Origin of the sequence: Alteromonas sp. W12 (assembly GCF_001924945.1) — a bacterium.
Lineage (GTDB): Bacteria > Pseudomonadota > Gammaproteobacteria > Enterobacterales > Alteromonadaceae > Alteromonas > Alteromonas macleodii.
In genome coordinates this window covers 1,441,176-1,498,846 of sequence record NZ_LQXH01000001.1, presented here as the reverse complement: position 1 = coordinate 1,498,846, position 57,671 = coordinate 1,441,176, and the positions used below count along the sequence as shown (strand labels likewise).

Below are 57,671 nucleotides of genomic sequence, written 5' to 3'. Positions count from 1 at the left end.
AATACACCCCGCATTAATAATTAAAAGGTATAAGTTCAATCTATCTTTAAGTGACATTTTTCTCGCTTAAAGGCATCATATAGAGCTTAAGCCTAAACATTGTGCTGCATGGCTTTGTTGTTACTTTTGTTAAAGCAAGTGAATAACGACCTGCAGATGTTGCGCTGGCAAATTACTATAATAAAAGTAACTAGGTGTTGAGCTTGATTTACAGATTTTCGCCCCTACCTAGCTTTCTAAGAGAAATTTTATAAGTAACCCTATTGGGTGAATTATTTGGAGAGGAAAATGGCAGAAAGCAGACACGTCCGTCTACTTATCTTGGGTTCAGGCCCTGCAGGTTATTCAGCAGCGGTTTATGCTGCACGTGCAAACCTTAAACCTGTACTGTTAACTGGTATTCAACAAGGCGGACAGCTTACTACCACGACAGAAGTAGAAAACTGGCCGGGCGATCCTGAAGGCCTTACTGGTCCTGATCTAATGGTTCGTATGCAAAAGCATGCTGAAAAGTTCGATACTGAAATTATTTTCGATCACATCAATAAGACCGACTTTTCGAAGCGCCCTTTCACGCTTTACGGAGATAGCGGTACTTATACGTGTGACGCACTAATCATTGCTACAGGTGCTTCAGCTAAATACCTTGGTCTTGAATCAGAGCAAGCGTTTATGGGTAAAGGTGTATCTGCTTGTGCAACCTGTGACGGTTTCTTCTACCGCAATCAAAAAGTAGCGGTAATTGGTGGTGGTAACACCGCTGTTGAAGAGGCGCTTTACCTTTCAAACATTGCATCAGAAGTACATGTTATTCACAGAAGAGATAGCTTTAGAAGTGAAAAAATTCTTGAGCAACGCCTTCGTGATAAAGCAGAAAACGGTAACGTGGTATTACACTTAAACCGTACACTAGATGAAGTGCTCGGTGACGAAATGGGTGTAACCAAAGTCCGTATTAAAGATACGAACAGTGATGCCACTGAAGAGCTTGATGTTATGGGTCTATTCGTTGCTATCGGTCACAAACCGAATACCGATATCTTTGATGGGCAGCTTGAAATGAAAGATGGCTATGTCGTTGTAAACAGCGGTACAAACGGCAATGCGACGCAAACAAGCGTTGAAGGTGTGTTTGCTGCAGGTGACGTGAGCGATCATATTTATCGTCAGGCCATTACATCAGCAGGTACAGGGTGTATGGCGGCGCTAGATGCTGAAAAATACTTAGATGGTACGATGCCTGAACAAGGTTAATACTGTTTCCCAAGCCCTACTGTTCAGTGGGGCTTTTTTCTGGCCCGATTATGATAGCGTTACATTACATCGAAGAAGGCGCGCCCTTCCCTCCAGTCGACACTGCATTAGACGAACCTAACGGCCTGCTAGCATTTGGTGGCGACCTCAGTCCTGCACGTTTATTTTCTGCCTACTCACAGGGCATTTTCCCTTGGTTCAGTGATGACGAACCGCTGTTGTGGTGGTCACCCGACCCCAGAGCCATTATTGAACTCGACAATTTTGTCGCATCGAAAAGCCTTAAGAAGCTTGCTCGAAAACAAAAATACACGGTAACGTTAAATTATGCGTTCGACCGAGTAATTGAAGCCTGTTCATCAACCCCTCGTAAAAACCCAAACACAGGTGAACTCAATAGCGAAACATGGATTACCGATGACATGATTGGGGCTTACCGGCAGCTCAATGGTTTAGGTTTAGCACACTCTGTGGAAGTTTGGGACGGCGAAACACTTGTGGGTGGACTATATGGCGTTGGAATTGGCAAGGTATATTGCGGTGAATCGATGTTTCACCGGGAAAGTAATACGTCAAAACTTGCTATGATGGCGTTGGTTGAGCACATGAAGTCTCACGATATGGCCTTTATTGATTGCCAGCTTCCTACCGATCATTTGGCATCCCTTGGTGCGAATGTGTTATCCCGTGAAAACTTTATTGAAAAACTGGAAAACAACAACCACACTTTAACTGAAGACGGTAGGCTGTCAGAAGACTACCTTAATCGTTGGAAGCCAAGAGTGATTACTCCGTGAAGTTTGGTATAACCCAATCATTTTCATGTAGCTATTTGCCCGATGAGCAAGAGCAATTATTAGTATACGCCGAAAATAATGATTTTCAGGCGTGGCGATACTCGCAACTTATTCAAGTGGGATTTCGACGAAGCGGTGAACAAATTTACCGTCCACACTGCCCAGCCTGCAAGGCGTGTAAGTCGGTGCGAATTCCGGTGAATGCTTATACCCCCTCTCGCAGTCAAAAAAGGCTGTTAAAGGCCAACCAAGGGTTTCGCGTTCAGCTAGTTAGTGAAACTAAAAGCACATACTACCCGTTGTATGAACGCTACATTACGGAGCGACATGCCGACGGTAGTATGTATCCGCCTTCACGAACCCAGTTCGACAATTTCGTTTTGTGTGATTGGATGACAACCCATTACCTAGAGGCCTATGATGGCGACAAGCTCATTGCAGTGGCTGTCACTGACGTTGTCGATGCTAACGAACATATGGGTGCCCTCTCTGCGCTCTACACGTTTTTCGACCCTGACTATAGCTCTGCGTCTTTAGGTACATGGATGATACTCATGCAAATTGAGGAAGCGAGGCGTTTAGGCCACCACTATGTTTATTTGGGCTATTACGTAGAGGGTTGTCAAAAAATGTCTTATAAACACAAATTTTTGCCATTTGAGCAGTTTAGTGACAATGAATGGCATCTATTTAGCAAAAATAGTAAAATACCCACTTAATTGCTTTACACCGAACCCAAGATTGGGTAAGGTCTGCGCGGCAAAAATTTTGAATTACTGAGGTAACTGCTTTACATGGCAAAAGAAGATTGTATTGAAATGGAAGGTACTGTGTTAGACACGCTACCTAACACTATGTTCCGCGTTGAACTAGAAAACGGTCACGTAGTGACTGCACACATCTCTGGTAAAATGCGTAAGAACTATATCCGTATTCTTACTGGCGATAAGGTCACCGTTGAGATGACTCCTTACGATTTGACCAAAGGTCGTATCGTTTATCGCGCAAGATAATGAGCCATTTAAGCGGTAACGCATAAAAAAAGCCCGATTAAGATCGGGCTTTTTCGTATCTGGGTTTTACCTATTTCATCCTCGAAGCGCTATCGCTTAGATCCAAAATTACTAAAGAAGATTTAGCGCTTGATAGACGACATTAGTCTTTCTACCTAGCGCTACCTGCTTTATTACATTAGGTTGGCTCTGCTTCTTCAGACGTTGCACCTACACCTGTGTACTCAAAGGTGAGTTTGTCATCAACGCAGTCTACTTTAACGTTTCCGCCTTTAGATAACTCGCCAAACAATAGCTCGTTCGCCAACTCTTTCTTAAGGTCATCTTTAATGACGCGCGCCATAGGACGTGCTCCCATTGCCTTATCATAGCCTTTCTCAGCCATGTAAGCGCGGGCTGCACTGGTGACCTCTAGCGACACGCCTTTAACGTCAAGCTGTGCCTGAAGCTCAATAATGAACTTATCTACCACCTGCAAGATAATTTCAGGATCAAGATGGTTAAACCAAATAATACCGTCCAGGCGATTTCTGAATTCAGGTGTAAACACCTTATTGATTTCAGACATCGCATCGTGACTGTGATCTTGCTGCTTAAAGCCAATAGATTTACGTACGGTTTCTTGAACACCTGCGTTGGTGGTCATCACTAACACCACGTTTCTAAAGTCAACCTTACGTCCATTGTTATCAGTCAGCGTACCGTGGTCCATAACCTGAAGAAGAATATTGTAGATATCGCTATGCGCTTTCTCAATTTCATCTAACAGCACTACTGAGTACGGGTTTTTGATTACCGCATCTGTTAACAGACCGCCTTGGTCAAAACCAACGTAACCAGGAGGCGCACCAATGAGACGGCTAACTGCATGACGTTCCATGTACTCAGACATATCAAAACGTACAAGCTCAACACCCATGATTTTAGCCAGCTGTTGGGTTACTTCTGTTTTACCAACACCAGTTGGACCGGCGAACAAGAAGCTACCAATTGGTTTTGCTTCAGCTCCAAGTCCAGAACGTGATAGCAATATAGCGTCATTAAGCGTCTCTATAGCCTTATCCTGACCAAACACGACCATTTTAAGGTTTCGGCCAAGGTTCTTAAGCACCTCTTTGTCAGAAGCCGATACAGACTTCTCAGGGATACGCGCCATTTTTGCAATAATTTGCTCTATGTCGCCCACACCAATCGTTTTTTTGCGCTTAGAAGGCGGCAACAAGCGCTGGCTTGCGCCTGCCTCATCCATTACATCAATGGCTTTATCTGGAAGATGACGCTCGTTGATGTACTTAGCCGACAATTCCGCCGCAGCTTGAATCGCTTTTTGTGTGAAACGCACATTGTGGTGCTCTTCGTAGCGACTCTTAAGGCCAAGCAGTATCTTTGTGGTATCGCTGACGCTAGGTTCAGTTACGTCAACTTTCTGGAAACGACGTGCAAGGGCGCGGTCTTTCTCAAAAATACCTTGATATTCTTGATATGTGGTTGAGCCAATACAGCGTAGTTCACCGCTTGATAGCTTAGGCTTAAGTAAATTTGACGCATCCATTACACCGCCCGACGCAGCGCCTGCACCAATAATGGTATGGATTTCATCAATAAACAAAATGGCGTTCTTGTCTTTGCCAAGCTCTTTCAGAATTGCTTTCAAACGCTTCTCAAAGTCACCACGGTATTTGGTACCAGCAAGAAGGCCACCTAAATCCAGTGAATAAACGGTACTTTCAGCAATAACATCAGGCACGTCTTCGTTAACGATTCTGTATGCAAGACCTTCTGCGATCGCCGTTTTACCTACGCCCGCTTCACCCACAAGCAGCGGGTTGTTTTTGCGACGACGACATAGAATTTGAATAGTGCGCTCTACTTCCGAATCGCGGCCAATCAACGGGTCTATTTTGCCGTCTTTCGCATGACGATTTAGATCAGTTGCGTATTTGCTTAATGCTGAGCCACCTTCTTCGCCTGCTTCAGCCTCTTCCGACGCTTCAGGGTTTACAGGCTCATCATCATCCGCTTTGCTTACGCCATGGCTAATGAAGTTCACCACATCCAAGCGCGTTACATCCGCCTTCTTGAGAATATAAACGGCCTGAGACTCTTGCTCGCTGAATATAGCAACAAGTACGTTGGCGCCAGTGACTTCGTCCTTACCAGACGACTGAACGTGGAATACCGCACGCTGCAGCACGCGCTGGAAACCGAGCGTGGGCTGAGTTTCGCGTTCGTTTAACTGGTCATCTAAAATGAGAGGCGTAGTATCTTTAACAAAAGCTAACAGTTCGCTTTTAATTGCCTCAATATCGGCACCACATGCTTTGAGCGCATCGCGAGCAGCTGAGTTATCAAGCAATGCCAACAACAAGTGCTCAACCGTCATAAACTCATGACGATGCTCTCTGGCAAATACAAACGCGTTATTTAACGTTTGTTCTAATTCTTTATTTAACATATTGCTCGCCCTCTACAAAAAACCTTATGCCTGCTCCATCGTGCACATCAACGGGTGCTGATGTTTGCGTGCGTACTGATTAACCTGCATCACTTTTGTCTCTGCTATCTCAGCAGTAAAAATGCCACACACGGCTTTTCCTTGATAATGAACGGTCAGCATAAGTTGGTTGGCTTTCTCAGCGTCCATATTGAAAAACTGCATGAGTACCTCAATGACAAAATCCATCGGTGTATAGTCGTCATTGTTCAACAACACTTTATACATGGGAGGCGGCTGCGGCTTCTGTCGCTGCGCGTCTTTCTGTTTTTCCTTTTCGATACTAATAGCGTTGTCTTTACTCATAACTTAATAATAGTGGTTTAATGGCACATATGTGTACAAACTTTTGGATAAATTTATTCACATTTGCCCTTGACATAATATGGTTAAAAAATCTACATTTTGTATAGTGGTTTTGAGTATTGCACGTTAGCTACGACATAACTTACTGCGTAGCAGCTACAATCAATACTCTTTCCACCGTGTCTCCGGATCTATAATGGGGGCATATACTCGTGAGTTCAAGGATTAAGAGGAAGTCGAAGTATGGCGGTTGGCAAAGTTAAATGGTTTAACAACGCAAAGGGTTTTGGATTTATCGTTCCTGAGGACGGCGGCGAAGATATTTTCGCGCATTACTCTACGATTCAAATGGAAGGCTACCGTTCGCTAAAAGCGGGTCAAGAAGTAACGTTCGAAGTTCAGCAAGGGCCTAAAGGTCTTCACGCTGAGAACATTGGCTTCAAAGAAGAACCAGAGCGTTAAGAAAAGAATTTTTAAAGCCTGACCTTTTACGTCGGGCTTTTGCTTTTCTTGCCATTCAAAATGTGTAGGTGCAGTAAAGCGCCTGTGCGGATAAGTGCGTTTAAATTTTCCCCACAAAAATAAGCATTACGTTATCTTAACGTTGTGTATTAAATTTGCGTACTAGTTCAAATTAGACAATCAACGAGCTTTTTTCCTGTTCCTTTTATCTCCCTCTTATACATTCGTTTCCAAAACATAAGGTATATCGCCCTACCCCTTATTACCCCTTATACCAGTCCGCGTAGACCATTGCCTACTCAGCTAGGTTTAATACCAGTCCGCATAAATAATTAGCCACTCAGCGAGAGTTAAAATGTTCGTAATCGTGGCGTGTTACCGCAGGTATAGTGGATCTACATCAAGGTGACACAACAAAGAGTACGGACATTTTAAACTCGCCCTTCGGGAAGGCCTGGCAAGCTTCCTATCTTCATTCTGGGAATTTGAAAGGGAACAGCCATTCCTGCATTCCCACGCTTCGCTAGGAAACTTGCCAGCGCCTTCTGAGAGGGCAATTATCTATGCGGATTGGTATAAAATGTTCGTAATCGCGGCGTGTTAGCGCAGGTATAGTGGTTCTACATAAAAAAAGCCCTCTCGTTTGAAGAGAGGGCTTTTAAACCTTGTTTTGAAATAGCTTCTCAGGTTTGAGAGTACTATTCTATGCGCTAGACCTATAAGCCTAACGCATATACACAAAATACTATGCGCCTAAGATAGCTTTTAATGTCTTACTTGGAGACATGGTTGCGAAAAGCTTGTCTTCGTCAGGGTAGTAGTAACCACCAATTTCTTGCGCGCTACCTTGCGTTGCATCAATCTCAGCCAAGATGTCGTCAATTTTCGCAGACAACTCTTCATACACTGGCTTAAATTGCGCAGCTAGATCTGCGTCTTCCGTTTGGTTCGCTACTTCTTCAGCCCAGTATAGACCTAGGTAAACATGGCTACCACGGTTGTCCAACTGACCTGCTTTACGAAGCGGAGACTTACCGTTGTTTAGTAGTTTTTCCGTTGCTTTATCAAGTGCAGTAGCAATAACTTTTGCTTTGGTGTTGCTGTGCTTAATAGCAACATCTTCTAGCGATACAGCAAGTGCCAGGAATTCACCGAGTGAGTCCCAACGCAAGTGACCTTCTTCAACGAACTGTTGCACGTGCTTAGGTGCACTACCGCCCGCGCCCGTTTCATAAAGGCCACCACCAGCCATCAACGGAACAATTGATAGCATTTTAGCACTGGTACCAAGCTCTAGGATTGGGAACAAATCAGTAAGGTAATCACGAAGTACGTTACCCGTTACTGAAATGGTATCCAGACCGCGAATTGCACGTTCCATGCTGTAGCGAATAGCGCGTACAGGAGACATAATTTGAATGTCTAGACCGTTGGTATCATGGTCTTGTAGGTACTTTTCAACTTTCTTGATAAGTTGCGCATCGTGAGCACGTTCGTCATCTAGCCAGAATACCGCAGGCATACCAGATTGACGTGAACGCGTTACCGCTAGCTTCACCCAATCTTGAATAGGTGCGTCTTTCACCTGACACATACGCCAGATATCACCTTCTTCAACATCGTGAGAGATAAGAACATTGCCGTCTTGGTCAACAATTGAAACAGTACCGTCTGCTTCCAGTTCAAACGTTTTGTCGTGTGAACCGTACTCTTCTGCTTTTTGCGCCATTAGACCAACGTTAGGTACTGTACCCATCGTTGTCGGGTCGAATGCACCATGCGTTTTACAGAAGTTGATAACTTCTTGGTAAATGGTTGCATAAGTACTTTCTGGAATAACTGCTTTAGTGTCGTGCGCCTTTCCATCTGGTCCCCACATTTGACCAGAGTTACGGATCATTGCAGGCATAGAGGCATCAACAATTACGTCACTTGGTACGTGAAGGTTCGAGATACCTTTGTCAGAGTTAACCATCGCAATTGGCGGACGGTCGGCATAACATGCGTTGATATCTTTTTGAATTTCAGAGCGTTGGCTCTCAGGTAGGCTTGCAATTTTGTCGTAAACGCTACCTAGACCATTGTTAGGGTTAACCCCTAGCTCTTCAAACAGGTCACCCCATTTGTTGAATAGATCTTTGTAAAATACTTTTACACAGTGACCGAATACGATTGGATGAGACACCTTCATCATGGTCGCTTTTACGTGTAGTGAGAAAAGAATGCCTGTGTTTTTCGCATCTTCAATTTGCTCTTCGAAGAATTCACACAGCGCTTTTTTGCTCATAAACATGCCGTCGATAACTTCGCCAGCTAGCAAATCTACACGCGGTTTAAGGGTTTTCTTGCTGCCATCTTTACCCGTAAATTCGATGCTAACGTGACCGTCTTTCTCAACTGTCACTGATTTTTCACCAGAGTAGAAATCGCCACCGCGCATGTGCGCTACGTGCGAACGAGAAGCTTGAGACCACTCACCCATTGAATGCGGGTGCTTACGGGCATAGTTCTTCACCGCTGTCGGTGCACGACGGTCCGAGTTACCTTCACGTAGTACAGGGTTTACCGCACTACCTAATACTTTACCGTAACGCTCGCGAATTTCTTCGTCTTCAGCTGTTTTAGGTGAATCAGGGAACGCTGGTACATTAAAACCTTTTGCGTTTAATTCTTTGATAGTTGCACGAAGCTGTGGAATTGAGGCACTGATGTTTGGAAGCTTGATGATGTTAGCGTTCGGGTCTTGGGTCATCTCACCCAGTTCAGCTAGCGCGTCTGGCACTCTTTGTTCTTCAGAAAGATACTCAGGGAAATTTGCCAAAACACGTGCAGCAAGTGAAATATCGCTTAGCTCAACGTCGATATCTGCAGCCGCAGCAAACTTCTGGATGATTGGAAGAAGTGAGTAAGTCGCCAGCATTGGCGCTTCATCAGTCTTCGTGTAGATGATCTTAGACTTGGTCATTATATACCTCAATTTTCTCGACAGGGTACTGTCGTCTTTAGTCCATTAGGTCGCAACAACCCGCAACATGTTCATGTCACGCCCACAGTCATTGCGAAACGTATTTGATGTTTTCCACCTTTTGCTTTTATTAAGCACTAGGTCACTTGCTGTTTTCTTCCCTACATATTATTCAATTCCCTATGTTAGCAATATGCATCTCATGGCTTTGCACTCGACTACCTAGTCGTACGCAATTTCGAGATACGATGTATAAGCAAGCCCGCTTATCACTGCTAAAACTGTCTAATAATTATGCAGATGCGCTCTCTTATAAAAATGGGAGCGACCATTAGTATAGGGTCGAAAGTTTGAGTTACAAGTCATACCATTGTCTTAACTCATAAGATCACCGAATTTATCGACAAACTTCATTGAGCAAACCACTATTTGCGGTTGATTTTCCCATGCGAAGCATCGTCATTTGTCGTAAAATCCCCCCCGAAATTTTGAATTTAAACAAGCGGAAGTAATATGTCTTCAAACGCTAAAGTGGTGCTTTTTAATAAGCCCTTTCAAGTTCTTTCTCAATTTACTGATGCAGACGGTAGAGAAACCCTAAAGGACTATATTGATGTTCCCGGTGTGTATGCCGCAGGACGACTCGACAGAGATTCGGAAGGTCTTCTCGTACTCACCAATGACGGAAAGCTTCAGCATAAACTTGCTAACCCAAAAGCTAAAACCAGCAAAACCTATTGGGTGCAAGTTGAAGGTATTATGGACGAAAAAGCAATGCAGGCGCTGCGTGACGGTGTAGAATTAAAAGATGGAATGACTCGCCCCGCGAAAGTAAAAGCCATGGAAGCACCTGGCGTGTGGCCGCGGAATCCGCCCGTACGTTTTAGACAGTCGATCCCTACTAGCTGGGTAGAAATTACCATTACAGAAGGCAGAAACAGACAAGTGCGACGTATGACAGCGCACGTCGGCTACCCCACCCTTCGGCTCATCAGATATCGCGTGGGTAATTGGACCATTGATGGTATTGATAATGGCAGCTACGTTCACTTTTAAAGGCAATTCAATTTCTAATACTTGAAATCACCTTCCTTGACCACACTAAAAGAGGCACCGAAACATCACGGATTTTTAGCGCTGTTAAAGGTTGCTGTTCATCTTTGCATATAGACAATTTTTTACAGCAAAGGCCAACGGCCGCTTGGCACATATTTAATTACTTAATCAGATAAGGATTAAATGTGAATTAGCTATCGGAATCTGATAAAATCCGCGACCTCGAAAACGGGCCGATTTGTAAGTGGCTGATTAGTGATATTGCCCACTGAGTGGGTAAGCGCCTTAGCATATTTATCAACATGTTAATTGGTGACTGATTTAACAAATACGGTTTCTTTTTTATTAATCAAATGAGTGTGCAATCCATAGTGAGTGATATTGAATCTAACGCCAGCAAAAAAGTGATCGTCGGAATGTCCGGCGGTGTCGATTCGTCTGTTTCAGCCTACCTACTCCAACAACAGGGTTATCAGGTTGAAGGTCTTTTCATGAAAAACTGGGAAGAAGACGACAACGATGAATACTGTGCCGCAGCGGAAGATTTAAAAGATGCACAAGCGGTTGCTGACAAACTTGGCATTGAACTGCACACCATTAACTTTGCAGCAGAATACTGGGATAACGTGTTTGAGTATTTCTTAGAGGAATACAAAGCGGGCCGTACGCCAAACCCAGATATTATGTGCAACAAAGAAATTAAGTTTAAAGCGTTTCTTGAATTTGCAGCAGAAGACCTTGGCGCTGACTACATTGCAACTGGTCACTATGTTCGTCGCCGAGAAGTTGACGGTAAATGGCAAATGCTACGCGGTCTTGATAACAATAAAGACCAGAGCTACTTTCTTTACACGTTAGGCGAAGAGCATGTTGCAAAAACGCTCTTCCCTGTGGGCGACATCGAAAAGCCATTAGTTCGCAAAATTGCCGAGGAGCAAGGTCTTATCACTCACGATAAGAAAGACTCTACCGGGATTTGTTTTATTGGTGAACGCAAATTTAAAGACTTCCTTGCTCGTTACCTTCCAGCTCAGCCTGGCGTTATTGAAACAGCAGAAGGCGAAGAAATTGGCCAACACGAAGGCTTGATGTATCACACGCTAGGTCAACGTAAAGGCTTACACATTGGTGGATTAGCCAAATACGGTGACGACCCTTGGTATGTGGTAGATAAAGATGTTGCTCGCAACGTGCTTATTGTGGGCCAAGGTGCCGACCACCCTCGCCTATACTCGAAAGGCTTGGTAGCAAAGCAGCTACACTGGGTGGATAGAAAAACGATTACAGAGCCTGTGCGCGCGGTAGTTAAAACCCGTTATCGTCAGGCCGATATCCCATGTACAATAACGCCAACTCAAGACGACACCATTGAAGTGATGTTTGATGAGCCGCAGAAGGCGGTAACGCCGGGGCAGTCAGCGGTGTTCTATAGTGACGAAGTTTGCCTTGGCGGCGGTATTATTGAGAGTTATATTCGCTGATGTTAGATACCGACATAGAAAATAACCTAGCTCTTGCTGGTGTATGTCAAGCTGCTGCGCTGGTTCAGCAGCTTGCCAGACGAGGTTCTGCCGATAACGAGGCTATAGAGGCCAGCTTATCGAGCATACTGGTTACTGACCCAGAAACACCTCAACAGGTTTTCGGCCAGCTCGCTAACTTAAAAACCGGTTACACCACACTCGCAGCACAGCTATCTGACAAACAAGCAACAAAAGATACGGAATTAACCCGCTATATTGCTAGTATTCTAGGACTTGAAAGAAAGCTAGCGAGAAAGCCTAAAGCAATGCAGGAACTGGGCGAACGTATTTCCCATGTTCAGCGCCAGCTTGCTCACATCGATTTCCAAAACCCACAAATAGTCTCCTCCTTAGCGAGCATTTACAGCGATATCATCAGTCCGCTAGCACCGCGTATTCAGGTAGCTGGTAACCCAGATTATTTAAGCCAACCTGCCACTCAGCATAAAGTGCGTGCGCTTTTGCTTGCAGGTGTTAGGGCTGCAGTAATGTGGCGTCAGATGGGTGGAAAACGAAGAAACATTTTATTTAAACGCAAACACATTCTTAACAGTGCTGTTAAAGCACTACGATTAATAAACTAGTGAGGAGCTTAAGGTGGAACTGAGTCAGTTAACTGCAATTTCCCCTGTCGATGGTCGATATGCTGGCAAAAGCGTAGAATTACGCAGTATTTTCAGTGAGTACGGCTTATTAAAATACCGTGTAGAAGTAGAAGTACGTTGGTTACAAATGCTGTCTACTAACCCACAAATTGAAGAAGTTCCTGCTTTTACAGACACGTCAAATGCACTACTAGACAAAATAGTAGCTGAATTTAGTGTTGAAGATGCCATGCGCATCAAAGAAATCGAGCGCACAACAAACCACGATGTGAAAGCGGTTGAATACTTTCTTAAAGAGAAGGTTGCCGACAATAGTGAGCTTTCAGCAGTAAATGAGTTTATCCACTTTGCGTGTACGTCTGAAGACATCAACAACCTTTCACATGGCTTAATGCTTCGCGAAGCCCGCGAGACCGTTATTCTTCCTTACTGTGACAAATTAATTGAAGCGCTAGTAGAGCTTGCTAAGCGCTACCAGAACGTACCTATGATGGCACGTACTCACGGTCAGCCTGCTTCACCTACCACCATGGGTAAAGAAATGGCAAACGTGGCTATTCGCCTAAAGCGTCAGCGTAGCCAAATCGCAGGTGTTGAGTTACTTGGTAAGATTAACGGTGCAGTGGGCAACTACAATGCACACTTGTCAGCGTATAAAGATGTAGATTGGCACGAAGTTTCAGAGAAGTTTGTTACCTCACTAGGTCTAACCTGGAACCCGTTCACTACGCAAATAGAGCCGCATGACTATATTGCAGAAATGTTTGATGCCATTGCGCGCTTTAACACCATTCTTATCGATTTCGACCGTGACGTTTGGGGTTACATTGCACTGGGTCACTTCAAGCAAAAAACGGTAGCTGGCGAAATCGGCTCTTCTACCATGCCACACAAAGTTAACCCTATCGATTTCGAAAATTCAGAAGGTAACTTAGGTCTGGCGAACGCTATTTTTGACCATTTAGCAGCTAAGCTTCCTATCTCTCGCTGGCAACGTGACCTTACCGACTCAACCGTACTACGTAACCTTGGCGTAGGTGTAGGTTATGCGGTTATTGCGTATCAGGCTACTTTGAAAGGTATTAGCAAGTTAGAAGTTAATGAGCAAAGCTTACTTAACGAGCTAAACAACAATTGGGAACTGCTTGCAGAGCCTATTCAAACTGTTATGCGTCGTTACGGTATTGAAAAGCCATACGAGAAGCTAAAAGAGCTGACCCGTGGTAAGAAAGTAAACGCTGAGGTCATTGCTGAGTTTATTGATAACCTAGATATGCCAGAAGCGGCCAAAGCAGAGCTTAAGGCATTAACGCCTGCTACATACATTGGTGATGCAATCAGGCTTGTAGATCAGTTATAAGCCCTTACGCTTTCCACTACACTGAAAAACGCGGTCATTAGTACCGCGTTTTTTTATTCCTAAATTTCTCTACATTGAATTTTCACCTACCCGTGGGAGCAAGCAAATGGATTTACGCAACACGAACCACACTCCTTTCTCATTGCAGGAAAAACACTGTGTTGTACTTTCCCCCACGGTTTCGAAGGTGTTAAGTCCAACGCTAGAAACCAAAAGTAGTGCCGCGAATTTAAAAAGCTGTATAAAAAATGCCGTCGTCATTTTTTGTGACCTATCAGGCTTCCAACAACTCTCAGTTAAATATGGCGACATTACATGCGCCAGACTTGTAGATAGCCTGTTTTCTGAATTCGATGTGCTTGCCGCTGATTTACACCTTTCGCCATTAAAAACCAACGGCGATCAATATATTGCGGTTGGTTTTAGCGGCGAACATAGCAGTACAACACACTCGCTTTTGAACGCTCTGGTGAACGCCATCGAATTCGCATTTCGCGCTCGCGAGCTTGTAAATAGCAACGACCTTTTAGCATCATCTTCAAGTCAACTGCGAGTTGGCATTGCGACAGGATCTTTACTTGCCGGCCAATCTGCTCGCCCGCTTGCAGGCTTTGATATTTGGGGGACTACGGTAAATAGGGCTGCAATGTTAGAGCAATACACAGCACCTAATACAATTGCTATTTGTGAGAAGTCTTACAGCCTGGTTAAACGACAGATTATGCATCGCTCTAGCGCGAGTGCGAATAACCCTTGCTCCTTTAATACGTACTTCACTTGTGGTTCAAATAGAAACGCTAACACTGAGCTCTCAACGCGTGAACACGACAAGCGGAAACTCAGTGAGTCAAAAATGTGTGGCGAAAATTGCAAAGAAACCACATTCCTACCAAAACAGCTGCATACGAAAACAATGCTAATGAGCGCATACGTTTGCTAACTCCTGTCTAGCGCATCTGATAACCACCCATGTCATGTAAACATTGAGCTAAAAAGCACGTGATTTCTAAGTTAGATGAATTACACCTGCAGTAACTCGCCGCGAGTACGAACATGTTAAGTTTCGCTGAGTGGGTAATTATCTATGCGAACCATTATGAATACGGCTTTCCCTGTTGAATCAGGTGAAGCAAATGCAAGGTAGCAATAAACGTTTTAATAATCGATAATGCCGCCCATAAGCTTCAACCTCGCTTTTGACAAAGTGCTAACGCTTACCGCCGCCACGCACAATACTTAAATCAACAGATTAAACCCATTTAATTGGCTTACTATAAGAGACACTATGCCCACTAACGACAATTCGTACATTATTGATGCACAATCTGGAAACGGCTTTAATGCAGAAACCTTTCTAAAAAACTACTGGCAGCAAAAGCCGGTAGTCATCAAACACTTCTTTGACAACTTTGTAGATCCTATCGATGAGAACGATCTTGCCGGTCTAGCACAAGAGTCGGAAGTGGATGCACGTATTATTAGCAACGTGAAAGGCAGCTGGCATGTTGAACAAGGGCCAATTACCGATTTTGACAAAGCATGTCAGGGCAAATGGACATTACTAGTTCAAGGCGTAGATAAATATGTGCCCGACGTAACCCCTCTACTAGATCCCTTTTCTTTTATCCCTAATTGGCGATTGGACGACCTGATGGTGAGCTTCGCCACCAATGGTGCAGGCGTTGGTGCTCACATCGACCAATATGATGTATTTTTAGTTCAAGGTAAGGGCCGAAGACGCTGGCGTGTGGGCAAGCCGGCGGACTATAAAGAAGTTTTTCCACATCCAAAATTAAGACAAATTGAAGGCTTCGACCCTGTTATAGATGTTGTGGTTGAGCCTGGCGATGTGGTGTACGTACCACCGGGCTGGCCTCATGATGGAGCGACAATTGAAGATAGCCTGACCTACTCTGTGGGTTATCGTGCTCCGGACAATCTGCAACTGGCGGAAAGCCTGGCGATGATGTTGGATAAAGGCGCACATAATTATCGCTTTACCGATGCAAGCCGCTCTATGCAAGGTAATCGTGCTTGGGTAAATCCAAGCGATGTTGCCGTTCTTAAGCAGCAGCTCATAGATGCGATAAACGGTGAAGACTTTACTTTGGCACTTCTAGAAGCCATGAGTGAACAAGGCATTCCTGAATATCCGCTAGAAGACGAAGTATCGCTAGAGCAAATTTCAAATGAGTTTGCCGCAGGCATTAGCTTTGTTCCTGCACCGGGTGTGCGTGCATTACTATGTGACGGTAAGCGTGGTCTTCCTCGCGCACTCTTTGTAAATGGCAGTCAGTTCGAATTTGGCAAAAGTGACCAAGAATGGTTTGAAGTGCTGGCATCAGGAGGCGTTTTGAACGCAACGTGTTGCCAAGACGCGCCTTCTTTTACATTTTTAGAAACCTTAACTACACTTATCAATAATGGTTACTGGGAATGGTTCGAAGGTTAACAGGTAAGTATGGCGTTTACGATACAAAACGTCGATTGGGAAAAGGATAAACATCGACTAAAAGCACTAAGGGAACATGTATTTGTTTTAGAGTGGCGCGTCCCCGAGGCAAGCGAGTTCGACGAACACGACAGCTCGGCGTGCCATGTACTTATCGTCAATGATGAAAACGAACCCATTGCCACTGGGCGCTTAACCAAACGAGGCGAACTAGGCCGAATTGCTGTTAAGCGCTGCCACAGAACATTGCCTGTTTATCGCGCTTTGTTTGAAGCGCTGATTAACACGGCAAAGCAAAACAACGTCCCCATTATCAAAGTAGTATGCAATTTAGAAAGCGTGTCCTATCACCAATCCATTGGTTTTATTCCCGACGGGCAAGTGTTCATGGACGCAGGCGTTCCAAGACAACGTCTAAAATGTCCGGCAGAGCGATTTCCTCTTCCGGACGTGACTCAACTTCATTAGGTTGCTGACTTAAAGCTTTAAACCCAAAGATCCGGAGTATTTTGCATAGCAAATAAGTTCTCAGCACGATTGATAAGCAATGCGCCAAATTCTTTTTGCGTTTTATCTGCATCTTTTGCATTGATCAGGTTTTCAGCCTTTAACTGCCAATGCATAGCAAAGTGGCGAAGTGCCTCTTTTGCATCTTTCGCGTTATCTACCGATGTATAGTCTGACGGCAAATCACCACTAATTACCCAATAGCGTTTGCTGTCCATCGCTTTAATTTTCCATACTGCAAGGTACGGCATTAAATAACGGCTTTCTTCTGTAACAACAGATTCGAACAAAACACCATTCTCTGCTAAAAACTTATTAGCTTTTTGAAACTGTTCTCGAACCCACGTTGCGCGTTCTTCATCACTGATTGGTTGGTTTTCTGGTTGATCTGCCATTTTTAGCTCTCATTATTATCATTATCGTTTCTTATCTAGCACCGCTAGACAATATCCGCGTATCACTTACCTTCTAGGCCACCTTTCCCCCTAGTTTGTAGCGAACGTCTTTTCTATCTTTGTACTTTATTTCACCCCTGCTTTCCACTGCAATCATGTCAATGTATTCACCGAAGGTGTTAACCGCTTACTTTTCCAACAATCTGTGGATTTTACCAACAGCGACTGACTCACACTTTAAGCACAAACATTTACATTTTTCATATTGGCAAATGTGCTTCTTTGGGCGAAACTGTGAGATGAAAACTTCACCAAGCCGAGTGTTTATACATGCGAATAGTAAGACTTACCCTTGGAGCAATCTTGTTTATCGGCGGTATTGTTCTAACATTACTTCCGGGCTCTATCTTGTTAGTGGTAGGCGGTTTAGTGCTCTTAAGTTACGACTGGCCAAAAGCGCGAAGCTGGCTCAAATACAGCCAAAAAACAATGACGAGTGGTGCCCGTAGAATTGATCGTTTTCTTCTTATGCGAAAGCTGCGCTAATTGTTTTTGTTCTAACAGGTGTGCTTTTAGAAAGTCGAGCACGCCATAACGCACAGTGCGTTTCGCCCCCCTCTTCATCTCTCACCACTTTGTCGCAAAGTGTTAGCAATTAAACTTATGTAAATGCGTAATGATGCAATGCGTGTTAACGTAATCTAAAGTATAAATTGCGAAGCCTTTAACAATAATAATAGTGGCAATTATCTGAGCATGCTCAGCATCTTAGATAGTTCGTATCATCAGGCAATGTAACCGTATCGATATGATTTTGTGTAATGCGTTGACCCCGCATTGCGCTGCTTGGGTAGGCCAGGTTTAAACAATCTGGTCCAAGTCATATCTTTCGCTTACCTATGGAGACAAGACCATGATCACGTTTACCGTTAATGGTAACAAACACGAATTTTCTGGTGACCCATCAACACCAGTGTTGTGGTACCTTCGTGACGAATTAAATCTTACAGGACCTAAGTTTGGCTGTGGTATGGCGCAATGTGGCGCTTGTACTGTTCACATTGATGGCATGGCACAACGCTCTTGCGTATTACCAGTGTCAGCCGTTCAAGGCAGAAAAATTACCACTATTGAAGGGCTAAGCGAAAATGGCGATCACCCTGTCCAAAAAGCGTGGGTAGAACACAAAGTACCACAATGTGGTTTCTGCCAATGTGGGCAAATCATGCAAGCTGCCAGTCTATTATCAACCAACCCAACGCCAAGTGACGAAGAAATTGTTCAGAATATGTCGGGCAACATCTGTCGTTGCGGCACGTACCCTCGCATTCACAAGGCCATTAAGTCTGCGTCGAAATCAATAAGCGGCAACGCCGGCGTGAGCTACTTTGACCCAACCCAAGCGGGAGAAGAAGCATGAGTGAGAATACCTATTTTGATATGAATCGCCGCAGTTTCTTAAAATCTACAGCAGCGGCGGGTGCACTGGTTCTTGGTACCTATTTTATGGGTGGTGCACCTCGCGCCATGGCTGGCGTATTAGCAAAGCCGGCGGAAAACGCAAAGCGCGCAAACTTGTTCATTGCACTTCGCCCTGACGGCATGGTTGAAGTAACGTGTCACCGCAGCGAAATGGGTCAACAGATCCGAACCGCCATTGCGCAAATTGTAGCTGACGAGATGGAAGCGGCGTGGGACAAAGTCATTGTTATTCAAGGCAAAGGCGACCCCAAATACGGTGACCAAAACACCGATGGCTCGCGTAGTATCCGCTTCAATATGCAGCGTCTTCGAGAAATGGGCGCAAGCGTGCGTTATATGATGCAACATGCAGCAGCTAAGCGTTGGGGTGTTGAGCCAAGTACCTGTGTTGCCGAGCAGCATGTGGTAACACACACTTCAGGTAAAACGCTTGCTTATAAAGACTTAATAGACGATGCATTTACCATTACGCCGCCAGAAGCCGATAAGCTTAAGCTTAAAGAAAGGAAAGAATGGCGTTACATCAATACCGGTATGGCGCATATCGACCTTCAAGATATCGTTACCGGTAAAGCAACCTTCGCCGCCGACGTGCGCGAGCCAAAAGCACTTGTTGCCATAATCGAACGCCCTCCTGTAGTGGGCGGTAAGGTGAAAAGCTTCAATGCTGATAAAGCAAAAGCGGTTAATGGCGTTGTTGATGTAATTGAAATTCCAGCGCCAAAAGGTGCGCCCCAGTTCCAGCCAAAAGGTGGGCTAGCCATTATAGCTAACAATACATGGGCAGCATGGCAAGGCCGCAAAGCATTAGACGTCACCTGGGACGATGGCGTAAATGGCGACTATAACTCAGCGAACTTTAAAGAGCAGTTGCTTAACACAGTAAATGCACCTCAAGCGCTTGTTAGAGAAAAAGGCGATGCGTTGAGCGTTTTAGAAAAAGCCAGCGACAAACTGGTTGCTGACTATTACGTGCCGCATTTAGCACAAGCCCCAATGGAGCCACCATGTGCTACTGCCATGTACTATAAAGATCGCGTTGACGTATGGGCAGCAACACAAAATCCGCAGGCTGATATGGAAACCGTGGGCGCTATGGTTGGCATGGACAAAGAAAAAATCAATGTTCACGTTACCATGCTAGGTGGTGCTTTCGGGCGTAAGTCTAAGCCTGACTTTTCAGCGGAAGCAGCATTCCTATCAATGAAAACGGGCAAGCCAATTCGCGTTCAATGGACACGCGAAGATGATATTCAGCACGGCTTCTATCACGCGGTCTCTGCTCAACATGTTGAAGCTGCACTTGATGAAAACGGTAAAATTGACGCTTATCTTCACAGAACCGCGTTTTCACCTATTGCCTCTACGTTCCAAGAGGGCGCGAACGCCCCCTTTAGCTTTGAGTTAGATTTGGGCTTTACGGATAACCCTATTCTTACGCCCAACATGAAGTTAGAGCGCGGTGAAGCGCCAGCCAAAGCCCGTATTGGATGGATGCGTTCAGTATCGAACATCTTCCACGCGTTTGCTGTACAGTCGTTTATTAATGAAGCAGCCCACAAAGCAGGCAAAGACGCTAAAGATTACCTATTGGAAGTAATTGGTCCTGATAGAATTATTGATGTGACGGATCAAAAAGCCGAATATCAAAACTATTGGGGTGATAAGTCGGTTTATCCTTTGGATACCGGTCGTCTTCGTAATGTAATTGAGAAAGTATCTGACATGGCAGGCTGGGGCCGCAACATGCCTAAAGGCCGCGGACTGGGTATTGCTGCGCACCGTAGCTTCTTAACTTACGTTGCTACTGTGGTTGAAGTTGAGGTGTCTGACGCTGGCGATCTTAGCGTGATTAAATCATGGGTAGCTATTGATGCAGGTACTGTAGTTAACACCGATACGGTTAAAAACCAAACCCAAGGCGGCTCGGTTTACGGTATAACAACAGCAATCAGTGACGGTATAACGTTTGATAAAGGGCGTGTACAGCAGAGTAACTTCCACAACTACCGTGTACCGCGCATGAGCGATTCACCACTAGAGGTAGAAGTTGAAGTAATTGAAAGCGATGCGCCGCCAGCAGGTGTAGGTGAACCTGCAACCCCCGTGTATGCGCCAGCGCTGTGCAATGCCATTTTTGCTGCATGCGGTAAGCGTATTCGCCAGCTACCTATTGGTAACCAGCTTAAAGCGTAAGCATTCTATAGATTCGGCTTAATCGCTGGTTTGATGAATAAATACTAACGCTATTTAAGACAAGCAATCATATCAAAAAGGGTTAATACACACTGTGTTAACCCTTTTTTATGGATGTATGCTGTATTCTGGTGTCTCTCAATAGTAGCGAAAAAACGAATTGCTTTATGAATAATAGAAAAGACTATATAAGTTATAGATACTTAGGCAAAAACACGCTATCGAGATAACAACGCAAGCAACAAAAAGGTGAATAAAAACACCATAACTTGCATAAGCGAAAACTGCACATATCAGACCTATAGTGAATTCAACCAGCGCTGCTTCACAGAACGTTCTGATGTTACTGATTACAGGTTGTGCAAAAAACTTAAATTTATAAGCCATCTCAGTTTCCCTCCCCAGCCTCATCCATACTGCTAGCCTAACGCTATTTACAATAGCACACTAATCCAACCGGACATAATTTAACCAAGTAATATAGGAAGGTCTTGAGCTTTGTTGCACATCAAAAAGGCGAAAAAACCTAGTCATTAGCATATTCGCCATTTCCAACTAACTAAGCCATTGATTAAGAGCAGCAAACAACCATTAGAAACAAAAAAGGAGGCCAACATGACCTCCTTTTATTCAAACTGTAAATCAACCTGTAACCTTACAATTAAAAGGAAAGCACTTTCAGTATTGGACGGTTAATTCCCGCCTTATTCTAATAGGTTATTCTTACTCGTAGTTGCGTTCCATCCACATTAACTGCATTTTAAGCTCGTTAATTTCTTTTTGCGCTTCCGCCAACTGCTCTACCACAGAGCGTGATTGCATAACGTTTTCTTCGGAAGTATTTACTGAAACTGCGCTGTCATTATGTGCCATGAGAATTCAACCAAGTTAATTATTAATCAAAGATTCAAAGTGAAAGTCACTTTGTAATATTACATTTTTAATTACACAAAGTCATGTTATCAACACGCAAAAATGCATAGTTTTGCTAAATAACCACAGTTTTTTTAAGGAATGAAACTTGAGCAAAGATTTGCTTCTAGATGGGTGGCCATCACTTTAAGTTGCCTAACAAAAAAAGAGACCTTATGGTCTCTTTTTCAATAATATCAAAGCGATAACGTCGTGAAATAGCACGACGTTAGATGGAAAACTAAATAGCCCTTAAGCTTTCTAGCCTTCACATCCGAGCTGCGTGATTAACCGTGCTTTTCAGCAAGGTAAAGCCAAGTTTCAACCACGGTATCAGGATTAAGTGATACCGAATCAATCCCTTCTTGTACCAGCCACGCGGCGAAGTCTTCGTGATCTGATGGACCTTGACCACAAATGCCTACGTATTTTCCACGCTTCTTCGCTGCCTGAATTGCCATTGACAACAATGCTTTGACCGCTTCATCACGTTCATCAAACAAGTGCGCGATGAGACCACTGTCGCGATCTAGACCTAGGGTTAACTGCGTTAAGTCGTTAGACCCAATAGAGAAACCGTCGAAAATGTCTAGGAACTTATCAGCAAGCAAAGCGTTTGATGGCAGTTCACACATCATGATAACGCGAAGGCCATTTTCACCTTTCTTAAGTCCCTGCTCTTCAAGAAGCTCGATAACTTGACGACCTTCTTCTAATGTACGAACAAACGGGATCATGATCTCAACATTGGTCAAGCCCATTTTGTTGCGAACGCGCTTTATGGCTTCACATTCAAGGGCAAAACAATCGCGGAAATCTTCAGAGATGTAGCGGCTTGCACCACGGAAACCCAACATTGGGTTTTCTTCGTCTGGCTCGTATTGATAACCGCCCACTAAGTTGAAGTATTCGTTCGATTTGAAATCTGACATACGAACAATAACTTTCTCTGGCGAGAATGCAGCGCCAATGGTTGAAATACCTTCCACCAATTTCTCGATGTAGTATTCCGTAGGCGATTCGTAGCCTGCAATCATATCGCTAATTTCTTCTTTCAACTCTTCAGGCTGGCTGTCGAAATTAAGTAATGCTTTAGGGTGCACACCAATCATGCGGTTGATAATAAACTCAAGACGCGCAAGACCAACACCTGCGTTTGGCAAGCGAGCAAAATCAAATGCGCGATCGGGGTTACCCACGTTCATCATGACTTTCAGCGGTAGGTCAGGCATTGCGTCAATGCGTGAGGTCACTACGTCGAACTCTAGTTCGTCACCGTAGATAAAACCAGTGTCACCTTCAGCACAAGACACAGTAATTTTGTCGCCGTTCTTGATACTGTCAGTCGCGTTACCACAACCAACCACTGCTGGAATGCCCAACTCACGCGCGATGATTGCCGCGTGACAAGTACGGCCACCGCGGTTGGTAACAATAGCAGAAGCCTTCTTCATGATAGGTTCCCAGTCAGGGTCTGTCATATCAGTTACCAGAACATCACCCGCCTGAATTTTGTCCATCTCTTCAATTGAATCAAGCACTTTCGCTACACCAGCACCGATTTTGTGACCAATTGCACGGCCTTCACAAACAATGTTGCTTTGACCTTTCAACTGGAATCGCTCGATGCTCTGTGAGTCTTCACGGCTGCGTACTGTTTCAGGGCGAGCCTGAACAATGTAAAGTTTGCCGTCTGCGCCATCTTTTGCCCACTCGATGTCCATAGGACGCTTGTAGTGGTTTTCAATGATCTGCGCCTGTTTAGCAAGCTCCATTACTTCGTCATCAGTCAACGAGAAGGTTTTGCTGTCAGCTGCATCAATATCGACAATAGACACTTGCTTACCGTGTGCTTCATCATCTGAGTACACCATTTTAGTAAGCTTACTACCAAGGTTACGACGAACGATAGCAGGCAGGCCTTTATCAAGTGTTGGTTTGTGGACATAAAACTCATCAGGGTTAACCGCACCCTGCACCACCATTTCACCTAAACCAAATGAGCTGGTTATAAATACAACGTCTTCAAAGCCAGACTCTGTATCGATAGTAAACATAACGCCTGATGATGCGATATCACTACGCACCATGCGTTGAATGCCTGCAGATAGCGCCACGCCTTTGTGGTCGTACCCTTGGTGAACGCGATATGAAATAGCGCGGTCGTTAAATAGCGATGCGAACACGTGCTTAATTGCCACAAGCACGGCTTCATAGCCTTTAACGTTTAGGAAAGTCTCTTGTTGACCTGCGAAAGACGCATCAGGCATATCTTCAGCCGTGGCTGATGAACGCACTGCAAATGACGCTTCTTCACCTGCATCACCCTGTAATGTGACAAACGCAGTTTTGATTTCTTCTTCTAGCTTTCCTTGGAAAGGTGTGTCGATGATCCACTGGCGGATATTCTTACCCGCTTCGGTCAGTGCGTTTACGTCATCTACGTCTAACGAGTCTAAGACTTCGTGAATGCGCGCTTCTAGGCCACTTTGCTCTAGAAACTCATTAAATGCCTCGGCGGTGGTAGCAAAACCTCCCGGCACCTGCACACCGGCGTTCGCCAGGTTTGAAATCATCTCGCCTAATGATGCATTTTTGCCGCCTACGCGACCCACATCATGCATGCCCAGTTCTTGATACCAAAGTACGTATTCTTGCACAGCCCAAGCCTCCAGCTTTTTTATGTGTAGGGTATGAGGTTAATTTCAGGTTTGTGCTTTTTGTCACCTGAAACTCATCAAATTGTAGTCGATATGTGGTGAAAACCACTGTTAACGCTGTCCATTACGTTTGACAGCAAACCTATTGATATTTGCCACCATTCACAAGAACCGTGTAGCTTTTCGACGAAATCATCTTAGAATGGGGAAATTCAGAATGTAAACCCTTTATTACTTTTGTAATAAAATTACACCAATGTTAAGGATATGTTGTGCGCACAGCTTTTTATATTTCAGATGGTACAGCCATCACTGCAGAGGTCTTCGGCCACGCCCTGCTTTCCCTGTTTCCCGTTTCTTTCAATCACAACACCATTCCTTTCGTTGAAACTGAGGAACAAGCTCACAAAGTTTTACAGCAAATTTCTGAAAGTTTTCAAGACACCGGAGAAAGACCGCTCGTTTTTTATACAATTGTGAATGTAGATATTCGCAAAATAATCTCGAAATCTGTGGGCATTAACTATAATTTTCTCGATCAATTCGTAGCGCCACTGGAAAAAGTATTGGGTGTTCCTTCAAAACCAGAAAAACATCGTACACACAGTATCCACGAAACCACCTACGATATTAGAATTGAGGCCGTAAACTACGCACTGGCTAATGACGATGGCTCTAATCTAAAAGATTACGATGAAGCAGACATCATTCTTACTGGTGTTTCACGCTCGGGTAAAACGCCAACAAGTCTTTACTTAGCCCTTCAATACGGAATAAAAGCAGCGAACTACCCTTTTACAGAAGAAGACATGGGAGACATGCTGAAACTGCCTCCTGCCCTAAGACGATTTAAAAACAAACTCTTCGGACTAACGATTGAAGCCGATAGACTACATCAGATACGTTCAGAGCGACGTGCAAACAGTAAATACGCATCGCTACCACAATGTAGGATGGAGCTTCGTGAAGTTGAGAACCTGTATAGAAAGGAAAAAATTCCGTTTTTGAACAGCACTAAATATTCTATAGAAGAAATTTCGGCAAAGATTTTAGCCGAGACTGGACTGAAGCGCCGTAAGTATTAGTGAATCTAACAATTGGTAAACAAAAAAGCGTGCCGCAATGTGCATTTTGCTTGCAGCTAATCGAAATGAACCTAACGATTAATGCGGTGCGTTATCTTTTACCAATTTTCGGTAGCGCGATAGCTGTAAAGATGGAAGCCCCTCAACAGATATTTGCTTGAGCCAACGTCTTGCTTTTTCAGGGTCGTTGCCAAGCGTAGCGTTTTCCGCTATCCGTAACTTAATACTGTTAATTTGAGCGATATCCTTCGCTTGCTCCGCACATGCTAAACCATTCAGGAAAGCCTGCTCTGCCTCCTGATAATTCCTATTGTTGCGAAGCGCTACAGCATAATTGCTATAGGCGATAGCTTGCTGTTGATAATCGGGTAGTTTCAACGCCCAATTCAACGATTTAATTCGATATTCAATATGTTTTGCGTTATCGCCTTCTTTTAGCGCGGCGTGCCCAAGCTCAGCAAAGATCTCATGGTAAAAGACAGGCGCATTATAGTTTTCACCTTCCAGTTGCTCAGCAAAGTCCTGCGCTTCTTTCGTTTTACCGAGCACAGTAAGAAGATTTAAAACCCTTATACCTAATTGAGGGGACGGCATCTTTTCATATTGTGCTCTCAAGCCCGTCAAAGATTTAGTTAACGCTATTCTTGCTTCCTGCTCTCGGCCGCTGGCACGTAACCACTTGCCGAAAAACAGAGAAACTAGTGGCTTGTACTCTGGCATTCCTTTCAAATTTGTAGCCTCAAGCCATGGTCTTAGAAGGGCATAAAGCTCATCATAACGTTGAAAGTTAAATAAGATATCAAACCTTCTTACTTGAAGGTCCCACCATGGTGGTGTGTTCTTATCTAATAGAGATTGCTGCGCTCTGATTTTCGATAAACATTCGTCGACACTATCCTGGCAAAGAGGCTGAATATCTTTAATCGCGGCATTTGCATGAAATACAAAAAGCGCTAGGAAGAATAAAACGGTGGCTAATAGAGGTCTCATTATTATTATGGCAATGCGTCTATTTGATATGAAGTATAGGTTAAAAGCAGTTCTTATAATAGTTAGCGGAAGCTCCTAATTTCTCAGCTATACAGCACAAATTGTTCACGCCTTCTATAATCAAACCAACCAAAACTTAATCGATTAAGAATATTTTCGCATATATGTAAACGTTTTACCCGCAGGTGTTAACATGGCGTTAATAAATAGTGATTTATTCAATATAGAGGAAGTTTTATGGAAGGTTATTTTGATGCAAACAAGAGAATCAGGACAGGACTAGTAACTCTAGCGCTGTTCATTGCGTCCCCTTGTTTTGGAGAAGAGCATACATTTACACTCGCTTCGCCCGATAAGAATATTGCTGTTGAAATAGAAGTTAACCAAGGGGTTAGCTATCAGATTGCGTTAGACGGAAAGAGTATACTGCTTCCTTCTAACATTGATTTGCAATTAGAAAGCTTACCGTCGTTGAGTGATGGCATAAGGCTAACTGACAAAAAGTCACACCAAGTAAATGAAGTTTTAGAGCCTGAAGTTCGCGTAAAGTCTCAAAAAATACTCGACAGCTATAACCAACTCTCCCTTTCTTTTTCAAATAATTACACGGTAACATTTCGTGCATTCAACAACGGCATCGCTTATCGATTCGAGACAGACATCAACCAAGACATTGTTGTTATTGACGAACTCGCAGAGTTTAATTTTCCAGCCCCTTCCACCACGTACTTTCCTAAAGAAGAAGGCTTTTACTCACACAATGAACGAAGCTACCTAAAGGAAAAAGTAAGCGACATCAAAGCAACTGACTTAGCAAGTACGCCAACGCTAATTGATACTGAAGCAGGTAAGCTGTTAATCACCGAAACTGCATTGGAAAATTATGCGGGCTTATGGTTAATAGGTAGTGAAAAAGGACTTAAAGGAACCTTCGCACACTATCCTACACAAAAAGCAGTCGGAGAAGCCCCTTGGCAAGATCGAAATGAACCTATAACCCATCGTGCCAAATATATAGCAAAGAGTAGCGGTAAGCGTACATATCCTTGGCGGGTGTTAGCCATCGCAAAACAAGACAAAGATTTGCTTACCAACCAATTAACGTATCAATTGGCAATACCATCAAAACTCGCGGATACCAGCTGGATAAAACCTGGCAAAGTGGCGTGGGACTGGTTTAACGCGAATAACTTGCACGGCGTTGACTTTGAAGCAGGTCTGAACACTGCTACTTATAAACATTACATCGACTTTGCAGCTGAATATGGCCTTGAATACGTAATCCTCGATGAAGGATGGTATCCATTAGGTGATTTAATGGGAACTGTAGCAGACTTTGACGTACCAGAGCTCATTCGTTATGGGAAAGAAAAAGGTGTAGGCATTATCTTATGGGCGTCTTGGTTGACGCTTCGAGATCAATTTGATGAAGCAATGGACCGGTTTCAACAGCTAGGCGCAGTAGGTATCAAGCCCGACTTTTTTCAGAGAGACGACCAAGAGATGGTTCAGTTTTATTGGAAGATTGCTAAGGAAGCGGCCGAAAGAGAACTTTTGGTAGATTTTCATGGCTCATACAAGCCCGCAGGACTAAGACGTACCTACCCTAATGTCATTTCCAGAGAAGGCGTAAAAGGCCTTGAATGGAACAAATGGAGCTACGACAGTACACCTGAGCACAACACGACCCTACCTTTCATACGTCAAGTAGCAGGCCCTATGGATTACACACCAGGCGTGATGTCAAATGCGATAGGCCCAGCCGCTTTTGAAAATATAAATTACAGTGGTAAAGACAGTAATCATCAGGATTTTACAATTCGCTTTATGCGACCTATGAGTCAGACAACCCGCGTTCATCAAATGGCCATGTTTACTGTGTTTGAGAGCCCACTACAAATGATGGCTGATACGCCCAGTCAGTATAGAAAAAATAGCGAGTGCGCTTCATTCATAGCGAAAGTACCAACAGTGTGGGACGAAACAATTCCACTTGAAGGTAGCATAGGCGACTTCGTTATGGTTGCAAGAAAACATCAGTCTACTTGGCATGTCGGTGCTATGACTGATGAAAACGCGCGAACTCTTCCACTTGATCTATCATTTCTTGAGGAAGGAAAATGGAAGATGGTTATCTTTGAAGATGGCCCTAATGCAAAGCATTGGGCTGAAGACTATCGGACAAAAACGCTGGAAGTGACAAACGAGACAAAGTTGAACATTTCTCTAGCGCCTGGCGGTGGCTATACCGCTAGATTAAGTAAAATGTAATTTATTGTGGCTGCACATCATTATGTGCGGCCTTTTTTTATACCTTTCATTAACGTCACTTTCCATTCTGACTTTTACCCCGTCAAAGGGGACTCTAACCGATTTTTTCACGTCAAACTTTTACAATAGATGTACCTTTAGTGGCTAGCATCATCGCATGCTCCGTGACCTTTCGCTGATAGCAATTATCTATCACGGATAATCAGTTACATTTCATTGATTTAGCGATATTGTTAAAACGCAATTGATACAGTATAACATAACTATTAATTAAAGGAGTTAGCGTCATGTTTACAGAAGAGATGGTACATACAGCCCTTCAGACTTGGTGCGACAATGTTGTTGCGGTGGGAAAAGTACACGCAGAAGGTGGCGATGCGAAGGCGTTCGCATCAAAGGTTTTATCTGACAACTACGATTACGATAATGGGAAGGTGCTGTTTAAACCTACCTTAACGTATGGAGCTCAAACATTTCGCCCAACAAAAGAAGGGGCGCTTTCCTACTTCGTAGGTGGCAATAGCGACTACCCCAACGACAATGGGTTCAAGCTTAAGCCTTGGGTAAAGGTTTGGTATAGCAAGGAAGATTTCATATTGAACGGCGAGTTAGCCATTGTTCAATGCAACGTACATTTTATTGGTGCAGACGACAGCCATATTTTTGTGAACAAGAGCTTTGTCTTCAAGCAATGCGACGACGGTAAAATTAGAATTATCCTTCACCAGTCTTCGTTACCTTATCAGCCATAAGCGTTAGGAATGGCTCTAATGGCACAGGCTTGACGCCTTTAAGTGTCAAAAAACACGAGGCACGGTAAAAGTCGTGCCTCGTTTTATTCTAAAGATGCTGTAAATAAGTAACCGTCTAGTTTCAAAAGTTTGGCTTAGGATAAAGCCCAAGTTCAGTCGAGTCACGCTAGGTACGGCTATTTAACGCAAGGCGCTTCTACTGCGTCTTAAGCGCGTCCTTCAGCGCTTCCAAGTTAGATTCAAATGGCTTCCACTGCCCCATCCCCGTTTTGTAAATAGGCTGACGGACCTGCTCTGAGCTTGGAGTTTTGATTATCCGCTTGGTTTTATGAAACGCTAAGCATGCCTCTTCAAACTCTAAACCGCAGAACGCCAGAATACGCTTAACCTGCCCTTCTAAATCGTCGAGCACATCTTCGTGCTGCACCGTTAAAATGTCGCCGGGCATCACCGTATGCCAATGTGACATCAACTTTTCATACGCATTGTAATATCGGCCAATATCACTTAGCGAGTAGCTAAACTCCTGCCCTTCACCAAATAGTTGTTTGTACCCACTAAAACAGCAATCCATTGGATCCCTTCGCGCGTCAATAATTTTAGCGTTAGGCAGTATCTTCTTAATAAGCCCAATATGAATGAAATTGTTGGGCATTTTGTCAATAAATAACGGTGCGCCTTGGCGATATGCACGGGTCTGCTGAATATATTGCTCACCAAGTTTCGCCAGTGTTTCTTCACTCAATGCTGAAACATTGAACGGATATGGCGTAGATTGGTGGCTGAGCGAAGACGCTATACCCAGAATGTCATGCAGCTCCATAGTTCCGTCGACATTAGAGTGCGACGCTAGGATTTGCTCAAGCAGTGTAGAGCCAGCACGTGGAAGGCCGACAATAAAAATAGGATCTGGCGCTTGGCAACCCTGTGTTTTTTTGAAATCGTCTTGACTAAAAGCCTGTTGCTGAGCATCTAATGCTTGCTCGGTTTTCCCAATATCGAATTGAAGCGTACTGCGTTTAAGCGCATTACCTTGCTGGTAATACGCAAAGGCCTTGTCATACTGAGCATTATCTTCAAACCCTTTTCCGAGCGCAAAACAAATATGAATTTTATCGTCTAAGTTAATTGCATCATTGCTGGCTTGCTCAGTCATTTGCTTAAGCATCTTGTCACTAAACTTATACGTCTTCGTATTCGCCAAGCTCCAATAGGCATCACCATAGTCGCGGGCAAAACCTACCGCTTTTTCGTAAGCGTTAACCGCATCGGCAGTATCGCCTTTGGCTTTTAGTGCATGACCCAACGACACCCAAACTTTAGGTCTATCTGGCGTTTGTTCTAGTACGCCATGGTAAATATCTATCGCTTCATCTAATTGCCCTACACCAACAAGCGCATGGGCAAGACTGGTTTTAATAACAAAACTGTCTGGGCTTTTTGAGAGTCTTTGTCGCGCAACGTTTACGGCCTCTGGAAACTTACCCAACTTTGAAAGCACGTTTTGATACGCTAGCGCCGCTCGCTCGTTGTCCGGGTATAATTCCACACAACTTTCCAACAAAAATTCTGCATCACTGTACACCTTCAACTGCATACCAATCTCAGCCAACAACATCATAGCTTCAGGGTGATGCTTCTGTTTAGCCAAAAATTGGCGGCACACTTGCTCTGCCGCAGCGAACTGCTTTTCGTACATAAGGTCGTAGGCACCCAGAATTGGCGGAGGAAGAGACTGCAAATGCGCAATCTGATTTGATGCCATTTGTTTAGCGGTAGCGTCGCGATGATTTTGATAGATTAAGAGCAGCTTTTTCCAACTGCTTATAAGAGCGGGGTTAAAATGCGTTGCTTTAAAGAACGCACTTGCTGCGTTTTGCTGGTCTCCCACAGCTTCATGACAGTAAGCAAGCTCTTGGTATCCCCTGCCGTAATCTGGGCGAAGAGATAGAAGAGTGTCGATAGCCTTAAAAGCATCGCTATGTTGGTTTGAGAGCCTGTAAGTGACAGCGGCCAAATAAAGTACTTCTGCTTCTTGCTGATCATTTAGCGACAAGGGCAATAAATCTTGAATATACGATTTCGCAGTTGATAACTGACCGCGTTGAAGCGCTTGCTTAATAGCGCGAACTTGATGTTGAAAATCTTCTGTTGTCATAGCCTTCGTTATAATTCTTGGTAGCGCAGGTGATAATTGGCGAAAGCCAAAAGGGTATGTATTTAATACTACCGAATTTTTCTAAGATAAGTAATGAAAACGGCAGGCCTAGGCCTGCCGTTTAATGCACTGTGTACAATCTACTTCTTCGTTTACGACAAACGACTATTAATAGTAATCGTAAGAGAAGCGAAGACCTATAGTACGAGGGCGATTAGTCACAACCTTAGGCGTATACTGCTGTGTATCAATGTTCAAGATTGCTGATTTGTCGAAAACGTTGTCAACGAATGCTTCAACTTTCCAGTTTTGATACGTCATCCCCACAGATACATTACCAATCACGTAACTTTCCTGAATGTAGCGGCCACCGCGAATTGTTTCACCATCTGCACCTGGGTACGTTGCACCTTTAAACTCGTCACCCTCATCTTTAATTTTCAGACCCGAGCCCGTGCCATAAATCAATCGAGTTGCATCTTCCATGGCATAGGCGTTCATCACCATGCCAGCAAGACGGTCGCCGGTGTAGGTAAGTGATGCATTAACATACCCTTCTTTACCGCCGTCTAACTCAAAGAAATAACGTGCGCTAATGTTGCCTGAGAAATCAGCAGAGTACGGAAGCTCACTGCCTACGCCAGCCGCAATACCTTCTAGTTCAGGGTTAATACTAACCAGTTCAGTATCCAGTACGCTAAATGCTGCGTTAATGACTAGGTTATCTGTTGCTAACCACGTAATGTCTGCATCAATCCCTTTAACTTCTGCATCACCAACATTATCGGTAAAGACTAAGAAACTAATATTCGCAGGATCGAAACGCGACGTTTGCAAGTCACTGATTTCTGAATAGTAACCAGTGGCATTAACACGCAAAATACCGTCTAAGAAGTCACCTTTCAGGCCAATTTCGTAGTTATCCAGCGTATCTGTTGTTGAGTAAACCGGAACACGGAAATCCGCAAACGCCCCAGTGTCATTTGCCGCTGCGTCACCGCCTAGTCTGTTTGTTACTGGTGGACGGAAGCCTTCTGAATAGTTCGCGAAAAGCAATACGTTTTCATTTACTTTCCAGTCGAGGCCAAATTTGAAGATGGTATCGTCAACCGTGAGTACTCCGTCACCGTCTAGTAAGCCAATTTCCAATGAACCATCTTGGATAGCATCGACAACACCTTGGCCGTCAAGACCCAAACCATCATAAACGGCGGGATCTAGCACGCCTTGACCATAGGCTTCTAATCGGCTTGTTACGTCGCGTGTTGATGTAGCGCCGCGATAAATATCGTCAATTTGATACCAGCGTGCACCAATGGTAGCGGTAAGCGTATCAGTAATTTCATAGCCTAGCTGACCAAATACTGCGATCTGCTCGATAGTATGCGTAACATCGTTTACAAAGCTAATTTCAGGAGAGAAAGGGCCACCATCACTGTTAATTCCACGGTCACCCGCCAGCGCATTCCATGAACTTGCAAGGTTCTCAAAGATTTCAGGGCTTGCGATTTTAAACTGGCCTACTGAGCCTACTTCCTGTTCGTCATAAAACACACCCGCCGTCAGCTGCCATGGTGTATCCATCGTTGTGCTGAAACGTAGTTCGTGGGTTAAGCGAGTGCTAGTAGTGTCTTCTTTGTAGTATTTACTCGGATCGAGGCAGCGCGCGTCATCTGGATTATCTGGCGTTTCATAGTGCGTACACACATAGTACGCGGAAAATAAGCCGCCGTTGGTGTAGCCTGTGTAATCGGTAAGCGTGTCTATTTCACGATCTAGGTAACCACCGGTATACACCACATCTAGTTTTTCCAAACGACCATTTAGGGTCCATGTGGTTAAGCCAAATTCGTCGGAGTTTTCATCGCTTTGAAAGCGAATTGCCGAGCTTTCGCCTTCCACTGTGGGGTCGTAGGCAAACACACCTTCAGTATCAAGTGTTTGTTGAGTGTGTTGAACCAGAACATCCCAATCTTCGTTGATAATGTAAGACAACCCGAATCGCGCCCCTGAGTAGACCGCGTCATTAAAGTTATCTTCAACATGTTCGCTGTTTCTTGGCGACACAACGGCGGCTTCACTGCGGGTAAAACCATTGATTTCACGACGTGCATCCATCGCAGCCGGATCGATGCCCTGTTTCTGCAATGCATTTCCAGAAATACGATCAATAACTACTGCACTTCCAATGTAACCACCATTTCCTGGCTCATTTTCAATGTTGTCAATCCAACCGCCCTGACTTTCATTGTAGGCAGCCACACGCAGCGCAAGGTTGTCAGTTGGAGTAACGTTGAAATATGCCTCCACCGTGTTACTCATATCTCCGCCCTTTGTGGTAGAGATACTGGTATCGAAGCCTGCAGCAAAACCAGAATGATCTGGCTTGTTTGTGATTAGGCGAACTGTACCTGCCTGAGAACTCGCACCAAATAACGTACCTTGCGGCCCAGGTAGAACCTCTACACGCTCAACGTCGGTAGCAAAAATATCTAAGTTTCGGCCAGCCATAGAAACAGGCATTTCATCAAGATAGAAAGCCACTGAGGGCTGAAGTGCTTGAACAGATGACAGGGTAATGCTTGATTGCGTGGTCGCCGCACCACGAATGTATATTTCGTTCTGCCCTGGACCTGTACCTTGGAATACCACATTCGGTAAAAACTCTACGTAGTCTTGGAAGTTATCAATACCGAGGTTTTCTAATGCTTTTCCATCCAACGCAGAGACTGCGACAGGGACATCTTGGATTGATTCACTTCTTTTCGTGGCGGTAACTTCTATGGTTTCAAGTTTAGCGGGCGCTTTAGTTTCTTGCGCAGCCAGAGAGGTGGATGCCAGTGCAGCGATGATTGCACAGCTAAGCTGAGTTTTTCGCATTTGTGTGTGTTTCCTTCAATTGTTTTTTTATTCTTCGGACAGTGTTTACTTAAAACACATATCAAAAAGATCATATATTACGATACACAATCTATTAATTATTTCTACTCTAACGATTAATAATTAACCAAAAACACCTAAAACCTAGCAGAAAGTCTAATTTTTATCGTAAAAACAACTGCAAAAAAAAGAATGCACTTTGACTCACTGACCAAATACATACAAATCAAATAATTTCATCTGATGTTTATAAAAAATGCTCCATGCGGTATATTTCTGCGTATAAACCGAAATTTATAAAAGGTGAAAGGAATTTACTGCGTGATTGAGAACGAAAATAAATCTCCACTCAACAAGCCGGTGTTTATTACATCGTCAGCTTTAATCCTATGTTTACTTATCTTCGCTGCTGGTACTCCTGAAACAGCAGACGCGCTTTTCCAAAAGCTTCAGAGCGCAATTGTGACCAACGGTAGTTGGTTTTATGTATTTACTGTCGCAGTAATTGTGGTGTTTGTTGTTTTCCTCGGCATGTCACGCTACGGCGAAATTAAGTTAGGCCCAGATCACGCAAGCCCCGAATTTAGCTTTGGGACTTGGCTTAGTATGTTGTTTGCAGCAGGAATGGGAATTGGGCTTATGTTCTTTGGCGTTGCCGAGCCCTTAATGCACTTTTTAGCGCCCCCCACTGCACAGGCTGAAAGTATTGATGCTGTTCGCGAAGCAATGAAAACCACATTTTTCCATTGGGGTGTTCATGCTTGGGCAATTTATGCGGTAGTGGCGCTGATTTTGGGCTATTTTGCGTACCGTCAAAACTTACCTCTTACACTGCGTTCTGCTTTGTATCCATTAATTGGTGACCGGATTTATGGCTGGCCTGGGCACGTGGTTGATATATTCGCGGTTACATCAACGGTGTTTGGTGTATCGACGTCGCTAGGCTTTGGCGCTTCGCAAGTAAATGCGGGGTTTAACTATTTATTTGGTCTACCGTCAAATACTGGTGTTCAAATAGCTATAATGGCAGGCGTTGTTGGCTTAGCCGTAATTTCTGTAACTACTGGTCTGGAAAAAGGCATACGCCGTCTGTCAGAAACCAATATGGTTTTAGCTTTACTGCTACTTTTAATTGTTCTTGTTTTAGGCCCAACCGTATTTTTACTGCAAGCGTTCATGCAAAACACTGGGGCTTATCTGTCTGATTTAGTGCGCAACACATTTAACCTGTTCGCCTATGAAAAAACAGACTGGATTGGTGGCTGGACCATCTTCTACTGGGGTTGGTGGTTAGCATGGGCACCGTTTGTTGGCCTGTTTATCGCGCGTATCTCATACGGTAGAACCATCCGTGAATTTGTAATGGGCGTACTGCTTATTCCATCAGCATTTACACTATTTTGGATGACCGTATTCGGCAACGCCGCTATTGATCAGGTGTTAGTACAAGGTAAAGACGTACTTGCACAAATGGTAAATGAAGATACCTCAGTGGCGCTGTTTGTATTTTTAGAGCAGTTCCCTTTCGCTTCAGTACTAAGCCTTATCGCAGTATTGATGGTCATTGTATTCTTTGTAACCTCATGTGATTCGGGTGCCATGGTTGTCGATATGCTGTGTTCACACGGTGAAAACAATACGCCGTTGTGGCAACGAGTATACTGGGCTGTTGGCGTTGGTGTGGTGAGTTCAGTGCTGCTTTACGCTGGTGGGCTTGGCGCGCTGCAAACTATGACGATTGCTGCCGCACTGCCATTTGCTATTGTGCTGCTTATCGCCATCTCGGGACTATTGAAAGCCCTTCGTATCGAGGCGTACAAACGTGAAAGTTTACAAGTACTAACGGGTACACCGCAGCATAATGACTCTGACAAAAACTGGAAAGAGCGCCTTGAAAATATTGTGACCTTTCCAGATGAAACTGCCGTTCGTCGTTACATCAACAAAGTGGTGAAGCCTGCGCTAACAGAAGTAAGCGAGGAGTTTAAAGCGCAGCAATTTGAAATAAAAATTGAAGATACCGACGAAGCACTTGTATTAACCGTTGATATGGGCAATGACCCTGAATTCATTTATGCTGTGCATCCTGTATCGACAGAACAGCCTGAATTTGGTCCAAGTGACACACCAGCACTGGACGAAAACAAAAAGGCCACGTACTATCGCGCCGAAGTGCACCTTAGTGAAGGTGGTCAGAACTATGATATTATGGGCTGGTCGAAGATTTCAGTCATTAATGACGTCATCGATCACTATCATAAGCACCAACATTTTATTCATTTGCTTAAGTAACCGCTGGGTTACGCATTTGTTGGAAGTAACATGCGAAAAGAAGAAGAACTATTAGTGGCACTACGGCGCGTAATACGCGCTGTAGACCTACGCAGCAAGCAGCTAAGTAAACACGTGGGTTTAACAGGCCCACAGTTATTGGTGATGCAAAATATTGAAGAGCGCCCGGGTATAATGGTGCGCGAAATTGCAGAGAATATTAACTTAAGCCCTGCAACCATCACGAATATTCTAGATAGACTAGAATCACGAGACTTAGCTACGCGCATAAGAAGTACGCAAGATAAACGAAAAGTGGGCGTATTCTTAACCGAACGCGGTAAAGAGGCAGTGGTTGACGCACCTCGCCCTCTTCAAGAACACTTTGTCGAGCGTTTTTCACAGCTTAAAGAGTGGGAGCAAAGCCAAATGGTCGCTACCGTTCAGCGAATTGCTAGCATGATGGATGCTGAAGATATTGATGCCTCCCCTTTTCTGGAGTTAGGCAGTATTTCAGAAAAAAGCTAATAGCCTTTGTCTTCTTTACAAAAAATGGCCTTCACTTGAAGGCCATTTTTGTATCTATCTTTGGCGCTGGTGTAGAAGCGCTCAGCTGACTGCTATGACTTCGCCTTAAGTGGATTTACCTTTCCACCTGTGACTTTGTCAGCGCGCCCTTCCTCTTTCGCTTTCTCAGCACGGCGCTTGCGGATTTCTTTAGGGTCAGCAATAAGCGGGCGGTAAATTTCAATACGGTCGCCATCGGTAAGCGTGTCGCGAAGCTTAACCACGCGGCTCCAAATACCCACTTTCGTTGCTTTCAAATCAATCTCGGGAAACTGCTCAAGCACGTTAGACGCGTTTATCCCTTCTTCCACCGTCGCATTTTCATGAATAGCAACATCAATGATAGTTTGCTTGGTGGGTAACGCGTAGGCAACCTCAATATTGATGAGCTTCTTACTCATGCGTAAACGCTCCGCGCTCGGTCTGTAAACGCTGCAACCATACTGCTGGCTAAACTGTTAAACACTTTACCAAAAGCCATTTCAGCTAGCTTATTACTGAATTCAAACTCTAGGTTTAATTCAATTTTACAGGCTTCTTCTGATAACGCTGAAAATGTCCAGCCACCGGTAAGCGAGCGAAACGGACCGTCGACCAGCTGCATTTGAATACTTTTACCTGGCTCTAAAACATTGTGCGTTGTAAACCATTGCTTAATACCTGCTTTTGCAACTAACAATGACGCTTTCATGCTTTGCGCTGACGTGTCGAGGATTTTGCTATCGGTACAGCCTGGCAAAAACTCAGGGTAGGAAGCTACATCGTTGACTAAGTTAAACATGGCTTCTGCACTATGAGCTACAAGTGCGCTTCTATGAATACTTGGCATTGATCCCACTACAATTAAAACTCTTAGCGGCATTGTATCACAGAAAATTTGGTTCGCTCGTATTCGGTTTTGAACCAAATGCCCCAATATAAGATAACAATGACAACTAAAGACATTTCGTTGAACAATCAGTATAATAGCCAGCATGAAAAAGAATAAAGCCAACAAAAACACAACAGGAAATATCGCGCAGAATAAAAAGGCGCGTCACGACTATTTCCTAGAAGACAAGTTCGAAGCCGGGCTTGAGCTTCAAGGGTGGGAAATTAAAAGTATTCGTGCCGGTAAAGTGAACATTACCGATGCGTACATTATTATCCAAAATGCCGAAGCGTATTTGGTAGGGTGTAGAATTAGTCCGCTGAATCAAGCCTCTACCCACGTTATCGCAGCCCCTGAGCGCGCGCGTAAATTGTTGCTCAATAAACGTGAAATAGATCGTCTAATGGGTGCTCGAGACCGCCAAGGTTATTCAATCGTAGCCACATCTATGTATTGGAAAAAGTGTTGGGTGAAACTAGAAATTCACTTAGCAAAAGGTAAGCACGCCCATGACAAGCGTGACACCATAAAAGACAAAGATTGGCAGCGCCAAAAAGAAAGAATGATGAAACACAGCGTTTAACGCTGTGTTTTTTATGTACTGTGTTAAATGAAAGGCGATATAGACTGGCTTTAAACAAGAAAATTACACGGCAAGCCGTTCTATTCTTCTGTTTGCGTTAACCCACATCCCGTTTCGTCATTTTCTTGCGATGCAGCATATCAAGAACAAGGCTCCATAGCGGAGAGGGATCTCGTAGTGTGGTTAGGTTGTTTCCAAGGCGTCTCAGTTGTCTTCGTACCATCGCCATATTTGCAAGACTAGCCAACGATTTATCTTTCCAAGCACAATGGGGGATAATGCCCGAGTAAGTCCACTCTCGCTGCCACTTTTTCGCTAAGTCGGGCGTAATAGCAAGGGCACTGGCTAATCCCACCAGAGCGCAGCCTTGTTCAATCACTTCTTCTGCTACTTCGGCTCTTTTGATACCACCTGTAGTCATAAGTGGAATCTCAGTTTTACTTACCAAGGCCTGTGCGAACTCTAAAAAGTAGGCCTCTCTAGCAAGGGTGGTATTATCGCGAGTTTGCCCTTGCATCGCGGGCGCTTCATAACTACCGCCAGACAACTCGACAACATCAACACCCAAGGCTTCCAAGCGATTAACCACCTCACAGGCATCATCGAAAGAAAAGCCATTTTTCTGAAAATCTGCAGAGTTAAGCTTAACCATAACAATGAAGTCTTTGGCGCAAACTGCTCTAACCTGACTGACTATATTTATTAGCAAGCGAGCGCGATTAATAATAGAACCGCCCCACTCGTCTTGGCGCTGATTAGTAAGCGGTGATAAAAACTGCGTAAGCAAATAGCCGTGGGCAGCGTGAATTTCAACGCCATCAAACCCAGCTTTTTCAGCTTGCTTAGCAGTTTGAACAAACCGTTTGCACACATCGTGAATGTCTTGGCAGGTCATTTCACGTGGTTGAGCAAACAACTTAGAGTGCTTGCCCATATCAAGCGGTACAGCAGAAGGCGCAATAGCTTTGCCTTTCATCGCTTTAAACACCTGTCGACCGGGGTGGTTAATCTGCATTATGGCTAAAGCGCCATTAGACTTAATGATTTTTGCCCACTTTTGAAACGGCGCAATGTCGGTGTCTTTTTCTAGTGCAACGCCACCAGGCCCTGTCATGGCACTTTTATCAACCATCACATTACCCGTTATCACCATGCCCAAATTACCATGGGCCCAATATCGATAGAGTGAGTACAAAGACTCACCGGGAATATTTCCCAAACTCGACATGTTCTCTTCCATTGCAGCTTTAACAAGACGGTTTCGCGCCGTTATGCCACACGGCAAGGTATAAGGAGAATACAATATGGAATCTGAAGACATTTACACTACAAGCCTTTTAATTATGCTGACGTACTTTAATGGTTCTTGGTGCTAATTGCATCATTACATCACCACTATTTCCTTAAATATTCGCTAAAATAATCAGATAAAAAGCGCTATCGCAATTTAATAATTACGTTGTTTTGCATGGCCTTTGGGCGCTCGGCCTTGAATTTTAGGCATGCATACCCCATATCTAAATAAGTTCGGTAATACTCAGTGTTTGTGCGTTACGGTGTAAGCGCAGCTTCAACTGTAGTTCACACTGGTAAGCTTTTGAAAAATTAGATGTTATTTTTGGTCGATTTATAGCCAAACCCTTAAAATTTAAAGTAATTTTCAAAAGAATGTATTTAACCACGTAACAATTGTGCTATTATTGAAAATCACACTCGGGGCTGATTAGGATTCGACAGGATCTAGGAAGCCGGAGGTGCATGCAGAGGAGCGGTTTGCCTCTTAAAAAGCCGCATTTAAATAGTCGCAAACGACGAAACATACGCACTAGCCGCTTAATAACCGGCATAGGCCCTTCCACCCTAGTCTTTTCCTGCTAGCGGGGATTCGGAAGGTCATCCAAGTAGGATAGCGAGGGAACCTTGTCTAAGGGTGAACCGCGAAACAGTATTAGGCCAGCTGCAAGGAAATCCTGTTTGTCGGAGTTCCAAGCAGTTAAATAAATGACAAACTAAGCATGTAGTACCAAAGGTAGACATTTTCTGGACGCGGGTTCAAATCCCGCCAGCTCCACCACTACAAATCCACTACAGCCCAACTATAACAAGGGTTGTAGTGGAATTCCCCACTATCATACCACTTGTAATCAACAACAAACCACACCTCTTCTACACAGCTTATTTTTAAAGGCTTACGAGGCAACACGGATTTTTTTGGTTAGTTAATTTTTGAGAACGAAACACACATACATCACACGGAAAGTCGGTCAAACAACAGGCGGGTAAATCATCTTACTTTTGGTGTGTAGTGCACTTTTTGTGTGAATTTGCAGTTTTATGTTGTTCGTAACGTCAGGAAACTCGCTCGCAGGGTGCTCCATTTAAAGTAAAGTGAGCATAACTTTGTACATACAGCTTTTTGTGAAGTAGATAAGGTTAAATTGCTCTAGGGCTATTTAACGTAAACGCTTTTTCCCTGGCCTGGGTACTTTTCAAAAATGTGCATATAAACTTCGCTACACGTTTTCGGCCATAAATCGTCATCATATGATTCGGGTAAGCGATCCAATACTTCCTCAATCATATTCTTAACTCTGGCTTTGGTTCGCTGTTTCTTTCGCCAATCAATGACCAACAACTCTTGCATTTTTTCTGTAAGCTCTTTGGCTATTTGCTTGGCTTGGTTTTGTTCTTTTTCTGTTAGTGGTGCGCCTTGAATCAACAAATCGTATACGGCTAACTCTTCTTCCGTTAACCCTTCCCGTACAGTGCGTTTTTCTTCGTGTTCCAATTTATTGATGAACTTTTTTAAACGATTGAAAAACTCTTCAGCCGTGTACGCGCCTAAGTTGTATTTTTCGATCAAATCCTGAAACTTCTGCTGTAAATCTTGTCGTGATTTATTCTTAAGCACCATTGGCTGCAACTTACGCTCAATCAGGTTTTTAAGTTTTTCTGCATCCGATTGTTTTGGCTTTTTAACAGTAGCAACCATCGTCGCTAGAGCATCGAAGTCTATTTCAGCAATGTTTACAAGGTCGGGTAAATTACTTTGAATTTTGATAGTTGATATTGATTCGTCGAGTAATTCGTTTACTTGATTACGCACCACATCTAGTACATCTTCATCATCGATTGATAAGCCAGACTTAAGCCGCATTTGTGAATAAATGATATTAATGGCTATACGATATGGTACATATTGATTCGCACTGTCATCAGGCATGATGGCCTTGAATATACGGTTTATCTGTCTTACACAAGACGTAAACTCATCTTTATTCTTTGGCTCAAGTAGCATTTCACTGGCGTTATCTAATAAGGTGAGCTTTGCAAAACCTATAGTTGGTGCTGAAACAATCTCATCCAAATCAATTTTGATTGTGCTTAGGAAAGTTAGTAGCTCGTTAATTGCAACGCCCAGAGCCTCTACTAATTCTGATTTATCTCTCGCTGGGCTATCCACTTTATAAGTTGCAGCATCCTCAGCAATGCCACCACCATAAAGACCAAGCGCTTGCTGCAACGCACTAAAAATATTTATGTAATCGACTATTTGGCCCGCAGATTTACCCTCATACACACGGTTAGCGCGTGCAATAGTTTGCATGAGGGTATGCCCCCTCATTGGTTTATCCAAATAAAGTGTAGAAACTGATGGAGCATCAAAGCCTGTTAGCCACATGGCACAAACGAAAACTATTCTTAAATTATCTTCAGGATCTTTGAACTTCTCATCAATTTTTTCTCTGAAAAACCTCTCTCTATGGATCTTGTAATCAAGCCCTTTTTTGGCAAGCCTTTCATCATCGTTCTGTCCCACAGAGACAACAACGGCCATGTCTATCGCTTCCATATGTGTGACTTGAAACTTAAGTTTATTTAAGCGACTTCCAGAAGCATATTTGATTTGAGACTTTAAACTCTTGAGCTTCAATTTCCATGCTGCCTGGACCTTTTCATACATCTTAATGCTGGTTGCCTTATCGATAGACACCACCATTGCTTTTCCCAACATACCGTCAGCAAATGGCTCTCGGTTTATATAGTGTTCAACCAAATCGCTGGCAACTGTTTCTAATCGGTCATCCCTTGTGATGATGTGATAGGTCTTAGAAAATTCAGTCTCCAATCGAGTCCCTTGTTCTTCTGTAAGATCTGCATTATCTAGTATTTCAGCTATATCTTCGCCGATGGTATCACTGGATATTGATACCTCTGGAACGCGATTTTCGTAATATAATGGGAGTGTCGCGCCATCATCTACAGCGTCAGCAAAGTTATATACACTGATGTAATCACCAAATACTTCTTGTGTTTTTGCTTCACCAGCCAATAACGGCGTACCTGTAAACGCCATAAATGATGCGTTGGGCATTGCATTGCGCATATTCATTGCAAGTGAATCATATTGGCTACGGTGCGCTTCGTCTGTAATCACAATGATGTCATTGCGTTCAGATAACACGGGGAAGTTTCCCTTTTCATCTCCCTTAAACTTTTGGATTAAAGTGAAAACAAAGCGGTGATCTTCACTAAGTAATGCCTTCAACTGGGAACCAGATTCTGCTTGGCAGTTTTCGGTGACGATGCCCGTAGAGTTAAAAGTCTTATAAATCTGGTCGTCTAAATCTGTTCTGTCGGTAATCAGTACAAACGTCCAGTTCCCTGTATACTTACGAAACGCTTTCTTACAGAAGAATGCCATTGAAAAGCTTTTACCGCTGCCTTGGGTGTGCCAAAAAACGCCTAACTGCCCAACTCTTTCTTCGACATTATTAAGACCAATTAAAGCCTGATTAACACCTAGATATTGGTGATATTTGGCAATAATTTTTACAGTCTGTTTTGTTTTTACAAAGAAAATGTAGTTTTCAATAACATCTAATAAGCGCTTATGCTCACATACACCACGAATAACAACTTCTAAACTAACGCGACGTTGTTCATTTTCACTTTCAATCTTCTTCCACTCAGCGAAGTGCTCCCATTGGCTTGAAATAGATCCGACCTTCGATTGCACACCGTTAGAAAGAATGATGATCTGGTTGTAAGTAAATAACTGAGGAATGCTATTTTTATAGTCAGATAGATTATTTTTATAGGCCGTTAAAAGGTTTTTATGGCTTGCTTTTAACTCAACAAAAACCAAAGGTAAGCCGTTCACAAATCCTATTACGTCAGGGCGACGAGTTTCAATTTCACCCGTTATGCTCATTTGACTACAAATTAAGAAGTCATTATTGCTGACATTTGACCAATCTACGTATTGAACAACGCAGTCTTCTTCATCTTCAGCATTTGTTGTATACACGTAGCCATTGGTTAGCAGCTCATAGACTTCTTCATTAGCTGATATAGGTGTCATTGCACTTCTATCACGCGCAATCTCGTCTATCGCCTCTTGAACAATTAATGAGCTAATACCTGGATTAAGCTTGAAAAGTGCTGATTTTAATCTTGCAAACAAAACCACGTCATTACGAGTTTCTCTACCGAAGAACAACGGATCATCAGCAAGAGAGTGATCATCCAATGAACCAAAAACTTCACGCCAGCAAGTTGCTGTAAACCATCCCAATTCAGAAAAAAATTTAATGGCAGGTTGTTCTACTAATGCGTCTTCCGTGTATGTCATTAAAAAACCTTTCAATTATTTAGAGTACCAACTGGCAATTTCAAATTTCTTGCAATTACAGTACAAAACAAAATTGTCAAAAGTGCTTTTGCGCCTGAAACGTTTGCTAATCTCCTTAACTACATCATGAAACCACTTTATCTCATCTTCTAAATGTTCCACATTTTGATATAAATAACGTTGTTGTAATATTTTGAATACATCGCTTTTTTCAGAGCTAGTCTTCTGACCAAGAATTTCTAAAAACTGTTCTTTTCTAATACCATGAAGAATTGGTTTTTCTACATACGACTCTCTAGAATCTGCATCAGTCATAAGCTCTGAAAAGTAATCTAAATTATTTTTTATAGCATCGATAACTAAAGCTATTTCATCTTGTTTTGAGTTGACTAGTTGTTTTTGAACCTCTTCATTTAAAAATATATTAAACTCGTCTACTTCTTTAATATTCCAATCGCCCAACTCTGCACCAGGTTTATTAAGCCGACCTAAACAAGATAAATCTAGCCTGTTTTCCTTTGCTAGATTGGATACAACAACTTTAGCTTTTTCAATTACATCACAAATTGAATATTTGACTTGCTTGAATTCAGAAAGGAACAAATACAACTTGACAATATTGAAAATTTCGTGAACCTCTCTGATCTTTTCTTTGACAAAGTATTCCCAAACATATTGTTTTATATGTTCAAATTCAGAGCTTTCCAATTTGACAAAATTAAAGATTTTTCTGATGTCATCGTCTTGTTTAGTTTCCATTTTAATTGATAGATATTGGTTCAGCTCCTCATTTAACTGAGAGGGGTCTAGAACTCCAAAAGAAAACCAAGTTTGCCATATCGACGGTGATACCAACGTATTACTTAAATTGAAAGTGTATTTAGCTTCGATCTTTGAAAATCTTTTTTTCGTCTTATCATTATCCTGACCAAATGAATATTCTAAACATCTTTTTAATTCATCAACTTCAATAGTTCCAGCATAAATCTCTATTGAGAGCGCTACAAAAAACTGTAAAAGATTTGACGCCAGCTCTGAATCTATTGTTAAAGCGCTATCTATATGACTGTAAAAATATTGAAACTCGATAATTGCTTTTCTTAAAGAGCGGTAATTGGAATAACCTGACTCGATAAAAATAGCAGAAACTATTCCAAGGTTACTTATTAAGAGATTACGGAGAGCATCTTCATCTATAATTTGATTGATAAATTTAGTGTAAACATGTTCAAAATCTGGCTCTAAACATAGAGTTTTGCCGAACAGTTTCTCTTTAATGTTGGAATACGCTTGATTATCTTCTGTTTCATTACCAATAAGTTTATCTTCATCGGCAATCACAATGACTTTATAACCATCTTTCTCTACGAAATAATTGATGTAGCCAAGGATATCATTTAGTTCCATTGAGCAACGTTCAAGGTCATCAAAAACTAAGATGCAGTCTGAAGTATTGGTTAAGTAATCTGTTAGTTTAATATCTGGAACGCCAACTTTCGCTGAACCCTCAGCTTTACCGTCATCATCAAGATCGATCTTAAGCGTACCTTTCAACAACCCTTTACCAATTTTGCCAGCCAACACCATTTTTTTATTAGATAGTACAGGATTCAACTGTTGAAAGAATTTATCTTCAATCGCATCAACAGAATTAACACCATACAAACTAACGGTTAGAAATTTAAGCTGATTATTTTGATTTATAAACTCCTCAACAAAATGTGATTTACCGCAACCCCAACTGCCTTTTAATAACACAGCGTACTCTGGCTCAACAGCTAAATTACAGTAGTCTTCCAGCGCTTTGTAAATATGCTTATTTTTTTCAGACATAATGACACTCCAACTCAATTTGTCCTGAGATAAGCTTTGGTAACAACATATCGCGTTGATTTTTAAGGTTTTCATTTTTTAAAAACAACACTTCTTTTTGTTTTACGGCATCTTTCACAAATGAGTTAAATTTATCAACAACTTCACTCGGTGGTAAAACAACTTGGAACTTCTCAATATCCGTTTTAGTGAGTGCTTCGCGAGTTGCCCCCCCTTGAGCAGTCGACAACAATCTTGCTTTTCCATTTTTTGAAATCAATGTGTACATCACATACTCTGGACTCAATCTCTCACTATTGAGTCGTATAATAGCTACATGCTGATTAACTCTTGCAGGCGTGTATGCACTAGGTACTATTGAACAACGTGCCACAGAAGCACCCGTTATATTCAACAGAACATCATCAGGCTCCACAATAACGTTTTTTAAACGAGCAGCTTGCTCATCATCAATAAACGCTAAGTCTTTTGTTATTAATGTAGAATCATAAATGTTCATACTTCGAATTAGTGGAATACCTTCTTTTTTATATGCTCCTTTTCCACCCCTGGGCGTAGCTCCGCTCCCAATTTTGCTACAAAATGATTTCAATTCACCTACTTCCCAGCCCTCAGGAATTTGGCCTAGTGGCGAGTCGACGAGTTTTGGGTTGCCGTCAGCATCAAGGTTGTCTTTGTGGCTTGGGTAACGAAAGTTAACAAACCATTCACGATAAAGTGATTGCGCCATGTCTTCTAAGATGGTGATACGGCGATTGTTGTTTTCAATTAGGTTATCGTAATTTAATAATGTTTCAGAAATTTTTGATACTTTTGCTCTATCTTTTGGGATTTTGAATTTAAATGTTCTTAATTTATCGAGACTTAAATTATCCTGAGTCGTTCCTTGGGAGATACTTTGCATTTCTCGTTTTATAAAATCGATATAGTATTTTATGAAATAAACATCGACTAACTCTTCATTCGGGATAAAGCCTACAACGCTATCGGGGAAACAAGCATCCAAACCTAACACAGCAGTTTCTGCAATGTTTGCAGCAATGGTAATAACCAGCGTTTCTTTTTCCCACAACTTGCTCTGAGCTAAACCTTTCTTTGAATACGATTGTTCAAAGTTGTTAACGTAAAGGTTTGCAGCTTTGACATCTCCAGTCTGCACAAACGGATAATCCCCTCCGTATAGTGAAGGATCGTTTCTTGGTCTATGTTTCGACTTACCGCGACCTAAAAAGCCTAGCTCATCTAAATTAAACTCTGTAAATTCCCAAGCCATTACAAAACACCCAATACTTTAGTCACATTAACGGCTATAGAACCCTCCAATTCATGCGCTTCAGCATTCAATATTTCTAACTCTTCTTGAAGTGCTTCCAATTTAGCGGCAAAGTCTTCATCGTGTTCTTCTTCGCCTGCGGCAACACCGACATAACGACCAGGGTTTAGGCTGTATCCTTGTTCAATAATTTCGGCTTTAGTTGCTACCTTACATAAGCCAGCGATATCTTGGTATGCTAGTTCTCCGGTGTCGTTGGTAAACAAGTCTTCGAGTTTAAACTTACCATCGTTACCTGCATCTGGGTGTGTTTCTAGGTAAGTATTATCAATATCTTGCCCACGGTATAAGCGCACAATATTGGCGATAAAGTTAAGTTGCTCACTCGTATAATCACGAACTGCACGGGTGACTTGTCGGAAAATATGGCGTGCATCAATAAACAATACTTTGTCTTTGTTATGTGTAGGTTTGTTTTTATCTAAAAACCAAAGCGCACATGGCAAAGTAACGGTGTAAAAGAAGTTGCTCGATACAGCTACCATGACATCGACAGCATCATCTTCAATAAGCTTTTTACGGATCTCTTGTTCTGAACCACGAGCATCACTGGCTGAGTTTGCCATAACAAAACCTGCACGACCTGTTTGGTTGAGTGCTGAATAGAACATCTGAATCCAAAGGTAATTGCCATTGTCATTGCGCGGCATACCATAAGGGAAGCGATGTTTATCACCTTCTAAGCGATCTTTTTGAATTTCATTAACGTTAAACGGAGGGTTAGCCATCACATAGTCAAACTGGCCGTGTTGCTTACCATCAACAGTACCGCCTTTGGCTAACTCAAATGGATCTTCATAGTAAGAATTACTTTCGCGTATATCACCTTGCAAACCGTGAACGGCAAGGTTCATTTTTGATAATCGAACTGTATCTCCAGTTTTTTCTTGCCCGAATACAGAAAGTTCATCCGATGCGCTCTTGTTGTGATTGGCAACAAAGTCCGCAGAGCTGACAAACATGCCACCACTCCCGCAAGCAGGATCAAACACCTTGCCGTGGTATGGTTCAATGATTTCTGTGATTAGCCTAACTAATGCAGAAGGCGTGAAGAACTCGCCACCACCTTGACCTTCTGTTTTGGCAAACTCGTTAAGGAAGTATTCGTAAATACGACCAAAAATGTCTGAACCAAGACTAAAATCGATGTCGTTAAAGTTTTTCAGTAAGCTTTTTAAAATATCGTTTTCAAAGCGAGTATAGGTTTTAGGCAGGGCATCTTTAATAGCTTCGTTTTCCGCTTCCAGCGCCTTCATAGCATTATTTACATTAACGCCAATATTTGAACCTTCTGGAAGTGCTATTAAGTTTGAGTAGAGTGCCTCACTGGGAACATACATAGCGCCTTCCGCTTGTATCTTTGACTTGATGTCATTTCCACGTCGACGTGAGCTAGCTTGATCTTCAATCTTACTTTTTGCCTGCATAAAACGGTATTCAGCATATTTAAGAAATATCAATCCGAGAATTGGACGTGAATATTCTTGCGCGGTTAAACCAGTATTAGCGCGAAGTGAGTCAGCTGCTGACCACAATCGTTTTTCTAATTCTTCTATTTTTTTGAAATCTGCCATTTCTAACTCTTTAATTTTTAACTACTAGTAAAACTCGTCTGGATTAGTAAAGAACTTAATCTAAAGACTTTTAAATTTCACTGACGACAACGGCTTGACGGAGTAAACAGAGGAATAACACATCCGTATTTTGATTGTTTGAAGTCACAATAGAAAAGATCTATGCCTTCACAGAAAAAAGCTGTGGTTTCAGAGATGTTTGTTATCATTTTTTAACACCTAGAACTCAGCCTCCTAAATTACGCTGCCAATCAAAACTGCAAAGCCTATGGCTACTGAATGATCTCACAAGCCCTACCCGCCTTTCTAGTCACACGATGTCACTCCCAATTCAAAAGGAGATTATGTAAAGATTGGCTGGCTGTGAGGGAAAAAAGGCTAATACGCCATTTCAAAGCGGTGAATTCGGTCAAATGGTTTATCTACTTCCCTATATCACCAACCTAAACTCTATTTTTCACCACCAAATCAAGCACTTGTAGGCGTCTAACGACAACGAAAGTGCTTTTAAAACCTAACATTTTTAACACAATTTGTCAGTAACTTAATGTGAATAATCGCACGTGCAATAGATAACGTGTTAATTGCTGTTAAGGATAAAAAAACAGAGCATTGATTCAAAGTCAGTGATCAAACTCAGAAAACCGAAGTCCAGACATGGGGCAAACAACGAAGAGCTAATGACATTTGAGTTCGGAGACTTGGTGGGAAATGGAGGTATTCAATTCTCAGTCTTCAGATAGAATCTGTTTTGATTGACATCAGATATTCGTAGTGCGGTCAGATTGAAACTTGTATTTATACATTTTGGCCCGCCGCGATTAATTCACAATCGATTGATCTTTCGGTTTAGATTAATGAGATTGAAGTACCGTTCAATAAGTTCTAGCGGACCTGAGAAATGAGCTACATTTTCTATGCAAGAGTTCACGAGACTAAAACTCGTCTATCTGATACTTTATTACAAGGCTAGTTACGGTGACCACAGGCTTCTTTTAAGAAAGGGAATCACATGGATACACTTGATTTCAAACTAAAATATGTCGAACGAATTCGAGCCGTACATTTGGGCCTATTATTTACTTCTATTGTCACGCTAATAACACTTATAAGTGATTTTAACTCTAATTCTCTTTTATTTAATGAACTTGATGTTATTGACCAGTTTACTGATGTTGCGATTGAGCCTTTTGATTTCATCAACGACACACTGAGTGAGGAAGTTAAAAGCAAGCATGATGTGTCACATGCTAAGTCCTTGTCCCTATTTCAAAGGTTTGAAAACTCCCCTTTACATGAACAACTTTCGAGATACCAAGATTCCATTCATAGAGATGTCTGGGGGACTTACTATGGCAAGTTTAAAGAAACACTCATTTTCTGGGAAGTCTTTGAAGATGATCCTGAAACTGGCTTTAATGAGTGGGTGTCAACCCCCTATCAGTTTTTAAATGTTTGGGACTATTTCAAAAGTCTTGAAGTTTTTATGCTTGTGACGTCAATTAATGATGAATATTTCGAAGTTACTGAGTTTGAGAGACAGTCGATTAATAACCGTTGCGTATCTCCCAAGTACACAGCAAAAACTTTTATATCTGATCAAAAAGACACTTATGGTTGGGAAGAGTTTCTTCTCACTACAGATTTTAATGTTTACTTAAGTTTGGAGCCTGCAATTGAAGGGCACTGTGACTTTGTAGAAAGCGGCATCGTTGACAACCTCTCATTGAGAGTGGTTAAGACACTTCCGTTATTAGAAACAGAGATGAGTGACACGACTTCTGAGTTGCGGTTACGCTCAGGGCAAGGAGAAGAAAGATTTTTATACTATCTCTCTTTAAATACCGACGAGATAGAAATAAATTTAAATGATTATTGGATTTCGAGTGTTATTTCTGAGGACGACATAAATTCATTGCAAATCGTTGCCGATGACTTTCCTGAACTAAGGAAGTTTTTGGACGAAAATAGCAACCTTGACTTAGTGGACACTGAAACACAAAACTTTAAAGACATTGCTAAGAAGTTGCAGAGGGCAGAAGTTAAAGACTTTGTATTATTTGGTGTCCCTGTACCTCATAGGTTCATATCACCCTGGGGTTCTTTATTGATCAATATATTTTTGCTGTATCTATGTGTTCATATTCGTCAATTAGATGATATGAGAGGCATCTACTCTAGAAAGGTTACGTTACCTTGGATTGGGTTCTACGATTCTATTGTCGCAAGAATAATCACCTATTTCACAACCATATTAGTCCCATTTTTACCTACAGCTATATCACTATATCTAGCGCCAAGAAATAACGAAGTCGATTACATTTCACTTACCTTTTGTACTATCCTTTCTGCGTTTACTTTATGGTTCACGTTAAATACTTTATGGCTTATGAGTTCTGGGATATCTAGTATTATTGATGATCAAAAATGTAAAAACACATGACTTATTGATAAGCAAATAAGAAGAAACTTATGGTCAAATTTCGACTATGTCTTCTTTTGCACATAAAATTTTTAATAAAACGGTAAACATACGGCAACTTAACGAATTCAAATCTGCATATTGTTTTTTTAGGCTTCTAATTGTTAAACATTGAAGATGTTCTTGCGGCTCTCAATAACACAAATTTTGCACTAAATTAAATACATCCCACTAAATTCAATGCATAGACGCGGGTTCAAATCCCGCCAGCTCCACCAATTCCATAAATTATGACGTCCTATGACGTCTTTTTTTATGTCCACAACAACGTAAAATCAATAACTTAGCGTATAATAACGTTCAATAGCTTCCTTTAGCTTCTCTGATTTCTAAGCTGAATACGCAAATTTGCCTACCTCTCTTTCATACTTATCGTTAGACAATAATACCGAAGGTTTTGAATTGGCCGAGTATGATGAGTGTCGTAGAACAAGGAAGTAATATATGCCAAGAACCAAAACTAACTTTATCGATTTACTTGTTGAATTACCTTGGTGGGTATCAGTAATACTTTCAGCAAGTGCTTACGTAATCATGGCGTATGGATTACCAAATGTGCAAACCGATAACCCTATGATAGCCATGGTGTTTAACGCGTTTGCAATCCCCGCCCCGTTCATTGCCTCAATAATCTTACTAGTTGCGCCGTTTGCATACTTCAATTCACGCCGCAAAGCTAAACAATTAGATACGCAACGTAGTCTAGATACTATTCGCGATCTCCATTGGCGTAACTTTGAAGAGCTTGTGGCTGAAGCCTATAGTCGCCAAGGATACAGAGTTACGGAGGGAGGTTACGGTGCAGATGGTGGCATTGATTTGGTATTAAGAAAAGGTGAAGAGATAGTACTTGTTCAATGCAAACAATGGAAAGCACAAAAAGTTGGTGTGAGTGTTGTACGTGAGATGTTTGGTGTGCTCACTGCAAGCAATGCTAGCCGTGTTTTCATTATTTGTTCCGGTAAATTCACACAACAAGCAATCGATTTCGCGTTAAGCAAGCCTATTACCCTATTGGGCGCAGATGAGCTACTTTCCCTCATTCAAAATGTGCAATCTCAAACTACGTTAGAGACTGCTAAACCAGCAATCTGCCCAAGATGCGGAAGCGGGCTTGTAGAGCGTCAAGCAAAACGCGGAGCTAACGCAGGCAACAGCTTTTTAGGTTGCTCAAGCTTTCCCAAATGTCGTTACACCGAATAATGTATTTATACACGCCGAAGCGTTAGCGGCAGTTTAGATACAATAAACAGTATGTCACTGCTTACGCCCCCGCCGCTTCCATACAAGCTCCAATGTTTTACTTAATAAAGTACATTATTTGAAAGTTATTAAGCCCTAGTCTGATTTGCGGTTTAGCTTTATTAAGCAGATAGCCAACAGTAACGTTGCAATCATACCTGAAGCGCCAGCTACACCTGATGGTAAAAATCCATCACGACCAAATATAATCAATATGGTATTGGCAAGCATAGCTACTGTACCGGCTATAGCTGTAAGGCCGCCAATTGCTTTACCGCCTTTTGCTAGAAATGATAGGCCGAAAACAACGGCTGCTAAGCCTAACAATAGTTTTGCCGTATAGTAAATCATGAAAGATAAAGACACCACGCCGCCGATTAAAGGCTTAGCCCCTTCTACAGCGCCAGCAACTTGGCCGAAGGTTGAAAATAACGTTAGGCCGATACTCACCTGCACTATATTAAGCACTGCGCTAAAAGCAATAGCCGACCAACCTAGTTGCGCCTCTTTAGCTTGCACCATTGCGGTACTCGCAAAAGCAACTAGCACGGTAAAAATTGTTGCTTCAAATCCCCAGGCATACTGTCTTGAAAAGCTAATTCCGCTGCTGTAAAGCGCTGTAAAAACAGCCTGTGTTAATGCTAGTAGTAATAATAACGACGCTGTAATTTGAATGGTGCGCTTATGTGTAAATTCCATAATGGCTCTCTTTTAATTTTATAGGTAAATAGCATTTATTGGTGTTGCTAAAAGACAGGTAAAGCAAACTAATAATTTCACACAATTCGGTAAAAGTAGAAAATTCTTTAATAAAAATAGAAAGCTCAAATTCAATGAGATGGCCATATACTCATTGGTATGCTCTTTTCGTTCATAACTTTGACACTTTTCTGTTACGCCCTGCTTTTGTCCCTTGATTGGTCATTCCACTCTCACTTTAAAGTAAAACGTATTCCCAACCATTTAGTTATAATATAACATTGCTCAAAATTTTCTGTTACGGCACGTTATACAATGCAAACAAATTCAGTGATATGCGCGGATGCGCTTACCGTGTGTGTTGACGATCGCACGCTTCTAGACAATCTCAATTTTAATGTAGGAAAAGGCGAAGTATTTGCACTTTTAGGTGGAAATGGCGCAGGTAAATCTACCACCCTTAAAACCTTTTTAGGGCTTATGAAGGCAAGTAGCGGTAGCGCTACTGTATTAGGGCATAATGCCTCTACCCAGCCAAACCAAGTTCAAAAGTCTGTTGCCTACTTACCCGAATCTGTCACCTTATATGGCCATCTTTCTGGCGTAGAAAACATTCGTTATTTCTTGTCAGTGGCTGGAGTCGATAAGTCTGACGACGATATGTTCGCCGCACTTCGCAAGGTCGCACTTCAAGAAGATTCGTGGAATAAGGCGCTAACTAATTATTCAAAAGGCATGCGTCAGAAGACCGCAATTGCCTTGGCGCTACTGCGCAATGCGCCTGTACTGTTTTTAGACGAACCTACATCTGGGCTAGATCCAGCAGCCATCGACGAATTTAATGCGCTAGTGTCAGAGCTGGCAGCGGGTGGCGCTACTATTTTTATGGTTACCCACGACGTGTACGGTGCCTGCCAAGTTGCCCATCGAATTGTGCTTTTAAGTAATGGCAAATTAACCGGTTCTTTCGAGCGCGCTGGCGATACGCCAATAGATACTGAAGCCGTTCACGCAGCATTTTCAGGGCGTAATGTATGATACTGAATGTTGCTAAGATCATTTGTGCAGAACAGTGGCGCTATTGGATGCGAACAAAAGTAGCAGCGACCGTTTTATTGCTAGGCGCTATGCTTACCATAGCTGCACTGGTAGTTAACGCCTTTCACGTCGATGAGGCTGCCCACACCAGAGACCACCTTCAAACAGAAGCTGAACAACGCTTTGAGGCACAGCCTGATAAGCACCCTCATCGCATGGTGCATTATGGTCATTATGTATTTCGTGCCCCCACTCCACTGAGCGTAATTGAACCGGGTGTCGATACCTACACGGGGAACGCTATATTTTTAGAAGGGCACCGCCAAAATAGTGCGATGTTCGCCGAGCAGCGCCAATCCGCAGGACTTACACGCTTTAGTAGTTTAACACCCAGCTTTTTAGCTTTGGTTCTTGCACCTTTATTTATTATTCTAATTGGCTACGGCAGCGTGTCACGTGAACGCGAAGCCGGCACGCTAACCTTACTGCTTTCTCAAGGCACCACCCGTTGGCAATTGCTCTTAGGGAAGCTTCTGGCGCTTATAACCGCTAGCAGCCTATTTTTACTCCCGCTACTGCTTGCCTGTCTTTATGTCGCGTTTTCAAACGAAAGTGCACTTGTTGTAATACTCTTTTGCTTTAGTTATGTGGTTTACTTTTTACTGTGGGCCACGGTAGTCACTGCGTGCTCGGCCATATTTGAGAAAAGCAGCGTTAGCTTCACCGTACTTGTTGTCATTTGGATGAGCGCTTGTGTGTTGCTTCCTCGTTTAGGGAGCAGCGTTGCCACAAACATTGCCCCTTCAATGGGAAAACTTGAAGCCGATTTCAAAGTGGAAGAAAAACTTAGAAGTTTAGGTGACGGTCATGACGTCAACGATCCTGCATTCAAAAAGCTAAAAGAAGATTTACTAGCTAAATACAATGTAGATTCAGTTGACGACTTACCCGTTAACTTCAGGGGCATTGTTGCCCAGTACTCCGAAGGTCGACAAGCCAAAGTGCTTAATGAGTTTGCTGAAACCCGCATGACCGAAGAGTTGGAACAAGCCCAAATAGCACGGCAGTTTGGCTGGCTTTCGCCTACGGTTGCGGTGCGATCTATTTCTACGATCCTTGCGGGAACTAGCCTTGAGACACACCACCGCTTTTTAAGGGAAGCGGAAACGCTAAGACTTGAGTTTGTTCAGGCTTTGAACAAGGTTCACGCTGAAAAACTCGATTACAAGTTAGATATGAACCGCAACGCCAGTGAAGAAGCAGCAGACAAAGCTGTGGTTGGCGCAGATAACTGGGCGATCTTAGCAGAGTTTGATTTTAAACCAGAAGCAGGAAGCACACGCATTAGTAACGCATTGATTTATTTTACTCAGCTGTTGCTTTGGATGGGACTTACCGCACTACTTTTTCAAGCTGCAGTTAGGAGATTAAATCCATGATCCGTTTTAATGATATTAAACGAGAAGCGGGTTTCGTATTTGGTCATCGTCAGATAAAACTAACGCTTTTGGTCGTGTTTCTTTTAAGCTCGGTGTCGTTGTGGTCTGGCTATTCGGAAATGCAAGAGCAGCAAGCCACTATAGAGCGCTTGTTAGATAAAGATGAAACAGAGCGCAACGCTGTCCTTACTCACCAATCTAATTATGGCATGGTAGCTTATTACGCCTTTCATTTAACCTATGCCCCGCCCTCGCCGTTGGCGTTTGCTGCCGTAGGAGAGCGCGATGTGTTTCCGTGGAAGCACCGTATTAGAATGCTAGCGCTAGAAGGTCAGATTTATGAAAGCGATACAGACAATCCGGAGCTTGCTTTCCTAGGGCGTTTTGACTTTGCTTTCGTTACCAGTGTGCTGTTGCCTCTGTTTATCATTTTGCTCCTTTACGACTTAAAAGCGAAGGAACGCGAAGCCCGCCGTTTTGACTTACTTAATGTAACCGCACGCAATTCGCATGCTATTTGGTCATCACGCGTATTGGTAACCCTGGTGCCCTTGGCACTAGTTACACTTATTCCGTTTATTGCCTTTAGTGTAGTGAATGGCGCGTCTGTGTTTCAAACAGTAACGGTTTGTACCATCGTCATTGGCAGCATAATTGTTTGGAGCGCTATTGTGCTTGCTATAGGTGCTGCTAAGCGTTTTGCCAATTTCAGCGCCACGCACCTAGCTTCAATCATGTTAGGCGTATGGCTTGTCACAACGGTTATTGTGCCAGTTACCGGGCACACCATAATTAATGCGTCGGTCGATACACCTGAGGGCGGCGACATTGTGCTCACGCAGCGAGAAGCCGTTAATAGTGCATGGGACAAACCTGTTGAACAAACATGGGAAGCGTTTATTGAAACTCACCCACAGTGGGCGGATAAAACCGACTTTGATCCACAACGAGACAGTTCATTTAATTGGAAGTGGTATTACGCATTTCAACAAGTTGGCGACCAAACGGCAAAGGAACTTTCAGAGGCTTATCAAGCCGCCACCTTACGCAAAGATAAAATTGCAAGCTATGTTGCTCTGCTATCCCCGTCTTTGTTAACGCAACGCTTATTAACGAGTGCTGCTGATACCGATGTTAAAGCCATGGTTAACTACGAAAATAATGTTCGCGAGTTTCATGCGTCGTTGCGCAAATTCTACTATCATCACTTGTTTGAAGCCCCGGAGTTTTCATCGGCCAGTTTTAAACAGCTACCTCAATTTTCACCAAAAATAAGAAAGACACAGGAAAACACTAATGAAGACTAGTTGGGTAAAATCTACCCTCGCCCTTTCTATCGCAACGCTTTTGAATGCGCCTGCAAATGCGCAAAATACTGATATTCAATCGGAAGCGGATGTAGAGAAAATTACGGTGCATGGTATGCACCGTGCGTATCAAGGGGCATTTGAATATAAAGAAGTGCCGGCAGCAGCGCAGGATATCGACCTTGGTCTCATCAATGATGCAGGCGCTATAAACCTTAACGA

44 protein-coding genes and 1 other RNA gene (1 of these 45 only partly in view) are annotated in these 57,671 nt (G+C 42.9%); 28 read left to right on the top strand and 17 right to left on the bottom strand.

Annotated elements, in window-relative coordinates; translation table 11 throughout:
• The first annotated feature begins 288 nt into the window (after positions 1 to 288).
• The 4 genes from trxB to infA all read left to right on the top strand — a co-directional run bounded on the left by trxB (position 289) and on the right by infA (position 3,064).
• A complete protein-coding gene (gene trxB / locus AWH61_RS06290; protein ID WP_075176506.1) occupies positions 289 to 1,254 on the top strand; it encodes a thioredoxin-disulfide reductase in 966 nt (321 codons plus the stop codon).
• Positions 1,255 to 1,304: 50 nt separating this feature from the next.
• On the top strand, positions 1,305 to 2,051 hold the full coding sequence (aat, locus tag AWH61_RS06285; protein WP_061486964.1) for a leucyl/phenylalanyl-tRNA--protein transferase: 747 nt from the start codon (positions 1,305 to 1,307) through the stop codon (positions 2,049 to 2,051).
• Positions 2,048 to 2,770, top strand: coding sequence for an arginyltransferase (locus AWH61_RS06280; protein ID WP_014949334.1), 723 nt, complete (start codon positions 2,048 to 2,050; stop codon positions 2,768 to 2,770). The genes aat and AWH61_RS06280 overlap by 4 nt, the downstream gene beginning before the upstream one ends.
• Positions 2,771 to 2,845: 75 nt before the next feature.
• The gene (gene infA / locus AWH61_RS06275) at positions 2,846 to 3,064 is read left to right on the top strand and encodes a translation initiation factor IF-1 (RefSeq protein WP_014949333.1); all 219 of its coding nucleotides are present in this window, start codon (positions 2,846 to 2,848) and stop codon (positions 3,062 to 3,064) included.
• Between the two features lie 178 nt (positions 3,065 to 3,242).
• Here infA and clpA read toward each other — a convergent pair whose 3' ends face one another.
• Both clpA and clpS read right to left on the bottom strand, forming a co-directional pair.
• Positions 3,243 to 5,519, bottom strand: coding sequence for an ATP-dependent Clp protease ATP-binding subunit ClpA (gene clpA / locus AWH61_RS06270; protein ID WP_014949332.1), 2,277 nt, complete (start codon positions 5,517 to 5,519; stop codon positions 3,243 to 3,245).
• 24 nt (positions 5,520 to 5,543) lie between these two features.
• On the bottom strand, positions 5,544 to 5,864 hold the full coding sequence (clpS, locus tag AWH61_RS06265; RefSeq protein WP_014949331.1) for an ATP-dependent Clp protease adapter ClpS: 321 nt from the start codon (positions 5,862 to 5,864) through the stop codon (positions 5,544 to 5,546).
• Positions 5,865 to 6,107: 243 nt separating this feature from the next.
• Between clpS and cspD the strand changes: the two genes are divergently transcribed.
• Complete coding sequence (gene cspD / locus AWH61_RS06260; protein WP_014949330.1) at positions 6,108 to 6,326, top strand: cold shock domain-containing protein CspD; 219 nt, start codon at positions 6,108 to 6,110, stop codon at positions 6,324 to 6,326.
• Between the two features lie 745 nt (positions 6,327 to 7,071).
• Here cspD and AWH61_RS06255 read toward each other — a convergent pair.
• Entirely contained in the window at positions 7,072 to 9,291 is a 2,220-nt protein-coding gene (locus tag AWH61_RS06255; RefSeq protein ID WP_075176505.1) for an NADP-dependent isocitrate dehydrogenase, read from the bottom strand.
• Positions 9,292 to 9,804: 513 nt separating this feature from the next.
• Here AWH61_RS06255 and AWH61_RS06250 point away from each other — a divergent pair.
• The 7 genes from AWH61_RS06250 (at position 9,805) to AWH61_RS06220 (ending at position 16,755) form a co-directional block, all read left to right on the top strand.
• A complete protein-coding gene (locus AWH61_RS06250) occupies positions 9,805 to 10,347 on the top strand; it encodes an rRNA large subunit pseudouridine synthase E (RefSeq protein WP_049586714.1) in 543 nt (180 codons plus the stop codon).
• A gap of 353 nt (positions 10,348 to 10,700) precedes the next feature.
• Positions 10,701 to 11,828: a tRNA 2-thiouridine(34) synthase MnmA gene (gene mnmA / locus AWH61_RS06245; RefSeq protein ID WP_044556785.1), complete on the top strand. Its 1,128-nt coding sequence runs from the start codon at positions 10,701 to 10,703 to the stop codon at positions 11,826 to 11,828.
• A complete protein-coding gene (gene hflD, locus AWH61_RS06240; RefSeq protein ID WP_014949326.1) occupies positions 11,828 to 12,454 on the top strand; it encodes a high frequency lysogenization protein HflD in 627 nt (208 codons plus the stop codon). The genes mnmA and hflD overlap by 1 nt, the downstream gene beginning before the upstream one ends.
• Before the next feature lie 13 nt (positions 12,455 to 12,467).
• On the top strand, positions 12,468 to 13,835 hold the full coding sequence (purB, locus tag AWH61_RS06235) for an adenylosuccinate lyase (RefSeq protein ID WP_039229483.1): 1,368 nt from the start codon (positions 12,468 to 12,470) through the stop codon (positions 13,833 to 13,835).
• A 106-nt stretch (positions 13,836 to 13,941) separates the two neighbouring features.
• The gene (locus tag AWH61_RS06230) at positions 13,942 to 14,775 is read left to right on the top strand and encodes an adenylate/guanylate cyclase domain-containing protein (protein ID WP_075176504.1); all 834 of its coding nucleotides are present in this window, start codon (positions 13,942 to 13,944) and stop codon (positions 14,773 to 14,775) included.
• Positions 14,776 to 15,120: 345 nt separating this feature from the next.
• On the top strand, positions 15,121 to 16,287 hold the full coding sequence (locus tag AWH61_RS06225) for a JmjC domain-containing protein (RefSeq protein ID WP_075176503.1): 1,167 nt from the start codon (positions 15,121 to 15,123) through the stop codon (positions 16,285 to 16,287).
• A gap of 9 nt (positions 16,288 to 16,296) precedes the next feature.
• Complete coding sequence (locus tag AWH61_RS06220) at positions 16,297 to 16,755, top strand: GNAT family N-acetyltransferase (RefSeq protein WP_014949322.1); 459 nt, start codon at positions 16,297 to 16,299, stop codon at positions 16,753 to 16,755.
• Between the two features lie 17 nt (positions 16,756 to 16,772).
• Here the strand turns inward: AWH61_RS06220 and AWH61_RS06215 are convergent, their stop codons facing one another.
• A complete protein-coding gene (locus AWH61_RS06215) occupies positions 16,773 to 17,189 on the bottom strand; it encodes a DUF4826 family protein (protein WP_075176502.1) in 417 nt (138 codons plus the stop codon).
• A gap of 330 nt (positions 17,190 to 17,519) precedes the next feature.
• Between AWH61_RS06215 and AWH61_RS06210 the strand changes: the two genes are divergently transcribed.
• From AWH61_RS06210 to AWH61_RS06200, 3 genes are all read left to right on the top strand, one after another.
• Complete coding sequence (locus AWH61_RS06210; protein ID WP_014976394.1) at positions 17,520 to 17,735, top strand: PGPGW domain-containing protein; 216 nt, start codon at positions 17,520 to 17,522, stop codon at positions 17,733 to 17,735.
• Between the two features lie 367 nt (positions 17,736 to 18,102).
• On the top strand, positions 18,103 to 18,609 hold the full coding sequence (locus AWH61_RS06205; RefSeq protein WP_014949319.1) for a (2Fe-2S)-binding protein: 507 nt from the start codon (positions 18,103 to 18,105) through the stop codon (positions 18,607 to 18,609).
• A complete protein-coding gene (locus AWH61_RS06200) occupies positions 18,606 to 20,867 on the top strand; it encodes a molybdopterin cofactor-binding domain-containing protein (protein ID WP_075176501.1) in 2,262 nt (753 codons plus the stop codon). The genes AWH61_RS06205 and AWH61_RS06200 overlap by 4 nt, the downstream gene beginning before the upstream one ends.
• Positions 20,868 to 21,590: 723 nt before the next feature.
• On the opposite strand, the gene AWH61_RS20105 is transcribed toward AWH61_RS06200, so the two are convergent.
• Positions 21,591 to 21,740 (bottom strand): hypothetical protein, encoded by a 150-nt coding sequence (locus AWH61_RS20105; RefSeq protein ID WP_155279892.1) that lies wholly within the window; start codon positions 21,738 to 21,740, stop codon positions 21,591 to 21,593.
• 326 nt (positions 21,741 to 22,066) lie between these two features.
• Positions 22,067 to 24,439, bottom strand: a complete 2,373-nt coding sequence (gene ppsA, locus AWH61_RS06190; protein WP_014949316.1) for a phosphoenolpyruvate synthase — start codon at positions 24,437 to 24,439, stop codon at positions 22,067 to 22,069.
• A 272-nt stretch (positions 24,440 to 24,711) separates the two neighbouring features.
• Here ppsA and ppsR point away from each other — a divergent pair, with 272 nt between their 5' ends.
• A complete protein-coding gene (gene ppsR / locus AWH61_RS06185) occupies positions 24,712 to 25,524 on the top strand; it encodes a posphoenolpyruvate synthetase regulatory kinase/phosphorylase PpsR (protein WP_014949315.1) in 813 nt (270 codons plus the stop codon).
• A gap of 78 nt (positions 25,525 to 25,602) precedes the next feature.
• On the opposite strand, the gene AWH61_RS06180 is transcribed toward ppsR, so the two are convergent.
• Positions 25,603 to 26,514, bottom strand: coding sequence for a hypothetical protein (locus tag AWH61_RS06180; RefSeq protein ID WP_075176500.1), 912 nt, complete (start codon positions 26,512 to 26,514; stop codon positions 25,603 to 25,605).
• A gap of 237 nt (positions 26,515 to 26,751) precedes the next feature.
• Here AWH61_RS06180 and AWH61_RS06175 point away from each other — a divergent pair, with 237 nt between their 5' ends.
• Together AWH61_RS06175 and AWH61_RS06170 are read left to right on the top strand one after the other, a co-directional pair.
• Positions 26,752 to 28,785, top strand: coding sequence for a glycoside hydrolase family 97 protein (locus AWH61_RS06175; protein WP_075176499.1), 2,034 nt, complete (start codon positions 26,752 to 26,754; stop codon positions 28,783 to 28,785).
• A gap of 287 nt (positions 28,786 to 29,072) precedes the next feature.
• The gene (locus tag AWH61_RS06170; protein WP_075176498.1) at positions 29,073 to 29,537 is read left to right on the top strand and encodes a metal-independent carbonic anhydrase family protein; all 465 of its coding nucleotides are present in this window, start codon (positions 29,073 to 29,075) and stop codon (positions 29,535 to 29,537) included.
• A gap of 196 nt (positions 29,538 to 29,733) precedes the next feature.
• Here the strand turns inward: AWH61_RS06170 and AWH61_RS06165 are convergent, their stop codons facing one another.
• On the bottom strand, positions 29,734 to 31,695 hold the full coding sequence (locus AWH61_RS06165; RefSeq protein ID WP_075176497.1) for a tetratricopeptide repeat-containing sulfotransferase family protein: 1,962 nt from the start codon (positions 31,693 to 31,695) through the stop codon (positions 29,734 to 29,736).
• 168 nt (positions 31,696 to 31,863) lie between these two features.
• Positions 31,864 to 34,575, bottom strand: a complete 2,712-nt coding sequence (locus AWH61_RS06160; protein WP_075176496.1) for a TonB-dependent receptor — start codon at positions 34,573 to 34,575, stop codon at positions 31,864 to 31,866.
• A gap of 321 nt (positions 34,576 to 34,896) precedes the next feature.
• Between AWH61_RS06160 and AWH61_RS06155 the strand changes: the two genes are divergently transcribed.
• Together AWH61_RS06155 and AWH61_RS06150 are read left to right on the top strand one after the other, a co-directional pair.
• Positions 34,897 to 36,867 carry a BCCT family transporter gene (locus AWH61_RS06155; RefSeq protein ID WP_039229500.1) on the top strand — a complete coding sequence of 657 codons (1,971 nt, stop codon included), beginning with the start codon at positions 34,897 to 34,899 and terminating at the stop codon, positions 36,865 to 36,867.
• A gap of 30 nt (positions 36,868 to 36,897) precedes the next feature.
• Positions 36,898 to 37,374 carry a MarR family winged helix-turn-helix transcriptional regulator gene (locus tag AWH61_RS06150; protein WP_012518305.1) on the top strand — a complete coding sequence of 159 codons (477 nt, stop codon included), beginning with the start codon at positions 36,898 to 36,900 and terminating at the stop codon, positions 37,372 to 37,374.
• Positions 37,375 to 37,466: 92 nt separating this feature from the next.
• Here AWH61_RS06150 and AWH61_RS06145 read toward each other — a convergent pair whose 3' ends face one another.
• Complete coding sequence (locus tag AWH61_RS06145) at positions 37,467 to 37,814, bottom strand: RnfH family protein (RefSeq protein WP_075176495.1); 348 nt, start codon at positions 37,812 to 37,814, stop codon at positions 37,467 to 37,469.
• The gene (locus AWH61_RS06140; protein ID WP_014949308.1) at positions 37,811 to 38,242 is read right to left on the bottom strand and encodes a type II toxin-antitoxin system RatA family toxin; all 432 of its coding nucleotides are present in this window, start codon (positions 38,240 to 38,242) and stop codon (positions 37,811 to 37,813) included. The genes AWH61_RS06145 and AWH61_RS06140 overlap by 4 nt, the downstream gene beginning before the upstream one ends.
• Positions 38,243 to 38,387: 145 nt before the next feature.
• Here AWH61_RS06140 and smpB point away from each other — a divergent pair, with 145 nt between their 5' ends.
• On the top strand, positions 38,388 to 38,867 hold the full coding sequence (gene smpB / locus AWH61_RS06135) for an SsrA-binding protein SmpB (RefSeq protein ID WP_014949307.1): 480 nt from the start codon (positions 38,388 to 38,390) through the stop codon (positions 38,865 to 38,867).
• Between the two features lie 97 nt (positions 38,868 to 38,964).
• Here the strand turns inward: smpB and AWH61_RS06130 are convergent, their stop codons facing one another.
• On the bottom strand, positions 38,965 to 40,188 hold the full coding sequence (locus AWH61_RS06130) for an NADH:flavin oxidoreductase/NADH oxidase family protein (protein WP_075176494.1): 1,224 nt from the start codon (positions 40,186 to 40,188) through the stop codon (positions 38,965 to 38,967).
• 394 nt (positions 40,189 to 40,582) lie between these two features.
• Between AWH61_RS06130 and ssrA the strand changes: the two genes are divergently transcribed.
• Positions 40,583 to 40,941: a transfer-messenger RNA gene (gene ssrA, locus AWH61_RS06125) on the top strand.
• A 375-nt stretch (positions 40,942 to 41,316) separates the two neighbouring features.
• Here the strand turns inward: ssrA and AWH61_RS06120 are convergent.
• Genes AWH61_RS06120 through AWH61_RS06105 form a run of 4 tightly spaced genes read right to left on the bottom strand, consistent with a single transcriptional unit; the run spans position 41,317 to position 49,242 of the window.
• Entirely contained in the window at positions 41,317 to 44,502 is a 3,186-nt protein-coding gene (locus AWH61_RS06120) for a type I restriction endonuclease subunit R (protein ID WP_075176493.1), read from the bottom strand.
• A 15-nt stretch (positions 44,503 to 44,517) separates the two neighbouring features.
• Positions 44,518 to 46,335 carry a P-loop NTPase fold protein gene (locus AWH61_RS06115; protein WP_075176492.1) on the bottom strand — a complete coding sequence of 606 codons (1,818 nt, stop codon included), beginning with the start codon at positions 46,333 to 46,335 and terminating at the stop codon, positions 44,518 to 44,520.
• Entirely contained in the window at positions 46,328 to 47,608 is a 1,281-nt protein-coding gene (locus AWH61_RS06110; RefSeq protein ID WP_075176491.1) for a restriction endonuclease subunit S, read from the bottom strand. The genes AWH61_RS06115 and AWH61_RS06110 overlap by 8 nt, the downstream gene beginning before the upstream one ends.
• Positions 47,608 to 49,242, bottom strand: coding sequence for a type I restriction-modification system subunit M (locus tag AWH61_RS06105; protein ID WP_075176490.1), 1,635 nt, complete (start codon positions 49,240 to 49,242; stop codon positions 47,608 to 47,610). The genes AWH61_RS06110 and AWH61_RS06105 overlap by 1 nt, the downstream gene beginning before the upstream one ends.
• A gap of 1,012 nt (positions 49,243 to 50,254) precedes the next feature.
• Between AWH61_RS06105 and AWH61_RS06100 the strand changes: the two genes are divergently transcribed.
• Positions 50,255 to 51,685, top strand: a complete 1,431-nt coding sequence (locus tag AWH61_RS06100; protein ID WP_075176489.1) for a hypothetical protein — start codon at positions 50,255 to 50,257, stop codon at positions 51,683 to 51,685.
• Positions 51,686 to 52,168: 483 nt separating this feature from the next.
• On the top strand, positions 52,169 to 52,927 hold the full coding sequence (locus AWH61_RS06095) for a DUF2034 domain-containing protein (protein ID WP_075176488.1): 759 nt from the start codon (positions 52,169 to 52,171) through the stop codon (positions 52,925 to 52,927).
• Positions 52,928 to 53,062: 135 nt separating this feature from the next.
• Here the strand turns inward: AWH61_RS06095 and AWH61_RS06090 are convergent, their stop codons facing one another.
• Positions 53,063 to 53,665: a thiamine biosynthesis protein ThiC gene (locus AWH61_RS06090; RefSeq protein ID WP_075176487.1), complete on the bottom strand. Its 603-nt coding sequence runs from the start codon at positions 53,663 to 53,665 to the stop codon at positions 53,063 to 53,065.
• Positions 53,666 to 53,980: 315 nt separating this feature from the next.
• Between AWH61_RS06090 and AWH61_RS06085 the strand changes: the two genes are divergently transcribed.
• The 4 genes in view from AWH61_RS06085 to AWH61_RS06070 are tightly spaced (each overlapping or abutting the next) and all read left to right on the top strand, a layout consistent with a single transcriptional unit that may run on beyond the window.
• The gene (locus AWH61_RS06085; RefSeq protein WP_075176486.1) at positions 53,981 to 54,703 is read left to right on the top strand and encodes an ABC transporter ATP-binding protein; all 723 of its coding nucleotides are present in this window, start codon (positions 53,981 to 53,983) and stop codon (positions 54,701 to 54,703) included.
• Complete coding sequence (locus AWH61_RS06080; RefSeq protein WP_075176485.1) at positions 54,700 to 56,142, top strand: ABC transporter permease; 1,443 nt, start codon at positions 54,700 to 54,702, stop codon at positions 56,140 to 56,142. The genes AWH61_RS06085 and AWH61_RS06080 overlap by 4 nt, the downstream gene beginning before the upstream one ends.
• Positions 56,139 to 57,449, top strand: a complete 1,311-nt coding sequence (locus AWH61_RS06075) for a DUF3526 domain-containing protein (RefSeq protein WP_075176484.1) — start codon at positions 56,139 to 56,141, stop codon at positions 57,447 to 57,449. The genes AWH61_RS06080 and AWH61_RS06075 overlap by 4 nt, the downstream gene beginning before the upstream one ends.
• Positions 57,439 to 57,671, top strand: partial view of a TonB-dependent siderophore receptor gene (locus AWH61_RS06070; RefSeq protein WP_075176483.1) — the beginning only. The gene runs 1,963 nt beyond the window's last position; the window shows 233 of its 2,196 coding nt (coding positions 1–233); the start codon lies at positions 57,439 to 57,441; its stop codon lies beyond the right edge, outside the window. The genes AWH61_RS06075 and AWH61_RS06070 overlap by 11 nt, the downstream gene beginning before the upstream one ends.

Excerpts from the sequence above, each read along its gene's own strand:
- trxB (WP_075176506.1), top strand. The coding sequence starts at position 289 with ATGGCAGAAAGCAGACACGTCCGTCTACTTATCTTGGGTTCAGGCCCT.
- aat (WP_061486964.1), top strand. The coding sequence starts at position 1,305 with ATGATAGCGTTACATTACATCGAAGAAGGCGCGCCCTTCCCTCCAGTC.
- infA (WP_014949333.1), top strand. The coding sequence starts at position 2,846 with ATGGCAAAAGAAGATTGTATTGAAATGGAAGGTACTGTGTTAGACACG.
- clpA (WP_014949332.1), bottom strand. The coding sequence starts at position 5,519 with ATGTTAAATAAAGAATTAGAACAAACGTTAAATAACGCGTTTGTATTT.
- clpS (WP_014949331.1), bottom strand. The coding sequence starts at position 5,864 with ATGAGTAAAGACAACGCTATTAGTATCGAAAAGGAAAAACAGAAAGAC.
- cspD (WP_014949330.1), top strand. The coding sequence starts at position 6,108 with ATGGCGGTTGGCAAAGTTAAATGGTTTAACAACGCAAAGGGTTTTGGA.
- AWH61_RS06255 (WP_075176505.1), bottom strand. The coding sequence starts at position 9,291 with ATGACCAAGTCTAAGATCATCTACACGAAGACTGATGAAGCGCCAATG.
- AWH61_RS06250 (WP_049586714.1), top strand. The coding sequence starts at position 9,805 with ATGTCTTCAAACGCTAAAGTGGTGCTTTTTAATAAGCCCTTTCAAGTT.
- mnmA (WP_044556785.1), top strand. The coding sequence starts at position 10,701 with ATGAGTGTGCAATCCATAGTGAGTGATATTGAATCTAACGCCAGCAAA.
- hflD (WP_014949326.1), top strand. The coding sequence starts at position 11,828 with ATGTTAGATACCGACATAGAAAATAACCTAGCTCTTGCTGGTGTATGT.
- AWH61_RS06230 (WP_075176504.1), top strand. The coding sequence starts at position 13,942 with ATGGATTTACGCAACACGAACCACACTCCTTTCTCATTGCAGGAAAAA.
- AWH61_RS06225 (WP_075176503.1), top strand. The coding sequence starts at position 15,121 with ATGCCCACTAACGACAATTCGTACATTATTGATGCACAATCTGGAAAC.
- AWH61_RS06220 (WP_014949322.1), top strand. The coding sequence starts at position 16,297 with ATGGCGTTTACGATACAAAACGTCGATTGGGAAAAGGATAAACATCGA.
- AWH61_RS06215 (WP_075176502.1), bottom strand. The coding sequence starts at position 17,189 with ATGGCAGATCAACCAGAAAACCAACCAATCAGTGATGAAGAACGCGCA.
- AWH61_RS06210 (WP_014976394.1), top strand. The coding sequence starts at position 17,520 with ATGCGAATAGTAAGACTTACCCTTGGAGCAATCTTGTTTATCGGCGGT.
- AWH61_RS06205 (WP_014949319.1), top strand. The coding sequence starts at position 18,103 with ATGATCACGTTTACCGTTAATGGTAACAAACACGAATTTTCTGGTGAC.
- AWH61_RS06200 (WP_075176501.1), top strand. The coding sequence starts at position 18,606 with ATGAGTGAGAATACCTATTTTGATATGAATCGCCGCAGTTTCTTAAAA.
- AWH61_RS20105 (WP_155279892.1), bottom strand. The coding sequence starts at position 21,740 with ATGGCACATAATGACAGCGCAGTTTCAGTAAATACTTCCGAAGAAAAC.
- AWH61_RS06180 (WP_075176500.1), bottom strand. The coding sequence starts at position 26,514 with ATGAGACCTCTATTAGCCACCGTTTTATTCTTCCTAGCGCTTTTTGTA.
- AWH61_RS06175 (WP_075176499.1), top strand. The coding sequence starts at position 26,752 with ATGGAAGGTTATTTTGATGCAAACAAGAGAATCAGGACAGGACTAGTA.
- AWH61_RS06170 (WP_075176498.1), top strand. The coding sequence starts at position 29,073 with ATGTTTACAGAAGAGATGGTACATACAGCCCTTCAGACTTGGTGCGAC.
- AWH61_RS06165 (WP_075176497.1), bottom strand. The coding sequence starts at position 31,695 with ATGACAACAGAAGATTTTCAACATCAAGTTCGCGCTATTAAGCAAGCG.
- AWH61_RS06160 (WP_075176496.1), bottom strand. The coding sequence starts at position 34,575 with ATGCGAAAAACTCAGCTTAGCTGTGCAATCATCGCTGCACTGGCATCC.
- AWH61_RS06150 (WP_012518305.1), top strand. The coding sequence starts at position 36,898 with ATGCGAAAAGAAGAAGAACTATTAGTGGCACTACGGCGCGTAATACGC.
- AWH61_RS06145 (WP_075176495.1), bottom strand. The coding sequence starts at position 37,814 with ATGAGTAAGAAGCTCATCAATATTGAGGTTGCCTACGCGTTACCCACC.
- AWH61_RS06140 (WP_014949308.1), bottom strand. The coding sequence starts at position 38,242 with ATGCCAAGTATTCATAGAAGCGCACTTGTAGCTCATAGTGCAGAAGCC.
- smpB (WP_014949307.1), top strand. The coding sequence starts at position 38,388 with ATGAAAAAGAATAAAGCCAACAAAAACACAACAGGAAATATCGCGCAG.
- AWH61_RS06130 (WP_075176494.1), bottom strand. The coding sequence starts at position 40,188 with ATGTCTTCAGATTCCATATTGTATTCTCCTTATACCTTGCCGTGTGGC.
- AWH61_RS06120 (WP_075176493.1), bottom strand. The coding sequence starts at position 44,502 with ATGACATACACGGAAGACGCATTAGTAGAACAACCTGCCATTAAATTT.
- AWH61_RS06115 (WP_075176492.1), bottom strand. The coding sequence starts at position 46,335 with ATGTCTGAAAAAAATAAGCATATTTACAAAGCGCTGGAAGACTACTGT.
- AWH61_RS06110 (WP_075176491.1), bottom strand. The coding sequence starts at position 47,608 with ATGGCTTGGGAATTTACAGAGTTTAATTTAGATGAGCTAGGCTTTTTA.
- AWH61_RS06105 (WP_075176490.1), bottom strand. The coding sequence starts at position 49,242 with ATGGCAGATTTCAAAAAAATAGAAGAATTAGAAAAACGATTGTGGTCA.
- AWH61_RS06100 (WP_075176489.1), top strand. The coding sequence starts at position 50,255 with ATGGATACACTTGATTTCAAACTAAAATATGTCGAACGAATTCGAGCC.
- AWH61_RS06095 (WP_075176488.1), top strand. The coding sequence starts at position 52,169 with ATGCCAAGAACCAAAACTAACTTTATCGATTTACTTGTTGAATTACCT.
- AWH61_RS06090 (WP_075176487.1), bottom strand. The coding sequence starts at position 53,665 with ATGGAATTTACACATAAGCGCACCATTCAAATTACAGCGTCGTTATTA.
- AWH61_RS06085 (WP_075176486.1), top strand. The coding sequence starts at position 53,981 with ATGCAAACAAATTCAGTGATATGCGCGGATGCGCTTACCGTGTGTGTT.
- AWH61_RS06080 (WP_075176485.1), top strand. The coding sequence starts at position 54,700 with ATGATACTGAATGTTGCTAAGATCATTTGTGCAGAACAGTGGCGCTAT.
- AWH61_RS06075 (WP_075176484.1), top strand. The coding sequence starts at position 56,139 with ATGATCCGTTTTAATGATATTAAACGAGAAGCGGGTTTCGTATTTGGT.